This window comes from Pseudomonas sp. P7759 (genome assembly GCF_013386445.1).
Taxonomy (GTDB): domain Bacteria; phylum Pseudomonadota; class Gammaproteobacteria; order Pseudomonadales; family Pseudomonadaceae; genus Aquipseudomonas; species Aquipseudomonas azotoformans_A.
In genome coordinates, this window is sequence record NZ_JACART010000005.1 from 1 (window position 1) to 56,735 (window position 56,735).

Consider the following 56,735-nt stretch of genomic DNA (forward strand, 5'->3'; position numbering starts at 1 on the left):
CAAGCCCGCTCACCACAGCAAGCCCGCTCACCACAAACAACTAAGCAACCAACCGCGCCTCCACCGATTCGGCGAGGTCGGTGAGGATCAGGCAGCACGACACCGCGCCGGCATCCAGTACGCCGAGGGAACGTTCCCCGAGGCGGCTGGCGCGGCCGATTTTTGCCACCAGGTCGCGGGTGGAATCACGGCCCTGGGAGGCCGCGCTTTTCATCTGGCGCAAGGCCTCGCTGAACGACGCGCCGCTGGCCTGCGCCTGTTCAAAGGCTTCGACCGCCGGGATCAGCGTGTCCATCAGGCATTTGTCGCCCACACCCGCGTCGCTGATGTCCTGCAAGGACGTGAGACCACCGCGCAGCAGCTTGGCGAAGGTCGCCGCGTCGATGCTGTCGCGGTCGCGCACTTCGTCGGCCATGCCGATGAACAGGCTGCCGTAGAGCGGGCCCATCGAGCCGCCGATGCCTTCCATTAGCGCCAGGGTCAGTTCGTCCAGTGCCTCGGCCAAAGACAGCTCGCGGCCTTCGAGGGTCTTGCCGCAGCGTGAGAACCCCTTGGCCATGTTGATGCCGTGGTCGCCGTCGCCGATGGCGCCGTCCACTTCGCTGAGGTATTCGCGGTTGGCGACGATGATCGACACCAGGTTGGTGACGATGGCGCTACCGGTGTTGCTGGGGAAATGCTCGCTCATGCTCTACTCCGACTGGGTCATGCCGATGGAGCGGCAGGGTTGGTCGATCAGGCTGCTCAGTTCGGCGTCGAGGCCGAGCAGGGTGAGGGTCACGCCCATCATTTCCAGCGACGTGAAATAGTTGCCCACATAGCAGCGGTGAATGCGCAGGCCCTTGGCGCGCAGTTGGCGCTCGACCTCGGCGTAGAAAATATACAGCTCCATCACCGGCGTAGCGCCCAGGCCGGAGACCAGCACCACCACGCTCTGGTCCAGGGTGAAGTCGCGGTCGGCCAGGATCGGCGCAAGCATGCGCTCGGCCATGGCGGCGGCGGACTCCACCGGCACCACTTCAATGCCGGGCTCGCCGTGATGGCCGATGCCCAGTTCCATCAGGCCATCGGCAATCTGGAAGTTCGGCTTGCCCACTGCCGGGATGGTGCAGGGCGTGAGGCCCACGCCGATGGAACGGCAATGATCCACGGCTTTCTGCGCCACACGAATCACGCCGTCGAGGTCGTAGCCCTGGGCGGCGGCGGCCCCGCCGATTTTCCACATGAAAATCTCACCGGCCACGCCGCGACGCTTGGCGATGTCGGCAGGTGGGGCAGAGGCTACGTCGTCATTGGCGACCACGGTGCGAATGTTCATGTCTTTGCTGGCGGCCATTTTCATCGCCAGCTTTACGTTCATGTTGTCGCCGGCGTAATTGCCGTACAGGCACGCCACGCCCGCGCCCTGGTCAGCGGCGCGGAACGCATCAAAGAAACTCTTGGCGGTGGGCGAGGAGAAAATCTCGCCGACGGCGACCGCATCCACCAGCCCTGGCCCGACATAACCCAGAAACGCCGGCTCATGCCCCGAACCGCCACCCGTGACAATGCCCACCTGGCCGGCCGGTGAGGTCTTACGCTTACCGATGACCCGTGGGTTGCTCTCGTACTGCGCCAGTTCCGGGTGCGCCAGGAGGATGCCCGCGAGCATGTCCTCGACCACCAGGTCCGGATCGTTGATGACTCGATTCATAGGGTGTTTCCTTGTTCTTATCTGTCTGGAATCGGATTACTGAATGCTGTAGCCGCCGTCGATCACCACGTTTTCGCCGGTGATCATCTTGGCCGCATCGCTGACCAGGTAAAGCACCAGGCCGGCGATCTCTTCCGGCTGGGCGAAGCGCCCCACCGGGATCTGCAATTTGGCCTTCTCGCCCAGTTCGCCGGCCCACGCCTTCTTACCCAGGGCGGTCTCGACGATGGTCGGCGAAACGGCGTTGACGTTGATGCCGTGGGGTGCCCATTCCATGGCCAGCACCTTGGTCATGCCGACCACTGCCGCCTTGCTGGCGCAGTAGGCCACATGGCGATCAAGGCCAATCACCGCCGCTTGGGAGGCCAGGTTGACGATGCGCCCGCCGCCTTGTTCGATCATATGCCGGGCACAGGCCTGGGCCACGAAGAAGCTGGCCTTGAGGTTGATGTCCAGGGTGGTGTCCCAGGCGTTTTCGCTGACGTCCAGGGCCTTGTCCAACAGCGCGACACCCGCGCTGTTGACCAGGTAATCAATGCGCCCGAGTCCGGCGAGGGCCTCATCAATCGCAGCCTGTACCGAATCGAGCTGGCGCAAATCAGCCACCAGGCCCAAATGCCCCGTGCCGAGGCTGGCGGCCACTTCGACCACTGCGGGGTCGCGATCCAGCAGGGCCACCCTGGCACCGCGCTCCACCAACAAACTCGCGCAGGCCAGGCCGATCCCGGCGGCGCCCCCGGTGATCACGGCGCAACGGCCGGTGAGGTCGAACGCCTGGTTCCAGAAATTGGACATTGCACACACTCCACTTAGCGTTTTTTCTTGCGCCAGACGTCGATCAGCACCGCAAGTACGATGATCAACCCCTTGGCCACTTGTTGGTAATACGACGACACCCCGAGCAGGTTCAAGCCGTTGTTGATCACACCGATCAGCAGCGCACCAAACAAGGTACCGACGATGCTACCGGTGCCGCCGGACAGGCTGGTGCCGCCGATCACCACGGCGGCAATCGCGTCCAGCTCATACGACACGCCGGCCTGGGGCAGGGCCGAGGTGGTCCGCGCCGCCAGCACCACGCCCGCGAGTCCCGCCAGCAGGCCCGAAATCACATACACCGAAAACGTCACCTTGCGCACGCCAATGCCGGACGTACGCGCGCTCTTTTCATTGCCGCCCACGGCGTACACGTAGCGCCCGTAAGTGGTGTAGCGCAGCACCATCCAGAAGATCAGCGCGACCACTGCAAAGATAATGATCGGCACGCCGATGGGGCCGAGCTTGCCGATGCCCATGGCCAGGAAACTGTCCGGCAGGTCGGTGACCGGGCTGCCGTCGTTGAGGATAAAGGTCATGCCCCGCGCCACGCTGAGCATGCCGAGGGTGGCGACAAACGGCGGAATACTCAGGTTGGCGACCATGAAACCGTTGACCACGCCTAGCATGGCCCCGGCAAACATGCCGGCACTCACCGCCGCGAGCAGGCCGTAGCCCTGGGTCGCGACCAAGGCGCTGCACAAACCGGCAAACGCCAGGATCGACCCCACCGACAGGTCGATGCCTTTGGTCAGGATCACGTAGGTCATGCCCACGGCGAGAATGCCGTTGATGGAGGTCTGGCGCAGGATGTCCATCCAATTGCGCCAGGTCATGAAGTATTCGCTGGAAAACGCCATTACCAGGCACAGCAGGATAAACACCAGCGGCAGGCCAAAACGGTCGAGGGACAGGCGCAGGCGGTTGCGCGGCGCGGCGGTAACGGGGGCGGCGAGGACTTTGCTATTCATGAGGCAAGACTCAACAAGGCTTCCTGGGAAAGGGCGGTGTCGGTGCTGACGGTCACCAGCCGGCCGCCCTTGAACACGGCGATGCGATCACTCAGGTGCAGCAGTTCCGGGGCTTCGGACGAAACCACAATGGCCGCGCCACCGGCGCGCACGAATTCGTCCAGCAGGTGATAGATCTCCTGCTTGGCGCCTTCGTCGATGCCGCGCGTGGGTTCGTCGCAGAGCAGGCATATCGGCTGCGTCGACAGGCATTTGGCGAGCACCACTTTCTGTTGGTTGCCGCCGCTCATGGACTCCACCGGCAGGTCCAGGGACGAAACCTTGATCTGCAGGCGCTTGACCATGCTCTGGGCCAGGGCGTTTTCCTTGCGCGCATTGATCACCGACCAACTCGACAGCTGCTTGTAGGCCGACAACGCAATGTTGGCGAGGATGCTGCCGCTGAGCACCAGGCCGCTGTCTTTGCGGTCTTCGGTAACCAGGGACATACCGGCACGAATCGTCGCGGCTGGCGTGCCGGTCGGCAACGGCTGGCCTTGCAGGGTAGCGCTGCCGGCGTCTGGCAGGGTCAGGCCGTACAGGCAGTTGAGGAATTCGCTGCGCCCCGAGCCCATCAGGCCATAGATGCCGAGGATTTCACCCTGGCGCAGTTGCAGGCTGATGTCCTGGAACTCGCCATCGCGGCTCAGGCCGCTGACGTCCAGGCAGGTGGTGGCGGCGCATTCGCGGCCGACCTTGTGGTCGATGCGTTGCAGCTCCTGGCCGACGATGCCGCGCACCAGGTGGGCGCGGTCGATATCGGCCATGCGCCCGCTTTCCACGAAGGCGCCGTCGCGGAAGATGCTGTAGTCGTCGGCGATCTGCGCCAATTCGCTGAGGCGGTGGGACACGTAGATGATGCCGGCGCCCCGCGCCGTCAGGCGGCGGATCGCCTTGAACAGGGTTTCGGCTTCGCGCTCGCCGATGGCTGAAGTGGGCTCGTCCATGATCATCACCTGGCAGTCATGGCTGAACGCCTTGGCGATCTCCACCAGCTGAATCTGCGCCACGCTCAGGCGATGCATGGGGCTGGTGGCGTCAACGTCGAATTCCAGGCTGTGCAGCAATTCGCGAGTCCGCCGGTTCAGTTCCTTGCTGTCGACGATGCAGCCAGCGCGGCGCGGCTCGCGACCCAGCCAGATGTTCTCGGCCACGGTCATGTAGGGAATGGGTTCCAGCTCCTGGGTGATCATCGCCACCCCGGCGGCGAGCGCCGCACTGGGGCGGTCGAACTGCACCGGTTGCCCGTTGAGCAGGATGGTGCCGGCGTCACGTTGGGTGATGCCCATGAGGATACTGAGGAAGGTCGATTTGCCGGCGCCATTGCCGCCGCACAGTGCGTGCACGCTGCCGGCCCGCAGGGAGAGACGCCCGTCGCGCAGGGCGGGGACCCCGGCGTAGGCCTTGGAAACTTGTTCAGCCTGGAGCAGTAATGGCGTGGCCATCGGTGTGTCCTCTTGCTGATTTTCTTATTAGGTAGGCTTAACCAACAGCCTGATCATATGATCGGATAGTGATCATATGTTTAAACTGCTTAAGGCGGTTTTGTCAATCCTTTGCCCACGGCTCTCGCCGAGGTTTTAGCGTTATTTAGTGTTTGGGTCTTTAAATAAGCCTTGACAGCGACCTGCTCATCGCCCGCTAATGATTGTGCATAATTTCAGTGAGTGATCATTTGATCGGTCTGATGGAGAAACAGTAATGGGTGCACAAACGACGTTTTCGGTGGCCATCGGATGCGACGAGGCGGGCTTCGAACTCAAGGAATTGCTTAAGCGCTTTATCGAAGGCCTGGGGTATGGGGTCGAGGACTTTGGCTGTCATTCGTCCAGCCCCGTGCTGTATCCCGATATCGCGGCGGCGGTGGCCATGGCGGTGGGGGCGGGTGAGCAGCGCCTGGGCGTGTTGATTTGCGGCACGGGTATTGGCATGGCGATCTCTGCCAATAAGATCAAAGGCGTCCGGGCTGCACAGGCTCACGACACGTATTCGGCCGAGCGTGCGCGCAAGAGCAACGATGCGCAGATCCTGTCCATCGGTGCGCGGGTGATCGGGCCCGAGCTGGCCAAGAGCATCGTCAAAGTGTTTCTGGAATCGGAGTTCGAAGCGGAGCGCTCCGGCAAGAAAGTCGAGCGCATCACTGCGCTCGAACAGGCGAACAGGGCGTTGCCGTCAGACGACTGAGCCGTTTCAGAACACCGCCTTGACCTGCAGGCCCAGCACCAAGGCGTTGTCGATGTTGTCACCGGAAAACGCACCCGGCTCGATGATGTATTGCACATCCGGGCGCAGGGTCAGCCAGGGCGTGGCCTGGTAGCCGTAGCTGAGTTCGATCAGCTGTTCGGCATTGCTCAGGTTGGGGTAGTCGTTGCCCGCGTTGAAGGCTGCCAGTTCCTGCACCTCGCGGCTGCGCGGGTTGGGCACGGCGCGACCGTAACCCAGGGCCAGGGTGTCGCGCGGCCGGCCTTCGAACGGCTTGTACAGCACCACGCCCGCGCCATACCACTTGCTGAACGGCGAGGCCGCTTCACTGGCGGCAGAGTATTGGCCGAAGGCGTGCAGCACGCGGCCGGCGGAGGAGTCGGAGGTCCAAACAGCCTGGTCGATCAGTAGGTAGTGGCCGCCGCGACCGCTGACTTCCTTACTGCTGCCGATGCGTTTCACGTCGGAGCTGTCGTAGTAATAGCCCAGCTTGTATTCAGCCTGCAGGTTGCCCGCGTGTTTGTACACCAGCTCGATCGGCACCACGGTGCCGGTGGTGTGTTTGGGTCCCAGTTTCCAGGCGCGGCTGGAGTTGCCGTTGCTTTGCGGGTCGACGTTGAACGCGGCGACGCGCAGTTGCCAGTTGGGTGCGAAGTCGTATTTCACCCGCGCACCCAGGCGTGCATTGGGGTAGTTGGTCCAGCCGCTGCCGCCGGACATGTTCAGCGGGTGCCCGCAGAAACCGGCGTTCATGAAGTTGCACAGAATGCCGCTGTCCAGGCCGCCGAGGTCATTGCCCATAGCCATGTAGCCGAGCTTGACGTTGAGGGCCGGCGTGAACAGCGTGCGCTCGTAGCTCAATTCGGTCAGGCGCGTGTAGAGGCCACCGTAGTTTTCCTGGATCGGCAGGCGGTTGCCCACCAAATCCTCGGAAGCGCTGTTGCCGCGACGGTCGTTAATAGTGACCTGAATGCGATCTCCATTATTGAAACCGTAGAGCTTGCCCAGGTCGAACTGCACGCCCAGCTTGAGGTTCTGCGAGTAGCGCGCCGAGCGGTGCTGGCCACCGTGGGCGTTGTAGGCGGTTTCACCGCTGTAGTCGCCGGTAAAGCGGATGCCTTGCGCGTCGAGTTCGCGGCGCAGGCCGCCCCAGTCACCGGTCAGGGTGGTGTCATCGGCTTGCACGGGCAGGGCGGCACCCAGGGCGAGGCCCAGCAACAGGCGCCCAAGGGGAATATGAGAAGTGGGGGTCATGCGGGTTTTTCCAGGCAGAAGACGCGGCGCCGGGGGGAGGCGCCGCGCGAACAGGGGTTATGGCAGGGCGTAGGCGATCACGTAGTCGCCACGGTCGGTGGACTGGCGTGCGCCACCGGCAGTGATCACGATGTATTGCTTACCGGTTTTCGGCGACACGTAAGTCATCGGGCCACCTTGGCTGCCCACGGGCAGGCGGGCTTTCCAGACTTCATCACCGTTGCCGCTGTTGAAGGCGCGCAGGTAGAAATCCTGGGTGCCGGCGATAAAGATCAGCCCGCCCTGGGTCGACAGGGTGCCGCCGAGAGTTGGCAGGCCGATCTTGATCGGCAGGTGCATGCGAATGCCCAGCGGACCGGTGTCTTCCACGGTGCCGACCGGTACTTGCCAGGCGACCTTTTGCGTCTTCATGTCGATGGCGGTCAGGGTGCCGAACGGCGGCGCCTGGCACGGAATGCCGGCCACCGACAGGAAGCGGTTCTTGTTCACGGCATACGGCGTGCCCTTGAGCGGCACGGCGCCCATGCCGGTGTTCAGCGCTTCGCCACCGGACGCGGCCTGGGCCTTGTTCTGCGACGGCACCATCTGGATCCACAGGCCCAGGCGCATGTCATTGACGAAGATAAAACCGTGTACCGGGTCGGTGGAAATACTGCCCCAGTTCATGCCGCCCAGGGAGCCTGGGAAACTCAGGGATTTATCGGTGCCCGGCGCGGTGTACAGACCGTCGTAGCGCATGCCCTTGAAGTCGATGCGGCACAGCAGCTGATCGTAGGGAGTGGCGCCCCACATGTCCGATTCGGTCAGGGTTTGCGCGCCGATCTGCGGCATGCCGACGGATTTCGGCTGTGTCGGGGAGTAGGGTTCGTTGGGGATGTTGGCGGCCTTGACCGGGACTTCCTTAACGTCGGTCAGCGGTTTGCCGGTGGTGCGGTCGAGCACGTAGATCTGCCCGGCCTTGGTGCCGATCACGACCGCAGGCACGGCTTTGTCGCCGCCCGGTGGCGTGAAGTCGATCAGGCTTGGCTGCATCGGCAGGTCGAAGTCCCACAGGTCATTGTGGACGGTCTGGTACACCCACTTTTCCGCACCGGTGGACGCGTCCAGCGCCAGCACCGAAGCGCCGTATTTGTGGTTGAGTTGGGTGCGTTCCACGCCGTAGATGTCGGTGGACGAGCTGCCCATCGGCAGGAAGACCGTGTTCATCAGCGGGTCGTAGGACATCGGCGCCCAGCTGTTCGGCGTGCTACGCACGTAAGTGCTGCCGTCAGCCGGGGCTTTTTTGTCTTCCGGGTTGCCGGGGTCGAAGGCCCAGCGCATCTGGCCGCTGATCACGTCGAAGCCACGGATCACGCCGCCGGGCATGTCGGTTTGCACGTTGTCAGCTACGCGGCCGCCCACTACCACAGTGGTGCCAGCGATCAAGGGTGCGGAAGACAGTTGGTAGTAGCTGTCCGGCACGTTACCCAGGCCGGCTTTCAAATCCACCTGGCCGTGGGTGCCGAAGTCTTCGCAGAATTTGCCGGTGTCGGCATCTACGGCGATCAGGCGCGCATCGATGGTGTTGGTCAGCAGGCGGCGCTGGCACTGTGCGCCGGCCGGCACACTGGCGGCAATGATCGGTGAACTATTCGGCTGGGTCGGCTGGGCAATCGGCGCGGTGGCGTCGAAATACGCCATGCCGCGGCAACGCTGCCACACCGCCGATTTGGCGTTGACCTCGTTCTTCCACAGCTCTTTGCCGGTGTCGGCGTCCAAGGCGATCAGGTTGTTATGGGGTGTGCAGATGAACACCTTGTTGCCGATCTGCAGGGGCGTCAGCTGGTCTTCGGCACCGTTGCCGTCGCTGATGGCCACGTCGCCGGTGTGATAGGTCCAGGCCACTTTGAGCTTATTGACCGTGTCACGGTTGATCTGGTCCAGCGCGGCGAAGCGGCTGCCGCCTTCGGTGTTGCCGTAATGCGCCCAGTCTTTCTGCGCGTCGGCCGCAGCCACCGGGGTGATACCTGGGCCGGCACCGGTCGGCGCCACGCTCGGGTGGGCGACGAACATGTTGCCCGCCGCGACTGCCACGCCCAACGCCAGTACGCCAGCCACCGCATAGGCGCCACGTGCAGGCCGGTTGACGAGCAGCGGGTACACCAGCGCCACCACCATGCCGATGGCTGCGAACATGAACACGCGGGAGAACAGCGGCCAGAACACCAGGCCCACATCCGCCACTGCCCAAATGGCCGTGCCGATCAAGAAGGCGGCGAATAACCAGGCACCGGCTGGCTTGCGGCCAGCGATCAACAGGCCGGCAATCGTCATGACTGCGCCGCCGATCAGGAAGTACCAGGAACCTCCCAGGCTGACCAATTTGACGCCGCCAATGGCCAGCGCGAGGCCGAGCAGGGCGATGATCACGCCCAGGCCCAGCAGTAATAATCTAGAGGCGCCAGCGGCGCGCGATGCTCGTTTCATGTCGACAGGACTCGAATGTGAGAGGGCAAAGACGCGATTTTAGCAAGATAAGTAACTGGTTAGTACATTAGAGTCCTGCAATAGACTATTACAGGTGCTGCGATGATGGGATGTGGTGGAATGTCGCTCAGGGTGCGATCCGTCTCGCCCCCTGCTGTTCTGCGCATCCGTGATGAGTTTAGTCGGCTTTTTTGCCGCGCAGCTTTTTCTGCGGGGCGTCGGTGTCGGCCAGTGCGTCGCCACCCAGGCTACGGGTCAGTTCGACGGCAGCTTGCTGGAACAGCGGGTGCAGCGTCTGCGCCTGTTCGGCGGTCAGGCGGCTGGCGGGGCCGGACAGTACCAGCGCACCGATCAGGTTTTCTCCTGGGCCGAAGATCGGCAGGGCCATGGACGAGGCGTGGGGGTCGGTGGCACCGTGGGAGAAAATCGGCTTGATCATCTTCGCGGCCAGCGAATAGGGCGTGCGCAACGCCTCGGCCCCGGCGGCACCGTCCATGGGGCGGGTGTCGCCGGGTTGCAGGTGCAGGCGCAGGTGGTGGGGGGAGTTCACACGGTACAGGCACATCCGATAAGCGCCGTGGCGTACATAGAAGGACGCGGTTTCGCCGGTTTCTTGAGTCAGGCGGTGCAGCAGTGGGGTGATGTGCCGTTCTAGGTCGAGGCCGTCCTGATACACGGTGTTCAAGCGCATGATCTCGGTGGCCAACTGATAGCGACCGTCGGCCAGGCGGGTGATCAGGCCGTGGTCTTCGAGCGAGACCATCAAGCGCATGATGGTGCTTTTGATCAGCCCGGTGCGGGCGGCGAGTTCGGCCAGCTCCAGGGCGGTATCCCCCATACGGAAGGCAGTGAGCACGGTGAGCACCCGATCGGCCGAGGCCACCCCGGTGACTGCGGGGCGTGGGCGGGTTTTTACCATGGGGTGCTCCTTGTTGGGGGTAGGCTGCAAAATACTGGTATTGGCGGGTGGGGGCAATCTTGACTGAGCACTGTACCTGTGGCGAGGGAGCTTGCTCCCGTTGGACTGCGTAGCAGTCCCATTGTCTGGGGCCGCTTCGCGACCCAACGGGAGCAAGCTCCCTCGCCACAGGTGGGTGTCATTAGGATTTCAGTTGGCGTTGGCGGTTTTATTGAACTCCACGGTTTCCTTCATCTGCTTGCGTCCCATCAACAACACCATCACCGCACCTGCCGCACACAGCGCCGCCAATGGCAGCAGCGCAATCGCGTAACTGCCCGTAGCATGATGAATCGTGCCGTACACGTTAACCATGATCCCGCCGCCAATCAGGTTGGCCATCGCACCCACAGCCGCCAAGCCAGCAGCAGCGGTGGAGGAGGAGAGCCAGGTGGAGACCAATGCCCAGAACGGTCCTTTCATGGAGTAAGCACCGATCAGCACCATCGACAGCATGATCACCGTCGCCACCAGGGATGAGGTGACCAGTGCCAAGAGCAGGCCGCCCGTGATCAGCAACAAGGTGGTCGCGGTGTGCCAGCGGCGTTCGCCGGTTTTATCCGAGCTTCGGCCCCACATGATCATCAGGATCGATGCCAGCCCGTAGGGGATCGCGTTGACCAGGCCGATTTCCAGGTTGTTCAAGCCAAAGGTCTTAAGCAATTGCGGCGCCCACACGCTCATGGTGCTGCCGGCCGCCGAGGCACCGGAGTAGATCAGTGCCAGCACCCAGATGTGTTTGTGGCGCAGCAGTTTCCACAATGAGATATGCCCGATAGCGGTCTTGCGGCTGCGTTCTTCGTCGAGTCGACTGGTGAGCCAGTGGCGTTGCTCGTGGCTCAGCCATTTGGCTTGCTCCGGGCGATCGGTCAGCACAAACAGGCAGGCAATGCCCAGCAGTACCGCCGGAATGCCTTCGATGATGAACAGCCAGTGCCAACCGCGCATGCCGAACCAGCCGTCCAGGCTCAACAACAAGCCGGACAGCGGCGAGCCGATGAAGTTGGCACCGGGAATTGCCACCATGAAAATAGCGACCATGCGCCCACGGTACGCCGCTGGCAGCCAGTAGGTGAGGTACAACAGCACGCCCGGAAAGAAGCCGGCCTCGGCCGCACCCAACAGGAAGCGCATCACATACAGCGAGTTGGCGCCGGTGACAAACGCGGTGCCGGCGGAAATCAGGCCCCAGGTGATCATGATCCGCGCAATCCACACCCGTGCGCCGAAGCGCTGCAGGGCCAGGTTGCTCGGCACTTCCACCAGGAAGTACGAGACAAAGAACAGGCTGCTGGCAAAGCCGAAGATTGCCGGGGTCAGCCCCAGGTCCTGGTTCATTTGCAGCGAGGCCATGCCGATGTTGCCACGGTCGATGATCGCCAGCAGGTAGCACAGGATCAGGAATGGCAGCAGTCGCCACGCCACCTTGCGCATGGTTGAACGCTCAAGGGCGCTGATGTCGGTAGAACTGATAGGCATGACTCTCTCCCGTGTTGTTTTTTTTGGAGAAGCGTGATGAGCCCGCGCGTAATCGGCGGGAGATGTCAGTGTGCGTAGAGATGGCGGTTGACCACCGCACGCGGCGGCGGCGCGACGCCGTCCCAGAAATCGATGATGTGTTGCAAGGCCAGCAGGCCCACGCGGTCCCGTGCTTCGGCGGTATTGGCGCCCACATGCGGAGTAGCCACCAGGGTCGGCAGGCCCCACAGCGCCGAGTCGGCAGGTGGCGGTTCGGGGTTGAAGGTGTCGAGCCCGGCGCCGGCAATCTGCCCGGTGCTCAGGGCGTGGACCAAGGCTTCGGTATCGATCAGCTCCCCGCGTGCCGTGTTGATCAGAATGCTGCCGGGGCGCATGCGCTTGAACTGCGCGGCGCCAAACAGGTTGCGGTTTTGCTCGGTCAGCGGGCAATGCAGGCTGATGATATCGCAGCTCGCCAGCAGGTCATCAATGGTGTCGACGAGCTCCACGTTCGGCAGGTCGGCCAGGTAGGGGTCAAACACTTTGATGGTCATGCGCAGTGGCGCCACCAGTTCCATCAGGATCCGTCCGATGGCGCCCAGGCCCACCAGGCCCAGGGTCTTGCCGGACAGTTCGATGCCCACCGAAGTGGTCTTGTCCCAATGCCCGTCACGCATCCGCGCGTCGAGCAGGGCGGTCTGGCGCGCCACGCTGAACATCAATGCCAAGGCGTGTTCGGCCACCGATTGCGCGTTGGCGCCCAGGGCGATGGTCACCGGGATCTGACGCTCGGCGGCGGCGGCGATGTCGATGGTGTCGTAGCCCACGCCGTGCTTGGCGATGATTTTCAGTGCGGCGGAGGCGTTGATCATCTCGCGGGTCAGTTGGCCCTGGCGCACGATGATCGCGTCCGGTTGTTCGCGGGCAATGATCGCGATGAGTTCATCGGCCGGTGCGTAGGGCGTGGTGGGGATGATGCGCACGCCGTGGGAGGCGGCATGGGTCATGGCGTCGGCGGTCAATTCCGGGCCGGTCAGCAGGAGAGTTCGGGTCATTTCTGTGCACCTTGGTGTTTTTGTCGGTGTGCGGTAGTGGCTGGAAATTAGCATAATGAAACGCCGTTGCAATAAATAAATTTTCAGTGATTACTTAAAATCGAGTGGAATTCGTGGTTTGGCCTTTTTGTATCAAGTGTTTAGATCGTTTATACGAGGCTTTGCCGCTCGTCATTTGGCGGATGGCTCGGGTTTGAGTCTTGTTGATTTGAATTTGTGATGTTAATTTCGAAACGACGTTTCAAAACAAACAAAAATCATCAGAGGAATACCCCATGTCCATCGGATTCAGAGTGCTCAAGCAGCAACGCAAGGTCGCTGCCGAGTGGGTCGAGCGTTACCGCACCGTGCCCGTCGCCAACATCAGCGACTCCATGCACCGCATGACCGCCGGCGGTGCCAACCTGCAACCGATGCACCGTACGGGCGTATTGGTCGGGCCGGCGCTGACCGTGAAGGCACGGCCGGGGGACAACCTGATGCTGCATCACGCGCTGGACATCGCCGAGCCTGGCGACGTGATCGTGGTGGATGCTGGCGGTGACCTGAGCAACGCGCTGATTGGCGAGATGATGGTGGCCTACGCGATCAAGAAGGGCGTGGCGGGTATTGTGATCAATGGCGCGATTCGCGACGCGGCCAGCATCGGCGCCGGGGAGTTCCCGGTGTTCGCCGCCGGTATTACCCATCGCGGCCCTTACAAGGACGGCCCTGGCGAAGTGAATGTGCCGATTGCCCTGGCCGGCATGGTGATCGAACCGGGCGACCTGGTGATCGGGGATGAGGACGGTTTGCTCTGCGTGCCGTTCGAGCAGGTCGGCGAGGTGTATGATCGCGCCTATGCCAAACATGCCGCCGAACAGAAGCAGCTGGAACAGATTGCACTGGGCGAAAACGACCGTTCCTGGGTCCTTAAATCCCTGACACAAAAGGGCTGCGAGTTTATTTGAATCCTGCGTCTACCCCCCGATGGCCCGCGCCCATCCGCGCGTTGCGCCATCGTAATTTCCAGATCTACTTTGTTGGGCAGGGCCTCTCCACCCTGGGCAAGTGGGTGCAACAGGTCGCGTTGTCGTGGCTGGCCTACCACCTGACCGGCTCGGCCGTTCTGTTGGGCGCGATTGCGTTTCTGACGCTGTTGCCGCAGCTGTTGGTCGGGCCGCTGGCGGGCGCCTGGTCCGACCGCCACGACAAGCGCCGCCTGCTGATGGCGGTGCAGGCGATACTGGCGGTGCAATCGGTGGCGCTCGCCGTGCTCACCTGGCAGCAGTGGATGGGCCGCGAGGTCATCATCGCCATGGCGCTGCTGCTGGGCTTGCTCAATGCCCTGGAGACGCCCCTACGCCAAGCCTTGATCGCCAGTTTCGTCGATGACCCCAACGACCTGCCCAATGCCCTCGTACTCAATGCGATGCTCATCAACGCCGCGCGCTTTATCGGCCCGCCGCTGGCCGGCTTGCTGATCAACTGGAGCGGCGAGGCCGGTTGCTTCCTGCTCACCGCCATCGCATTCGGCATGTTGCTGATCGGTCTGGGCCAGGTGAAGAGTCGCGCACAAGTTCGCGCCAAGGGCTCTACCGGGGAGATCTTCCGCGAAGGCCTGCGCTACCTGTGGGGCACATTGTCTATCCGCCGCTTGCTGATCAGTGTGGTGATGGTGAACCTGCTTGCCTCCTGCTACACGGTGCTGCTGCCGATCCTGGCCAAGCACACGTTCAGCGGCGATGCACAGACCCTGGGCTGGCTCTGGGGCGCTGCGGGCGCGGGGGCTTTTGTGGCCACGATCTTTCTTGCGTTCGCGGGCAGCACCTCGCGGTTGAGCCGCATCATCGCCATGGGCGCGGTGGTGTGTGCGGTGTCGTTGTGTGCGGTGGCGGCCAACCCGCCGTTGTGGTTTACCTTGGTTGCGCTGGCCGGGTTGGGTTTTGGTATCACGGTGAGCAATGTCAGCAGCAACATGACGCTGCAAAGCGCCGCGCCCGAAGCCTTGCGGGGTAGGGTGATCGCGTTCTACATCGCCATGCGTTTCGGCTTTGAAGCCATCGGCGGGTTACTCGCCGGTCTATTGGCGGCGGCGCTGAGCGTGCAATGGACCCTGCTGCTGGCCGGCGGTTTGCTCGGGCTTTATCAGTTGGCGAGTTGGCAGGTCAGCCGCCGACGCGGTTGAAAGCACCGACGGCCCACGGCTTGAACCGGCCTGCTAGCTCAGTCGCTGTTCCAGAAACCGCGCCACACACGCCATGCACGCGTCACGCTCTTCCACGTGGGGCATGTGGCTGGATTGCTCGAAAATCTGCCACTGCACATCCGCAATACCGTCGGCGAACGGCTGCACCGTCGCGGGCGTGGCCTCATCGTAGCGGCCGGAAATCAACTGCGTCGGCACTTGGATGCGTGACAGGCGATCGATGATCGTCCAGTCACGCATGCTGCCGATCACATGGAATTCGGTGGGGCCGTTCATGGCGTGATACACCGTGGGGTCGGCGTCGATGGCGGCGAAAGTGCGCGCGACTTCGGCGGGCATCGGTTGGACACGGCATACATGGCGCGCGTAGAACACGTCCGAGGCTGCGCGGTATTCGGCGCTGTCAGTGGTGCCTGCGTCTTCATGCCGTTGCAACGTGGCCTGCACCTCGGCGGGCAGCGCCTGGCGCAGTTCATTCGCGGCCTCTGACCACAACGCCATGGACGCGGGTGAGTTGGCAATGATCAACGCTTTAAGGCCAGCCGGTTGGCGGACGGCATGCTCGGCGCCGAGGATACCGCCCCAGGATTGGCCGAGCAGGGCGTAATCGCGAATGCCCAAGTGGGCGATCAGGTTGTTCAGTTCAGCGAGGAACAGGTCGACCGCCCAGTATTCGCTGGGAGCATCCGGCAGATGAGTCGAGCGGCCATTGCCGATCTGGTCGTAGTGCACCACCGCCCGCCCGGTGGCCGCCAAATCCTTGAAACTGTCGACGTAGTCGTGGGTGCAGCCGGGGCCGCCATGGGCGACGATCAGGGGCAGGCGCCCCGAGTCCAGATCGCCAGTGACCCGGAACCATGTCCGGTGGCCACGGAAATCGGCATAACCTTCGCGAACCTGCATGCTGTGTACCTCCTTGGGGATCAATGAGGTACAGGCTAGCCAAAGCGTGCCGTCAGTGGCACTGGCAAAAATGCTAGGTTCTCAGACTTCCACCAGCCGGTAATGCAGGCCGCGCACGACCGCTTCCACACGGTTGCGCGCGCCCAGTTTGCGCGCGGCGCCGACCAGGTGCAGGTTGACCGTGGCCTGGGAGCGGTTGAGGGTGGCGGCAATGCCTTTGGCTGTCAGCCCCTTGGCCGAATGTTGCAGGCACTCGCGTTCGCGGCGGGTGAGGTGGATGTGCGTGCAGCAGCGCTCGGCCGGCGCCAGCAACTCGCTGGCCCTGGCCTGGAAGGCGTGGGCCAGCACCAGCATCTCGCCAAGGTTGTGCTGGGCTTGCTGCTCGGCGCCGTTGGGCGTGCCGTCGACAATCGCCGTCAGCGTGGCGAAACCGCCATCGGGCAAGTGCAGCGGCACGGTCAAGCCGGTGCTCAGGCCGTAGTCGCGAATGTAGTGAGCCACTGGACGATGGGCCTCGGTGAGGGCGCCGTTCCAGTGCGTGTCCGTGCCAAATGACCAGACAAATGGCGTGGTGCGGCGTGCTGCGTATTGCTGCACCGGATCAATCTGGTAATAGCCACGCTCGCACCACAGGGCGTGCATGTCCGTCGGGGCATTCAGCGTCTTGAACACTGACGGCGTGATCAGCGCGCCTTCATGGCTGACCGGCACGGGGGCATAGTCGTAGATCAGCGTCTTGAAACCCAGTGAGTTAGTGGCGGCCTGAACCTCGGCCAGGCACGCATCCAGCGTCGTGGTGTGGGCGAGTTGCTCGCTGAATCGCATCAGGTCGGTGTGCATGGCGCCTCCGGGCGTGGGGTTGCGCGGTTTTTCAAGCAAACAGTCTGCCAAGGCCAAAACCTAGTATTTTTCAGGATAGAGCTGCCAGCCTGTACCGCCCTAGAGTGAGGCTTCTGTTCAACCCTTGCGGAGCGTCATCATGATCGATCCTTCCACCCCCGGTGACAGCGCGCAGCTGGCGCGTTTCGGATATACCCAACAACTCAAGCGCCAGCTCAGCCTGGGTGACCTGCTGATCTACGGCATGGTGTTCATGGTGCCGCTGGCGCCGTTCTCGATCTTTGGCGGGGTGTTCGACGCCAGCCACGGCATGGTCCCGCTGACCTACCTGATCGGCTTTGTCGCCATGCTGTTCACCGCCATCAGTTACCAGCAGATGTCCCATGCGTTCCCGGTGGCGGGTTCGGTGTATGCCTACGTCGGGCGTGGGCTGAACAGCCAGTTGGGGTTCCTGGCGGGCTGGGCGATCCTGCTCGACTACCTGCTGGTGCCCACCTTGCTCTACGTGATCGGCGCCAACGCCATGGCCAACGTGATCCCCGCCGTGCCTCAGCCGCTGTGGATCGTGTTTTTCGTGGTGCTCAACACCCTGGTCAACCTGCGCGGTATCCAGACCACCGCCCGCGCCAACCGCTTGTTCCTCTACGGGCAGTTGGTGGTGCTGGTGGTGTTCGTGGTGCTGGCGAGTATCGCGATCAGCAACGGCGTGAATGGCGCCAGTTGGACCATGAAGCCGCTGTACAACCCGGAGGAGTTTTCCCTGCCGCTGATCTTCAGCGCGTTGTCGGTGGCGGTGCTGTCGTTCCTGGGCTTCGATGCGATTTCCACCTTGTCGGAAGAAACCCGTGGCGGCAGCCGCGCGGTGGGGCGTGCGACGCTGTGGGCACTGGCGTTGGTGGCGGCGTTATTCATGGTGCAGACCTGGCTGGCCGCGCTGCTGCAGCCCAACCTGGTGCAGTACCCGGATGCCGATGCGTCGAACAACGCCTTCTATGAAATCGGCCGCCTGGTGGCCGGGCCCTGGTTGCAAGTGGTGATTGCCCTGGCCGTGGCCATCGGCGCAGCGATCGCCAACTCTTTGGTGGCCCAGGCTGCCACCTCGCGCCTGTTATTCGCCATGGCGCGGGACCGCCAGTTACCGCAGTTTCTCAGCCGGGTGCACCCGGTCACCGGCGTGCCGCAGCGCGCGACATTGCTGGTTGCGGGCCTGAGCCTGGTGCTCGGCCTGTTCTTCGTGGGGCAGATCAACCTGCTGGCGTCGATGTGCAACTTTGGTGCGCTGACCGCGTTTTTGCTACTCCATGTGGCCGTGGCCTGGCACTACCGCAGCGCCGGTCGCCGGCTGGTGCACGGGCTGGTGCCACTGATCGGCTTTGTGATCATCAGCTACGTGCTGGTCAACTCCGACAGCTATGCCAAGGTCGGCGGCACGTGCTGGATTGCGCTGGGGATTGCCGTGCTGGTGTTTTTCAAGGCCACCGGGCGTTCGACGGAACTCAAGGTGGATGCCTCCGTGGGCTGACGCACCTCAGTCAGGCATCAGCGCGTCATCCACCTTATCCAGGTGCTTGAAACGCTCGATCAGAAAGTCGATCAGGCTGCGCACCCGCGCCGACAGGTGCAATTGCTGCGGGTACACCGCATACACATCGGCGCGGGTCGGCGTCTGGTCTTCCAGCACCAGGCGCAGGCGTCCGCTGCGCACGTAGCGGGCGATGTCCCATTCGGCGCGCAGCAAAATCCCGTAGCCCTCCAGCGCCCAGTTCAGCGCCACTTCGCCGTCGTTGCAGCCCAGCGCGCCTTGCACCTTGATGTTCTCGGTGTGACCGCCGTGGGTGAACGACCACACGCCATAGGGCGATTCGTTCTGGCGGATGAAAATGCAGTTGTGCTGGTGCAGGTCGGCAAGCTTCTGCGGCGTGCCGTATTTGTCCAGGTACAGCGGCGATGCGCACAGCAAGCGGCGGTTGGAGGCGATCTTGCGTGCATGGAAGGTCGCATCCGGCAGGCTGCCGAAGCGAATGCCCAGGTCGAAGCCGTGGGTGGTCAGGTCCAGCGGGTGGTCGCTGATTTCCAGCTGGATCTCCACTTCCGGGTACTGCGTGAAAAACGCGGCAAGGGCCGGGCCGATATGCCGGCGACCAAAGCCCAGGGACGCATTCACGCGGATCAGGCCCTTGGGCGTGGCGCGGCTGCTGCTGAGCTGCTGCTCCAGTTCGTCGATCTGGGTGAGGATGCGCGCCGCCTGGTTGAAGTACAGCTCGCCCTCGGTGGTCAGGCTCATGGAGCGGGTGGTGCGGTTGACCAGCCGGATGCCCAGGCGTGCCTCCAGCGCCGTCAGGCGTTTGCTCACCGCCGGCGGGGTCACGCCTAATTCGCGGGCGGTGGCGACCAGGCTGCCTTTATTGGCCAGCAGGTAGAAAAACGACAAATCCAGGGTCTGGCTCATTCATAACTCAAAGTTAATTATGTAGTGATTTCGAGTCGATCATGCGGCTTGGATCGCTACATATACTCCGATCACACCCCGTTTGGACAGCCTGGTCGAACGGCAAAAACAACAACGTGACGAAGTGGAGTAATCGATGAGCGCATACAAGATTGCAGCAATCCCGGGTGACGGCATTGGTGTGGAAGTAATCGCGGCGGGTGTGGAAGTGCTGCAAAGCCTGGCGCAAAAAGCCGGTTTCGCCTTGCACTTCAAGCATTTTGACTGGAACTCAGACAATTACCTGAAGAATGGCTACTACATCCCCGAAGGCGGCCTGGCCGAATTGAAAACCTTCGATGCGATTTTCTTTGGCGCCGTGGGCGCGCTGAATGTGCCGGACCACATCTCGCTGTGGGGCCTGCGCCTGCCGATCTGCCAAGGCTTCGACCAATACGCCAACGTGCGCCCGGCGCGGGTGTTGCCAGGGGTGAAAAGCCCGTTGCACAACGGCGAGCAGATTGACTGGGTGGTGGTGCGCGAGAACTCCGAAGGTGAATATTCCGGCAACGGCGGCCGAGTGCATCGCGGCCTGCCGGAAGAGGTGGCGACGGAAGTCTCGGTGTTCACCCGCGCCGGTGTGGAGCGCATCCACCGCTTTGCCTTCGAACTGGCGCGCAGCCGTCCGCGCAAGCATTTGACCCTGGTCACCAAGTCCAACGCCCAGCGCCACGGCATGGTGCTGTGGGACGAAATCTTCTATGAAGTGGCCAAGGACTTCCCCGACGTGAAGGTCGACAAGGAACTGGTGGATGCCGTAACCACGCGCATGGTGCTCAAGCCCGCGACATTGGACGTGATTGTCGCCACCAACCTGCACGCCGACATCCTCTCCGACCTCGCCGCCGCGCTGTCCGGCAGCCTGGGCATAGCGCCCACGGCCAACCTCAACCCGTCGCGCCAGTTCCCGTCGATGTTCGAGCCTATCCACGGTTCGGCGTTCGACATCACCGGCAAGGGCGTCGCCAACCCCGTCGCCACCTTCTGGACCGCCGCGATGATGCTTGAACACCTGGGCGAACCGGCCGCGGCCCGGCAACTGATGTCGGCGATCGAAGCCGTCACCGAAAGCGGCCTGCACACGCCGGACCTGGGTGGCACGGCGACCACCCGCCAGATCACCGATGCGGTTATCGCGCTGATCAACCGCTGATTCACTGAAGTACGGCGGCACCACGCCGAGGGGTTGCACGCCAGCCCCTTGGCACTTCCTGACAACAATAAGAATCAGGGCCCTGTCATGAAAATAATCTTTGGCAAACTCTACGTACAAGTACTGCTCGCGGTGATCCTCGGCGCGATTGTCGGGGTCTGTGTCCCGGAGACCGGTGCCGCGCTCAAGCCCTTGGGTGATGCCTTCATCAAGCTGATCAAAATGCTCCTGGCGCCGGTGATCTTTCTCACGGTGGTCACCGGCATCGCGAAGATGGAGAACATGAAAGAACTGGGGCGCGTGGGCTTTCGCGCGTTGATCTACTTTGAAGTGGTGTCTACCTTGGCCCTGGTGGTCGGGCTGGTGGTGGTGGATGTGTTCAAGCCCGGCGCCGGCATGAACATCGATGTGGCGACCCTCGACACGTCGAGCCTGGCCACCTACACCACGGCGGTCAAACATGCGTCGTTCATGGACTTCATCATGAACATCATTCCCGACACCCTGGTGGATGCCTTTGCCAAGGGCAACGTGTTGCAGATCCTGCTGTTTTCCATCCTGCTTGGCGTCGCGCTGGCGGCGGTGGGGCCACGTGGCAAACCCTTCGTCGACACGCTCGACAGCCTGATGCAAGGCATGTTTCGCATCGTCAACATGGTGATGCGCCTGGCGCCCATCGGCGCGTTTGGCGCGATTGCCTTCACCATCGGCAAATACGGTTTTGGCTCGCTGTTTTCCCTCGGCAAGCTGATGGCCTGTGTCTACCTGACCTGCGCCGTGTTCGTGATCTTCGTGCTGGGGCCGATCTGCCGCTACAGTGGGTTCAGCCTGTGGAAGTTCCTGAAGTTCATCAAGGAAGAGCTGTTCACCGTGCTCGGCACCAGTTCGTCGGAGTCGGTACTGCCGCAGATGATCGCCAAGATGGAGAAGGCTGGGGTGTCCAAGCCGGTGGCCGGGATGATCATCCCGTCCGGCCTGACCTTCAACCCGGACGGGCAGGCGATCTACTACACCATCGCCGCGATCTTTATCGCCCAGGCCACCAACACACCCTTGACCCTCACCGATCAGTTGATCGTGCTGGCGGTATTGATGTTCACGTCCAAGGGCTCGGCGGGGGTGACCGGTTCCGGCTTCATTATCCTGGCGGCGACGTTGTCGTCGCTGGGCACGATTCCGGTGGCGGGCATGGTGTTGTTATTGGGGGTGGACCGCTTTATGTCGGAGGCGCGGGCAATCACCAACACCATCGGCAACGGCGTGGGCACCCTGGCCATTGCCAAGTGGGTGGGGGCATTGGACGTGGTGAAAATGCGCAAGGCCCTCGACGGCGAAGCCGAGAGCCCCAAGCCGGATCTAGAACTTGAACCGACCCACCAACCCCTTGAGCTGACCCGAAATATCCGTCAACCGACCTGACCCGGTCTGCGCCGAGTGGGCGAAGCCTTCGACCAACTGCGCGTCGGCATGGATCTGCGCGATGTGCCGGTTGATCTCTTCGGCCACTTGGTGCTGCTCTTCGGCGGCGGTGGCGATCTGGGTGTTCTGGTCGCGGATCGAGTCCACCGAACCGCGGATCTTGTCGAAGCTGTCGCGGGCCTGCTGGATACGTTCCACGCTGGTGTGGGACACCAGCAGGCTGCCTTGCATCTGTTGCGTCACTTCCTGGGTGCGACGGGCGAGGTTGCCGAGCAGGCTGTCGATCTCGCCGGTGGAGTCGGCGGTGCGGCGGGCGAGGGCGCGGACCTCGTCGGCGACCACCGCGAAACCTCGGCCTTGATCGCCCGCGCGGGCGGCCTCGATGGCCGCGTTCAGCGCCAACAGGTTGGTCTGCTCGGCAATCGAACGGATGGTGTCGAGGATGGTGTTGATGTTCTTGCTGTCCTGCTCCAGCAACTGCATGGTCTGGGTCGATTTCTGCAGGTCTTCGCTGAGCTTGAGCACGCTGCCGGTGGCCTCGCCGATGTGGTGCTGGCCGTCGTGCACATCACGGTAGCCTTCGTCGGCACTGGTGGCGGCGGCGCTGCAGGAGCGCGCGACTTCGTTGGCGGTGGCGACCATTTCGTTGAACGCCGTGCTCACCAGTTCCACGGCTTCGCGCTGGCGGCCGGCGGCCTGGTTCATGTTGTTGGCGACTTGGCTGGTGTCGGCGGCGGCGGTCTGCAGGTCCGACGAGGCGTTGCCGATTCGCTGCACCAACTGGGCGATCATGCTCAGGAACTGGTTGAACCAGCCGGCCAGGCTGGCGGTTTCGTCCTTGCCTTGCACCTTGAGCTGACGGGTCAGGTCGCCTTCACCTTCGGCGATCTCTTGCAGGCCGTCGGCCACGCCGCGAATCGGCCGCACGATCACGCTGGCAAAGCTGGCGCCGACCACCGCGAACACCAACGCCAATACCGCGGCAATGGCGGCGATCAACCAGGTCAGGCGGGTGGCGCCGGCCATGACTTCGTCGCGCTTGATCAGGCCGATAAAACGCCAGCCCAGGTCTTTGGAACTGACCATGTTGGCCATGTAGGCCACGCCATCGATCTCGATCTGGGTCACGCCGTCGCCGCGCTTGGCCAGTTCGGCGTAGTTCGGGCCCAGGTCGGCCAGGGGCTTGAAGTTGTGCTTGGCATCGCTGGGGTCCACCAGCACGTTGCCGTTGCCTTCCACCAGCATCAAGTAGCCGCTGTCGCCCAGCTTGATGTTGCGCACCAGTTCGGTGAGCTGCTTGAGCGACACGTCCAGGCCGACCACGCCAAGGATATTGCCGCTGGCGTCGGCCACAGTATGCACAGTGCCGATCAGCGTCACATCGTCCGGCGCCCAATAGTAGGCGCCGGTGCGCACGGTTTTGCCCGGTGCGGCGATGGCCGCCTGGTACCAGGGGCGTACGCGCGGGTCGTAATTGTTGAGTTTGGTGTCGTCGGGCCAACTGGCGTAGCCGCCGTCTTTCAAGCCCAGGGACAGGTAAGCGGTGCTCGGATGGCTCTTAGCGAACTGGTCGAAAATCTCCAGCAGTTCTTTATTGGTGGGGGTGAGGGGGATTTGTGCGGCGTCGGCGCCCGCGTAGCTCTTGAGGTCCTTGGCCGCGACAACGCGCGGGTCCTTGGCCACATAGTCGACGTTCTGGCTGATGCCGTCGAAGAACTGCTTCATGCCATTGTCGATCTGGCGAATCTCACGGCCGCTGCTGTCGAGGAAATTGGCCTGGGCCCCCTCGCGCAGATTCAGCACAACCAGTACCGCGACCAAAATAACCGGGACGCACGCGATGGCGGCAAACGCCCAGGTCAGCTTTTGCTTGATATTCATGACTTCACCCGCGGGTATTTATAATTTTTGGCAAGGAGAAAACAGTGGCGTCGAGCGTCGCATGTGTTGTTTTGAGGGAGGTGTGGCCCATGCGTACTCCCTGTGTATCGACTGCGGGAGCACGCACTTGAGGGCCAAAGGAGGGTTTAACCGATGCGCTCGCCACCCAGCGCATCACGCTGCATCGACTGCAGGTTTTTCTCGATGGTTTCGCAGATGGTTTCCATCTGGATCTGGTGTTCGCTGGAGTTGAACGGGCTTTGCAGGTCGGTGCCGATGCGCTCGATGGCCAGCAGCATGAAACCCACCACCGTCGAGGCCAGCGGGGTGAACCAACCCAGGGATTCCACCAGGCCCACTGGCACGATCAGGCAGAACAACGAGATGAACAGGCGCGGGAAATACACGTAGGGGTAGGGCAGCGGGGTGTTGGCAATCCGTTCCATGCCGCCCTGGGCGTTGGACAAGTCCACCAGGGTCGACTCCAGTCGCGCCAGGCGGATGCTGTCGAGGTGGCCAGCCTTGTATTCCCTGGCCAGCAGCGCGGCCGAGCCGGTGAGGATGTCATTGGCGAAGTTGTTGGTCGCGCCATTGCGCGCGAACTCTTCGCTGGGAATGAAGGCACGGACTTCTTCAGGGCATGGCTGGCCCTTGAGATGCGCGGCCAGGCAGTTCACGTACGCTACATGACGGCGCAACAGGGTGGCCTTGACCGGGTTCACTTCGCCGTCGGGGTCGTCCAGCAAGGTCAAGACCTGGCGCGCAAAGCTGCGCGAGTTATTGACCATCGCGCCCCATAGCGTGCGGGCTTCCCACCACCGATTGTAGGCGCTGCTGTTACGGAAACTGATCAGCACCACCAGCGCCGAACCCAGCAGGGTCAGGGGCATCAGCGGCAAATTGATCTTGGCGGTGAGAAACAGCATGAAGTCCACAGTGACGGCGACGTCCCACAGCAACAGCCAGAACAGCGCCCAGCCCACGTAGCCCATGGTCTTGATGATCAGGCGGTACTTTTTGAGGATGGCAGCTTTCAAACGAAGACCTCGCGGCGAGCGGTAAGCAACAGTGCTTAAGCTCGGACGTGGGTTCGGGGGAAAGGTTCGGTGAGTGCCTTAAACGTTTAAGCCGGCATTGCTTCGGTTGAGATGGGGGGCAGGCGTCATGCTATGCTTTGGAAGCTAATTGAGGGATATCAGATGACTGAAACAGCCGATGTCAGTATCGCCAGCCAAGTACGCAAGATGGCTAAAGCCCACCATGTCACCGCAGAGCGAGACGGCATAAGCCGTATGGCCGCTGCGATTACTGGTCTGGCGGGTGATGTGGTCGAGTTGGATGGTGTAGAGCAGTTGTTGGTCAATCTCAAGAGGAGGGGCGTTCTGAGCAAGTCGGAGACCCTGGCGCTTCAGGGCAGTTATCTTCAGGAGAAGCGGCTTGCCAAGAAGATGCGCAGCGCATGATTTTTGATCCCTTCGGCGATTTTGAAACCGCTGGGTATCTTCGTAATACATTACAGCTTAAAGACCCTGTCGAAGTAAAAGAGTCCGAACACCTGTCGTTTGAACTGAGCATGGAGGACGCGCTCGGATACTTGGCCAAGAAAAAACCTATCGATTACTTATCCGTACTTAAAGTGCACGAGATTTTGTTTTCTGGGTTTTATCCTTGGGCGGGGAAAGACCGAACGGAACTTGTGCCACACCTCGCCGTTTTCAAAGGCTCTCAAGACGATCCTCACCATACTCCGTTCGAACACCCGGTTTCAATAAGACTGTCCGTAGACTATGCACTTGAGCTGGCCTCGAATAAAAAACGTTTTAGAGATCATCCGGGTGATGTAATGGGGCAGTTGGCATTTGCGCATCCTTTCCTTGATGGCAATGGGCGTACGATTCTGCTTGTGTTCATGGAGCTTTGTTATAGAGCAAAGTTCGCTATTGAGTGGTCAAGAACCAATAAGGATGATTACCTTCGGACCCTCAGTGCGGAAATCAGAGAGCCATTCAAAGGGCATTTGAGTGACTACCTGAAACCCTTCGTTAGAGATATTGGCCATCGCGATGAGTGGCCAGCGATGATTGGCGGGATCAAGGGATTGGATGGGCTTGATAAGGAAGGTATTACTTATGAAAGCCTGGATAACCCCGCGATTCAGCAGATTTATAAAACCTACAGATCGCAATCGCTCGATGTGCCGCCCTCTGAAAAGTAGGATCGCAAATATCCAAAGGATCAAGCCGCGCGTGATCCGGCTTTCACCGCTGTGCAAGAATACTCTGCAGTAAACCGGGAAAGCGGCCCTCCAGATCCTCCGCACGCAACGCATTCAGATGAGTGGTGCCCACGCTGCGGGTCTGCACCAACCCGGCATCGCGCAACACGCGAAAGTGATGGGACATGCTCGATTTGGGCCGCCCGCCGTCCAACTCGCCGCAGGTGGCTTCTGGCACGCCGGCCAGGCAGCGCACGATTTCCAGACGCACCGGATCGCTCAGGGCGTACAGCACGCGTTCGAGGGTCAGGTCTTGAAGGGGAGGGTGTTTGAAGGCTCGCATGAAACGAATCATAACAGGGGGCTATCGTTGAATACCATAGTTCGATTACCATCGAACTATCGAATCAATCAACCACTGGCTGGAGTCAACATGTCCGCATTGTTCGAACCGTTCACACTCAAAGACGTCACCCTGCGCAATCGCATTGCCATTCCGCCGATGTGTCAGTACATGGCCGATGATGGCATCGTCAACGATTGGCACCTTGTGCACCTGGCCAGCATGGCCCGTGGCGGGGCTGGCCTGGTAGTGGTCGAAGCCACCGCCGTCGCGCCGGAAGGCCGTATCACCCCAGGCTGCGCCGGGCTTTGGAGCGATGCCCACGCCGAGGCTTTCGTGCCGATGGTCAAGGCCATCAAGGCGGCCGGTTCGGTGCCGGGCATCCAGATCGGCCATGCCGGTCGCAAGGCCAGCGCCAACCGCCCGTGGGAAGGTGACGACCATATGGCCGCGTCCGATTCGCGCCGCTGGGAAACCATCGCACCGTCGGCCATCGCCTTCGGTGCCAACCTGCCGCAAGTACCGCGCGCCATGACCCTGGACGACATCGCCCGTGTGCGTCAGGACTTCGTCGACGCCGCCCGCCGCGCGCGTGACGCCGGTTTCGAGTGGATCGAGCTGCACTTCGCCCACGGCTACCTGGGCCAGAGCTTCTTCTCCGAGCACTCCAACCAACGCACCGACGCCTACGGCGGCAGCTTCGACAACCGCAGCCGTTTCCTCCTGGAAACCCTGGCCGCCGTGCGCGAAGTGTGGCCGGAAAACCTGCCGCTCACCGCGCGTTTCGGTGTGATCGAATACGACGGTCGCGACGAGCAGACCCTCACCGAATCCATCGAACTGGCCCGTCGTTTCAAGGCCGGTGGCCTGGACCTGCTGAGTGTCAGCGTCGGCTTCACCATTCCCGACACCAACATTCCATGGGGCCCGGCGTTCATGGGGCCGATCGCTGAGCGCGTGCGTCGTGAGGCCGGCATTCCGGTGACATCGGCCTGGGGCTTCGGCACGCCGCAACTGGCGGAAGGCGCCTTGCAAGCCGGGCATCTGGACCTGGTTTCGGTGGGGCGTGCGCACTTGGCTGACCCGCATTGGGCGTACTTTGCGGCCAAGGAGCTGGGCGTCGAGAAGTCGTCGTGGACCTTGCCTGCACCTTATGCGCATTGGTTGGAACGTTATCGCTGAGGCGGTAAGGGCGTGACAGAAGCCACTCGTGAGAGTGGCTTTTTTTTGCGCGGGTTTTGCCGTGCGTTGATACGAAGCGGTTACTCGATAAGTCGTTAATGAGAATAAATGCCAAAAGGTAATGATTTGACCTATCATGCCGCGCAAAATAATTGGCAGATATGCCGCCCCATCTGGCTCTTTCACTAGGTTTATCCTTCATGCGTCGTACCCTGCTTTCCGTGTGTGTGCTTCAGGCGTTTTCCCCGTTGAGCTGGGCGGAGGTCGAACCGCTTGAAAAAGCCGTGATCGAGCTGCAGACCACCAGCATTACGGGCGCGGCCGACTACGAAACCGCCCAGGGTCCGGTGCAGGGCTACCATGCCACCCGCTCGGCAAGTGCGACGCGCACTGATACCTCGATCCACGAAACCCCGCAGTCCATCAGCGTGGTGTCCAGGGCGGTGGTCGAGGACATCGGCGCCACCCGCCTGCAGGACGCGCTGGACTACGCCGGTGGCGTCGGCCGCGCCAACAACTTCGGCGGGCAGGGGCTCACCACCTTCACCGTGCGCGGCTTTACCACCGGCGAGTTCTACCGCAATGGTTTCCCGATCAACCGCGGCTACCCGAACATGCCCGACGCCAACACCATCGAGCGCCTGGAGGTGCTGCGCGGCCCGGCGACCATGCTCTACGGCCGTGGCGATCCCGGTGGCACCTTCAACGTGGTCTCCAAGCAACCGCTGGCCGAGCCGACGGTGACCCTCGGCAGCCAACTGGATGACCAGGGCATGCAGCGCGCCACCCTTGACGCGTCCGGCCCGTTGGATGCAGACGGTCGCCTGGCCTATCGCTTGAACGTGGTGGGCGAGGGCGGCGACACCTTCCGTGATCACGTGGAAACCGAGCGCTACGGCGTGACCCCGGTGATCACCTGGCAGGCCACCGATGACACCAAGGTGATCTTCGAAGGTGACTTCATGCGCAACAATCACCCGTTGGACCGTGGCTTGACGCGTTACCCCAATCAAAAAGGCACGCCTTCGCGCGACACCTTCTGGGGTGAAAAAGACGCCGGCAAACTGCACAACGACAACAGCATGGCGCAATTGCGTTTCGAGCACCTGCTCAACGAAAACTGGACCCTGGGCGGCGGTTTTCAGTGGCTCGACGGTACCTTGCAAGGCAACGCCATCGAAGCCAACGGCCTGGCCGCTGACGGGCGCACCCTGGGCCGCAACTTCAACTATCGCAAGCTGGAATGGACCGACAAGGACACCCAACTCAACCTCACCGGGCATTTCTCCACCGGCGGTTTCGACCACACGCTGCTGAGCGGCGTCGAGTTCGAAGACTACGACTACAAGTCGATCATCCAGCGTTCCAGCGGCGCAGTGGGTGCCTACCCCATCGATATCTTCAACCCGGTCTACGGCCAGCCGCGCCCGGCGCTCACACGCACGCCGACCCACGACAAGGAAAACCTCAAGACCTACGCCGCCTTCGTCCAGGACCAGGTCGCCCTGACCGAGCGCCTCAAAGTGCTGGCCGGCGCCCGCTTCGAGCGTTTCGAACATGACTACCACACCTATGTGCCAGGCGGTAAAAGCTGGGAAGCCAGCGATAACGCGGTCACCCCGCGCATGGGCGTGATCTACGACCTCACCGACACCGTCGCGGTGTACGCGGACGCAGCCCGTTCGTTCAAGCCCAACACCGGTGCCAGCCGTCAGGGGGGTGGTTTTGAGCCGGAGAAAGGCAAGTCCTATGAGATGGGCATCAAGTGGGAAGCGCTGGATCGCCAACTGAGTGTCGACGCGGCGATCTACCAGATCGAGAAGAAAAACGTGCTCACCACCGACCCGCTCGACTCAACCTTCAGTGTCGCGGCCGGCCAGGTGCGCAGCCGAGGTTTGGACCTCAACGTCGCCGGCAACATCACCCCGCAATGGCGCGTGATTGGCGGCTATGCCTACGTGGACGCCGAAGTCACCAAGGACAACACCCTGCACACCGGCACCCGCTTGCTGAACATCCCGCGCAACAGCTTCAGCCTGCTCAACGTCTACGAATTCCAGGACGGCGCCCTCAAGGGCCTGGGCCTGGGGGCGGGCGGCAAATACGTGGATGAGCGCGCGGGGCAGACGTCCAACACTGCGTTCTCGATGGACGCCTACACCGTGGTCGACCTGCTCAGCTACTACAAGGTCAACGACAAGATCCGCCTGAACCTGGACGTGAAGAACCTGTTCAACCGCGACTATGAAGAAGGCGCGTTCGGCAACGTGTATGCGTATCCGGGTGAACCGCGCACGGTGCAGGTGGGGATTGCCTACACCCTGTAAACCAATAGCAGGATGGGCAGGCACACCGCATAACCCTTGTGGGAGCGGGCTTGCTCGCGAATGCTGAGTGTCAGTCACTGAATCTGTTGACTGGCACTGCGCATTCGCGAGCAAGCCCGCTCCCACATTTGGATTGATTTACATCTGATAGAGCTTGGCTGCCAGCTCCCACACTACAGCGGCGTGAGCACATTCATCACCGTATCCAACGCCACCCGCGTGTCATCCAGTTGCACCAGCGAGGCATGCCGCGCGCCCAGGGCATCGCGGTTCTGAATGGCAGTGAGGATCGCCTTGTGCCGGGGCAGGCTCAGGCCCTGGATGTCCGGGCGGCGGTTGGTGATGTTGATCGACTCGCGCAACGGCAGCGACAGCATGTTGCACATATAGGCCAGCAGGTCGTTGCGGGTAGCGTCGGCAATCGCGCGGTGGAAATCCAGGTCAGCCTGCAACAGCTGTTCGTGGGTCTGCGCGGTTTCCATGCCCAGGTAGGCTTGCTCGATGGTGGCGATGTCTTCGTCGGTGGCGGTGGTCGCGGCCATGGCGGCGATTTCCGGTTCGAGGATGCGCCGCACGCCGGCCAAGGTGTTGAAGAACTCACTGTGCGGCGTTGACTGCATCAACCAGGACAGCACGTCCGGGTCGAGCAGGTGCCATTTCAAGCGAGGCCGCACCACCGCGCCCACCCGGGGCTTGGAATACACCAGGCCCTTGGCGCTGAGCACGCGGGTCGCTTCACGCAACACCGAGCGGCTGACCTTGTACTCCTCGCAGAGCGTGGCCTCCATGGGCAAGCGTTCTTCGGGCTTGAAGCGACCGGAAACGATGTGCATGCCCAAATCCTGGACGATCTGGGCATGCTGGCTCTTGCGCGGCTTGGACGGCTGGTGATCCATGTCTACAGGGAGGCTCTGGCTTGAATTCGCCGCATCATAGCATCCCAATTAGTGGGAATGCCTTGGGACTTCCGCCCCACGGCAACCCACCAGGAAGTCAAAGTCACAGCCCTGGTCGGCCTGTAGCACATGGTCGATGTACAGCTGGCGATAGCCGCCGACGATCAGCTTCTCAGGTGGCGCCAGGTCGGCCATGCGTGCCGCCAGCTCTGCGTCGGGGATGTCCAGGTGCAGACGGCCGTTGGCGCAGTCGAGTTCGATCCAGTCACCTTCCTTCACTGTGGCCAACGGACCGCCGGCCGCCGCTTCCGGCGCCACGTGCAACACCACCGTGCCGTAGGCCGTGCCGCTCATGCGCGCGTCGGAGATCCGCACCATGTCGGTCACGCCTTGGGCCAATAGCTTGGCGGGCAAGCCCATGTTGCCGACTTCGGCCATGCCTGGGTAACCCTTGGGCCCGCAGTTTTTCATGACCAGGATCGAGTTGGCGTCCACATCCAGTTCCGGGTCGTTGATGCGCGCCTTGTACATGTCGAAGTTTTCGAACACCACGGCGCGGCCTCGGTGTTGCATCAGTGCCGGGCTGGCAGCAGAGGGCTTGAGCACTGCACCGAGCGGTGCCAGGTTGCCGCGCAACACGCAGATGCCGCCGTCGGCGCGGATCGGGTTGTCGAGGGTGCGGATCACTTCGTCCTGGCCGTAGATCGGCGAGTCCTTCGTGTTCTCGCCGAGGGACTTGCCGTTCACGGTCAGGGCGTTCGGATGGGGAATCAGGTTGGCTTCACCGAGGCGACGCAACACGGCCGGCAGGCCGCCGGCGTAGTAGAACTCTTCCATCAGAAAGCGGCCCGACGGCTGCAAATCGACGATGGTCGGCATGCCACGGCCCATGCGGGTCCAATCGTCCAGATCGAGTTCGACGCCGATGCGCCCGGCGATGGCCTTGAGATGGATCACCGCGTTGGTCGAGCCACCAATGGCGGCATTCACGCGGATTGCGTTTTCAAACGCTTCTTTAGTGAGGATCTTGGACAGCTTCAAATCTTCGCGCACCATCTCCACCGCGCGCATGCCGGACATATGCGCCAGCACATAACGCCGTGCATCCACCGCTGGAATCGCCGCGTTGTGCGGCAGCGAGGTGCCCAGTGCTTCGGCCATGCAGGCCATGGTCGACGCGGTGCCCATGGTGTTGCAGGTGCCCGCCGAGCGCGACATGCCGCCTTCGGCCGCCAGGAAATCATCCAGGGTAATGGTGCCAGCTTTCACCTGTTCGCTGAGCTGCCACACCACGGTGCCCGATCCGATGTCCTGGCCCTTGTGCTTGCCGTTGAGCATCGGCCCGCCGGTGACCACGATGGCCGGCACGTCGCAACTGGCGGCGCCCATCAGCAGGGCGGGGGTGGTCTTGTCGCAGCCGGTCAGCAGCACCACGCCGTCAATCGGGTTGCCGCGAATCGCTTCTTCCACGTCCATGCTAGCCAGGTTGCGCGTGAGCATGGCGGTGGGGCGCAGGTTCGATTCGCCATTGGAGAACACCGGAAACTCCACCGGGAAGCCACCGGCCTCGATCACGCCGCGTTTGACGTGCTCGGCGATCTGGCGGAAATGCGCGTTGCACGGGGTCAGCTCCGACCAGGTGTTGCAAATGCCGATGATCGGTTTGCCATGGAACTGATGGTCGGCAATGCCCTGATTCTTCATCCAGCTGCGGTACATAAAGCCGTTCTTGTCGGCAGTACCAAACCACTGGGCGGAGCGTAGGCCGGGCTTTTTATCAGACATGATCGATTCTCTTATTGTATGACTATATGTTCTATGCGTGCTTAAACATAAGCGAAAAAACGCAGCTTTGGAAGAGTTGTTTTGCAAATAGTCATACTATATAGTCGGCTTCAACTGAGGTATGACCCTGGCGGATTTTCGCGAGAGGCGTCCCCCGAGCTTCTATAAAAACAACAATCGGAGATCGACCCCATGAGCCAGGAACTGCGGCTTATTCGGCGCATCACGCTGAAACTGATTCCCTTCCTGATCCTGCTGTACCTGATCGCCTACGTGGACCGCTCCGCCGTGGGCTTCGCCAAGTTGCACATGGGCGCCGACGTCGGCATTGGCGACGCGGCCTATGGTTTGGGCGCAGGGTTGTTCTTCATTGGCTACTTCCTCTTCGAGATCCCCAGCAACCTGATGCTTGATCGCTTCGGCGCGCGCCGCTGGTTTGCGCGGATCATGATCACCTGGGGCGCCATCACCATCGGCATGGCCTTCGTGCAGGGGCCGCACAGCTTTTACGTGATGCGCTTCCTTCTCGGGGCGGCGGAGGCGGGGTTCTTTCCGGGCGTTCTCTACTACATCACGCAGTGGTTCCCGGTGCGTCATCGGGGCAAGATCCTCGGGCTGTTTATCCTGTCCCAACCTATCGCGATGATGATCACCGGCCCGGTGTCCGGCGGTTTGCTGGGCATGGACGGCATCCTTGGCCTGCATGGCTGGCAGTGGCTGTTCATCGTCATCGGCACCCCGGCGATCCTGCTGACCTGGCCGGTGCTGCGCTACCTGCCGGACGGCCCCAAGCAGGTCAACTGGATGAGTGAGGATGAAAAAGCCTGGCTGACCGGCGAACTCGCCAAAGACCTACAAGCCTACGGCCAAACCCGTCACGGCAACCCGCTGCATGCCTTGAAAGACAAGCGCGTGCTGCTGCTGGCGCTGTTCTACCTGCCGGTGACCCTGAGCATTTATGGCCTGGGCCTGTGGCTGCCGACCTTGATCAAGCAATTCGGCGGCAGTGACCTCACCACCGGTTTCATCTCTGCCGTGCCATACATCTTCGGCATCATCGGCCTGCTGATCATCCCGCGCAGTTCCGACCGTTTGAATGATCGCTACGGCCATCTCGCCGTGCTTTACGTGCTGGGCGCCATCGGCCTGTTCTGCAGCGCCTGGCTGAGCATGCCGGTGCTGCAAATGGCCGCGCTGTGCCTGGCGGCGTTCGCGATGTTTTCTTGCACGGCGGTGTTCTGGACCTTGCCGGGACGGTTCTTTGCCGGCGCCAGTGCGGCGGCGGGCATCGCGTTGATCAACTCGGTGGGCAACCTCGGCGGCTATATCGGCCCGTTCGTGATCGGCGCGCTCAAGGAATACACCGGCAACCTGGCGTCGGGCTTGTACTTCTTGTCCGCAGTGATGGTGTTTGGCTTGCTGCTGACGGGTGTGGTCTACCGCCAGCTGGAGCGCAAGCACGTGCTGCCTGCGGACCAATTCGCCGCCAGTGCCCGTGGCGCTACACGTACTTGATTCAGGAGAAATGACATGCGTTTGGTTCAGTTCGAATTGCGTAACGGTGAGCGCCGCGTCGGCGTGGTGGAAGGCAGCAAAGTGCGTGAGGTCAACAGCGCCCGCACGGTGCGCGAATTAGCCCTGGCCGCTATCGAAGCCGGCGTCGGCCTGGCGCAACAGGTGGACAGCCTGGGCTTGGGCGACAGCTACGATTACGCCACTTTGCTGGCCGACCTGAAAATCCTGCCGCCGCTGGACCACCCGGACCCGGCTCACATGCTGATCAGCGGCACTGGCCTGACCCACCTGGGCAGCGCCTCGGCGCGGGACAAGATGCACCAGGCCGGGGATGACACTGCGTTGACCGACACCATGCGCATCTTCAAATGGGGCGTGGAGGGCGGCAAGCCGGAATCCGGTCAGGCAGGCGTGCAACCGGAGTGGTTCTACAAAGGCGACGGCAGCATTGTGGTGCGCCCCGGCGCTGCCTTCCCGTCGCCGCCTTTCGCGGAAGATGCCGGCGAAGAACCGGAGATCGGCGGCCTCTACGTCATTGGCCCGGACAGCCAGCCTTATCGCGTCGGTTTCGCGGTAGGCAACGAGTTTTCCGACCACGTTATGGAGCGCAAGAACTACCTGTACCTGGCCCATTCCAAACTGCGCAGTTGCAGCTATGGCCCCGAGTTGCGCATGGGCGAGTTGCCCCAGCACCTGGCGGGCACCAGCCGCATTCTTCGCGACGGCGAAGTGATCTGGCAGAACGAATTCCTCAGCGGCGAGGCCAATATGTGCCACAGCCTGGAAAACCTCGAGTACCACCACTTCAAGTACCGTCAGTTCCTCACGCCGGGCGATGTGCACATTCACTTTTTCGGCACCGCCACGTTGTCGTTCGCCGACGGTATACGTACTCAGCCGGGCGATGTGTTCGAGATCAGCCAGGCCGAGTTCGGCGCGCCGCTGGTCAACCGTGTCGGCAGCAGCGATGCGGCCTTCGAACCCGGCAACGTCATCACCCTTTAAAGGAGAACCCTATGACCTCGTTCCTCGGCCACAACTACATCGGCGGCCAACGCAGCGCCAACGGCAGCATCACCTTGCAAAGCGTCGACGCCACCACCGGCGAAGCCTTGCCCCAGGTGTTCTACCAGGCCACGCCGCAGGAAGTCGATGCCGCCGCCAAGGCCGCCGCGCAGGCTTACCCTGCGTACCGTGCGTTGAGTGCGGCGCGCCGTGCGCAGTTCCTGGATGCAGTGGCCGATGAACTGGACGCGTTGGGGGATGACTTTGTCGAGTTGGTCTGCCGCGAAACCGCCCTGCCCGCCGCGCGTATCAAGGGTGAGCGCGGGCGTACCAGTGGCCAGATGCGCCTGTTCGCCAACGTATTGCGTCGCGGTGATTTCTACGGTGCACGCATCGACAAAGTGCTGCCTGATCGCCAACCCTTGCCACGTCCGGATCTGCGTCAATACCGCATCGGCCTGGGGCCGGTGGCCGTGTTTGGTGCGAGCAACTTTCCCTTGGCGTTCTCCACGGCGGGCGGCGACACCGCCGCCGCGCTGGCGGCAGGTTGCCCGGTGGTGTTCAAGGCCCACAGCGGGCACATGGCGACGGCCGAGCGGGTTGCCGATGCAATCATCCGCGCGGCCGAAACCACCGAGATGCCCGCCGGTGTGTTCAATATGATCTTCGGTGGCGGTGTCGGTGAGGCGCTGGTCAAGCACCCAGCGATCCAGGCGGTGGGCTTTACCGGCTCGCTCAAGGGTGGCCGTGCGTTGTGCGACATGGCGGCAGCGCGCCCGCAGCCGATCCCGGTGTTTGCCGAAATGTCGAGCATCAACCCGGTGATCGTGCTGCCCCAGGCGTTGAAAGCGCGTGCTGAAAGCGTCGCGCGTGACCTGACCGCCTCGGTGGTCCAGGGCTGCGGCCAGTTCTGCACTAACCCAGGCCTGGTGATTGGCATCGCCTCGCCTGAATTCACCGCGTTTACCCAGCAAGTCGCGCAACTGATCGGCGACCAACCGGCACAGACCATGCTCAACGCCGGTACCCTGGGCAGCTATGGCAAGGGCCTGGAAAAACTTCTGGCACATCCGGGCATCCAGCACCTGGCGGGCCGCCAACAGGCCGGCAACCAAGCGCAACCGCAGTTGTTCACGGCCGACGCAAGCCTGTTGATCGACGGCGATGAAGTGCTGCAGGAAGAAGTCTTCGGTCCTACCACCGTGTTTGTCGAAGTCGCCGACCAGGCCCAGCTCAGCGCGGCTTTGCAGGGGCTGCACGGTCAACTCACCGCCACGATCATTGGCGAGCCGGCTGACCTGCAACAGTTCACCGAACTCACGCCGCTGCTGGAACAGAAGGTCGGCCGCATCCTGCTCAACGGTTACCCGACCGGTGTGGAGGTCTGCGATTCAATGGTGCACGGCGGGCCGTACCCGGCCACGTCGGATGCCCGTGGCACGTCGGTCGGCACCTTGGCCATCGACCGTTTCCTGCGCCCCGTGTGCTTCCAGAATTACCCTGATAGCCTGCTGCCCGACGCGTTGAAAAACGCCAACCCGTTGCGTATCCAGCGGCTGGTGGATGGCACGCCATCTCGCGACCCGCTGTAACGCGCACCTGAGAACAACAAGAATCCAGGAGGCATCATGTCGTGTATCGCCGTTACCCCGCACCGTGCGCAGTTGGGCGAAGGTCCGTTCTGGGATGCGCCGACCCAGGCGCTGTACTGGGTGAATATCGCCGGCAAACAGGCGCTGCGCCTGATGGGCGGGCAGTTGCAGGTGTGGCAGTTGCCCGAGCATGTCTCGGCCTTCATCCCGTGTGAAAGCGGCGATGCCCTGGTGACCTTGAGCAGCGGCGTGTATCGCCTCGACCTGGCCACCGAAGCCCTGACACTGCTGTGCGTCGCGGACCCGCAACCGGGCAACCGTGGCAATGAAGCGCGCTGCGATGCCCAGGGCCGCCTGTGGCTGGGCACCATGCAGAACAATATCGGCGAGCAGGGCGAAGACCTGCCCATCACCCGACGCTCCGGCGGCCTGTTCCGTATCGATGCCGATGCGCAGGTCACGCTGTTGCTCAGTGGCCTGGGCATTCCGAATACCTTGCTGTGGAGCGACGACGGCCGCCACGTGCACTTTGGCGACAGCCTGGACGGCACGCTGTACCGGTATGCAGTTCACGCCGACGGCCAACTCGGTCCCGCGCAAGTCTGGTTCGGCCCCCACGAACGTGGCGGGCCGGATGGCTCGGCCATGGACGTCGACGGCTATCTCTGGAACGCCCGCTGGGACGGCAGTTGCCTGTTGCGCCTCACGCCCGACGGCGAAGTGGACCGCATCATCGAACTGCCCGTCAGCCGCCCGACCAGTTGCGTGTTTGGTGGCCCGGATCTCACCACCCTCTATATCACCAGTGCCGCGAGCCCTTTGGATCACCCCTTGGATGGTGCGGTATTGGCCATCGAAGTTGATGTACCTGGAAAACCCTGTCACCGCTTTGCCGGATAAACCCTATGGGAGTGGGTTCCTTGTGGCGAGGGAGCTTGCTCCCGTTGGACTGCGCAGCAGTCCCGATTTTTGGGGGCGCTACGCACCCCAGCGGGAGCAAGCTCCCTCGCCACACCAAGCTTGCTCCCTCAGTACTACTTAAAAACAACAACAAGGAGTCACCCGTATGAATCGTCGTCGTGGTTTGCGTTCCCTGTGCTGCGCCGCTGTGGCGGTCTCGGCCATGAGCTTGAGCGGGCTGTTGCTGGCCGCTGAAGAGGTGAAGATCGGTTTCCTGGTCAAGCAGGCCGAGGAGCCATGGTTCCAGACCGAGTGGGCCTTTGCCGAGAAAGCCGGCAAGGAGCATGGCTTCACCGTGATCAAGATCGCCGTGCCCGATGGCGAAAAAACCCTGTCGGCCATCGACAGCCTGGCCGCCAACGGTGCCAAGGGCTTTGTGATCTGCCCGCCGGATGTGTCCCTCGGCCCGGCCATCGTCGCCAAAGCCAAGGCCAACGGCTTGAAAGTCATCGCAGTGGATGACCGCTTCGTCGACGCCAAGGGCAACTTCATGGAAGACGTGCCGTACCTGGGGATGGCGGCCTTTGAGGTCGGCCAGAAGCAAGGCGCCGCCATGGCCGCCGAAGCGAAAAAACGCGGCTGGGACTGGAAGGACACCTATGCGGTGATCAACACCTTCAACGAGCTCGACACCGGTAAGAAGCGCACCGATGGCTCGGTCAAATCCCTGGAAGAAGCCGGCATTCCCAAGGATCACATCTTGTTTACGGCGGCCAAGACCCTGGATGTCCCAGGCAGCATGGACGCCACCAACTCGGCCCTGGTGAAACTCCCCAGCGGCGCGAAAAACCTGATCATCGGCGGCATGAACGACAACACCGTCCTCGGCGGCGTACGCGCCACTGAAAGCGCCGGCTTCAAGGCGGCCAACGTGATCGGCATCGGCATCAATGGCACCGACGCCATCGGCGAACTGAAAAAACCGAGCAGCGGCTTCTTCGGCTCGATGCTGCCGAGCCCGCACATCGAGGGCTATAACACCGCGCTGATGATGTACGAGTGGGTCACAAAAGGCACCGAGCCGCCGAAGTACACGGCCATGGACGAAGTGACCCTGATCACCCGTGAAAACTTCCAGGCCGAGCTGACCAAGATCGGGCTGTGGCAATGACTGCTGCCGCCTTGCGATTTGACGGCATCGGCAAAACCTTTCCGGGGGTCAAGGCGCTGGATGGCATCAGCTTCAGCGCCCACCCTGGGCAGGTGCACGCGTTGATGGGCGAGAACGGTGCGGGCAAGTCGACGCTGCTCAAGATCCTCGGCGGCGCCTACATTCCCAACTGCGGCACGCTGCAGATCGGCGAGCAGGTCATGGCCTTCAAAAACGCTGCTGACAGCATTGCCAGCGGCGTGGCGGTGATCCATCAGGAACTGCACCTGGTGCCGGAAATGAGCGTGGCCGAGAACCTGTTTCTCGGGCATTTGCCATCGAGGCTCGGCGTGGTCAACCGGGGGCTCCTGCGAGAGCAGGCCCTCGCTTGCCTCAAGGGCCTGGCGGATGAGATTGATCCTGCCGAGAAGCTCGGGCGTCTGTCCCTGGGCCAACGTCAACTGGTGGAAATCGCCAAGGCCCTGTCCCGTGGCGCCCATGTGATTGCGTTTGATGAGCCCACCAGCAGCTTGTCGGCGCGGGAGATCGACCGCTTGATGGCGATCATCGCGCGCCTGCGCGACGAGGGCAAAGTGGTGCTCTACGTGTCGCACCGCATGGAGGAAGTGTTCCGCATCTGCAATGCGGTGACTGTGTTCAAGGACGGTCGCTATGTGCGCACTTTCGAGGACATGAGCACGCTGACCCATGACCAGTTGGTGACCTGCATGGTCGGCCGCGATATCCAGGACATCTACGACTACCGCCCGCGTGAGCACGGCGAGGTGGCGCTCAAGGTCGACGGCCTGTTGGGGCCTGGCCTGCGTGAGCCGATCAGTTTCAACGTGCGCAAGGGCGAGATTCTTGGGCTGTTCGGGCTGGTCGGGGCAGGGCGCACGGAGCTGTTCCGCCTGCTCAGCGGCCTGGAGCGGGCCAGCGCCGGGCAACTGCAACTCTGTGGTGAGCCGCTGCATTTGCAGTCACCACGGGATGCTATCGCCGCCGGCGTGCTGTTGTGCCCGGAAGACCGCAAGAAGGAGGGCATCATTCCGCTGTCCAGCGTCGCCGAGAACATCAATATCAGTGCGCGGGGCGCCCATTCCACGTTTGGCTGGCTGCTGCGCGACGGCTGGGAGAAGGGCAACGCCGACCAGCAGATCAAAGCCATGAAGGTCAAGACGCCCAACGCCGCGCAAAAGATCCTGTACCTCTCTGGCGGCAACCAGCAAAAAGCCATTCTCGGCCGGTGGCTGTCGATGCCGATGAAAGTGTTGCTGTTGGACGAACCCACCCGTGGCATCGATATCGGCGCCAAGGCCGAGATCTACCAGATCATCCATAACCTCGCTGCTCAGGGCATTGCGGTGATCGTGGTGTCCAGCGACCTCATGGAAGTGATGGGCATCAGCGATCGCATCCTGGTGCTGTGCGAAGGCGCGCTGCGCGGCGAACAAACCCGCGAACACGCGACTGAATCCAACCTGCTGCAACTGGCCTTGCCGCGCAGCCTGGCGAACTGAGAGACGATTATGACCACTCAACACAACGTGCTGCCCACCGCGCGCAAGCCGCTTGACCTGCGTGCGCTGCTCGACAACTGGGCGATGCTGCTGGCCGCCGTGAGTATCTTTTTGCTGTGCGCCTTGCTGATCGACAACTTCCTTTCACCGTTGAACATGCGCGGGCTGGGCCTGGCGATTTCCACCGTGGGCATTGCTGCGTGCACCATGCTGTTCTGCCTGGCGTCGGGGCACTTCGACCTGTCGGTGGGTTCGGTCATCGCCTGCGCCGGGGTGGTGGCGGCGATTGTGATGCGCGACACCGACAGCGTGATGCTTGGCATTGGCGCCGCGCTGCTGATGGGTCTGGTGGTGGGGCTGATCAACGGCATCGTCATTGCCAAGCTGCGGGTCAATGCGTTGATCACCACGCTGGCGACCATGCAGATCGTGCGTGGCCTGGCGTATATCTTTGCCAACGGCAAGGCGGTGGGCGTGTCCCAGGAGCAGTTCTTCGTCTTCGGTAATGGCCAGTTGTTTGGCGTGCCGGTGCCGATCCTGATCACCATTTTGTGCTTCCTGTTCTTCGGCTGGCTGCTCAACTACACCACCTACGGGCGCAACACCATGGCCATCGGCGGCAACCCGGAAGCGGCGTTGCTGGCGGGGGTGAACGTGGACCGCACCAAGATCCTGATCTTCGCCGTGCACGGGGTGATCGGGGCGTTGGCGGGGGTGATCTTGGCGTCGCGCATGACCTCCGGCCAGCCGATGATTGGCCAGGGCTTTGAGCTGACGGTGATTTCGGCGTGCGTACTGGGCGGGGTTTCGTTGAGTGGCGGGGTAGGGATGATCCGCCATGTGATCGCCGGGGTGTTGATTTTGGCGATCATCGAGAATGCGATGAACCTGAAGAACATCGACACGTTCTATCAGTATGTTATTCGCGGCTCAATCCTGCTGCTGGCGGTGGTCATCGACCGCATGAAACAACGCTGAGTCATGCCCTGTGAAGACTGAATGTGGGAGCGGGCTTGCTCGCGAATACGGAGTGTCAGACCCGAATGAGTTGACTGACACGGCGCATTCGCGAGCAAGCCCGCTCCCACAGGTTTAATCGGTGGAGAATTTGAAGACGGTGTTCTGGGTATAGGTCTGCCCTGGGTTCAGGCGAGTTGAGGCAAACGTCGGCTGATTAGGCGCATCCGGAAAATGCTGAGTCTCCAACGTAAACCCGCTCCAGTGCTGATAGGTCTTCCCAGCCTTGCCCTTCACCGACCCATCCAGGAAGTTGCTGGTATAAAACTGCACCCCAGGCTCTGTGGTGAATAACTGCAAGCGTCGGCCCGACTCAGGATCATGCACTTCAGCCGCAAGCTGCTTCACATCACCTTTGTTATCCAGCGCCCAGTTGAAGTCAAACCCACCCTGTTTCGGCTCGGCAAATTTGAGCTGCGGGTGATCCTCCTTGATGTGCTGGCCGATGGGTGTCGGTTTCAAGAAGTCCATCGGCGTGCCCTTGACGGGCGCCAGTTCGCCGGTAGGGATCAAGGTGGCATTCACCGGCGTGTAATGGCTGGCGTGCAACGTGGCAACCTGCTTGAGAATGTCGCCATTGCCCGCGCCGGCCAGGTTGAAGTAGCTGTGGTTGGTGAGGTTGAGCACCGTGGGTTTGTCGGTGGTGGCGGTGTAGTCGATGTGCAGTTCGTTGTTGTCGTTGAGTCTATAGGTGACCTCGGTCTTCAGGTTGCCGGGGAAGCCCATTTCACCGTCCTTGGACAGGTAGGTGAGGGTCACGCCCACCGAGTCTTTGGCCTTGACGGGCGTGGCTTTCCATACGTGCTTGTCGAAGCCCTGGGCGCCGCCATGCAGCGAGTTGGGGCCGTCGTTGAGCGGCACCTGGTAGCGCTTGCCGTCGAGCTCAAAAGCGCCACCGGCCAGGCGATTGCCGAAGCGCCCGATGGTCGCGCCGAAAAATGCGGTGCCGCTTTGATAGCCCTGCACGTCGTCGAAACCCAGCACCACGTCCTCGACCTTGCCGTGTTTGTCCGGCACCTTGAGCGACTGCAACACGCCGCCGTAGGTGATGACCGTGGCTTGCATGCCGTGGCTGTTGCGCAGGATGTACTGTTCGACGGCGGTGCCGTCGTTGGTTTTACCGAAAGGTTTGTGTTCGCTGGTGAGGCCTGCGGCCTGGGTGCCGCCGCTGGCGATCAGCATGGACATCGCCAGGCCCGACAGCAGGTATCGAGGGTGCTTCATGATCGAACTTCCTTTTGTTGTTTTGAGTGGAATAGTTCTACTAATGTGCGATATTTTGTCGATAGAGCAGCGAATTTATAGCCTTTGACGCCATTTTTGCAAAATAAAATAAGACTAATTAAGCGAGGCAAGCTTTCATGACGACCCAGCACGCTGTTTACCCCGACCTCGAAGGCAAGACGGTCCTGATCTCCGGAGGCGCTTCGGGCATTGGCGAATTCATGGTGCGCGCCTTTGCAGCGCAAGGTGCCAAGGTCGGCTTTGTCGACCGCGCGCAAAGCCAGGGCGAACGCTTGGCGGCGCTGCTGAGTACGCGCGGGCACACCGTGGAATTCGTGAACTGCGACATCACCGACGAGATCGCCTACAAGGCCGCCATCACGCGCTTCGAGCATTCCTTGGGACCGATCACCGTGCTGGTGAACAACGCCGCCAATGACGTGCGTCACAGCTTGGAGGAAGTCGATTCGGAAATGTTCGATCGACTGATTTCCGTTAACCTCAAACACGCCTTTTTTGCCGCCAAGGCCGTGGTGCCGATGATGAAAAGCGCGGGCGGCGGGGCGATCATCAACCTCGGCTCCGTCGGCTGGATGATGGCGTCCGCCGGCTACCCGGTGTACGCCGCCAGCAAAGCCGCCGCCCACGGCATGACCCGCGCCCTGGCCAGGGAATTGGGGCCGAGCCGGATCCGCGTGAATACGCTGGTGCCGGGTTGGGTCATGACGGAAAAACAATTGGCGATGTGGGTCGACGATGCGGCCAAGGAACTGATCAGCCGCAGCCAGTGCCTGCCGGGCAGTGTGCTGCCGGAACACATCGCCAATATGGCGTTGTTTCTTGCCTCCGATGCCTCGGCGATGTGTTCGGCGCAGAACTTTATTGTGGATGGCGGTTGGGTGTAGGTCCGCTTACTCGATCGGGTATTTCTTGAAGGCAGGATGCTGTTCCAGCCGCTCGGCGTGGCGTCTCAGGTTGGGAAACGCATCCGCCTTGACCACAGACGCCACGGTGAATTGGCTGAACGACCAGGCCACCGCCGCTGTAATCGACGCCTGGGTCAGCACCTCGCTGTCAGGCAGTTGTTTTTCCAGCAGCGAATAAGCAGCGAGCAACTGTCCGCTGACCCGGTCAAGCCACGGCGCATGCTGCTTTTCAGCCGGGCGCAGGTTGTGTTCGTAGACGATCTGCACGGTTTTTTCGCAGGCTGCCAAGGCCAGGCCAAGGATGTGCAGGTCCCGGGCGCGTGCGGCGGGTTGCTGCGCGAGCAGCTTTTTGTTCGCCGGGGCCAGGGTTTCCAGGTAGTCCAGGATCAGGCTGGAGTCCATCAGCACCGTGCCATCGTCCAGCACCAGGGTCGGAGCCTTCACGACCGGGTTGATCTGGGCGAACGCGTCGAAGCTGCGGAATACCGACAGCGGTTCATGCACAAAATCCACCCCGTACAGGTCCAGGGAAATCGCCACGCGTCTTACGTAAGGCGAGTCCAGCATGCCGATCAGTTTCATGAAGCCTCCATTGCTTACCACGTGATGGGCTCAAGAGAGTAAGGGCTCAGGATCGGCCTGCGCAATGGCCCGCCGTAATTGCTGATAGGCGACCACCAGTTGTTCCAGGTTGAACGCCAGGTTGCGTCCACTGGGATTAGGCAACACCCACACCGAAGCGTCGCCGAGCCGCTGCGGTTGCAACCCCCAGCCAATCTCGCGCTGGCCCGACAACGCGCTATAACCGGCCTTGCCGAGAAAGGCCACGAAGCGTGGCTGATAGCGTCGGATCTTCTGTTCAAACGCTGCGGCGGCATCCGTGAACTCATGCCGGGCCAATTCGCCGGCGCTGGCCGTGGGTCGTTCTACCACCGTGGTCAGGCCGCAGCCATAGTGCGCCAGTGTGGGGCCGTCCTCGGGACGTAGCTCATGCGGCGTGAAACCGGCCAGGTGCAAGGTGCGCCAGAAACGGTTGCTGCGATTGGCAAAGTGCAGGCCCAGTGCGGCTGAGCCTTTGCCGGGGTTTATGCCGCAGAACACTACGCTCAAGCGGTCGGCCAGGATGTCTTCGAGGCGGTCGTTCATGTCGGCTCTACCTGCAAGTGAGCCAGTAACCACACCGTGAAACTGCGCGCCAGCGGGTCATGCTCGCTGTCGCGATGAGTCAGCAGCGCCCAGCTCGGCCCGCGAATCGTCGCGTCGACCAGCGGCGTAAGCAACCCGTCTTCTTGCGCCTGGCGGCTCAGTAACTGGCTGACCAAGCCAATTCCCAGGCCGGTACACACGGCGTCGAGCAACAGGCCGGGGTCGGAGAAATTCAGGCCCTGGTCCTGCTGCCCCACATCGACTCCGGCTTCCACCGCCCAATGGCTCCAGTCCATTTCCCGTTCGCCGTGCAGTGTCGTGCGCTGCGCCTTGGGCTGCGCTAACAGCCGGGGGTGGCAGGCGGGAAACAGCCGGTCGGCGTGCAGCACCTTGAAGCTGCATTCGGCCTGGGAGCTGATGTCGTCGCGCACGGCCAGGTCGATGGTCTGGCTGGCCATGTCGGGCACTTCGTCGGTGCTGAAGATCCACAGGTCAACTTCCGGGTGTTGCCGACGGAAATCCGCGAGCCGTGGCAACAGCCAGTGCCGGGCAAAGGTCGGGGTGGTGTTGAGCACCAGTTGGTTGGGCTTGCGGTACTGCCCCAGCCGCCGCACGCCCACCGCCAATTGCTGCAGCAACGCCTGGGTGGTGCTGAGGAAATCATGGCCGGCGTCGGTCAGGCTCACGCTGCGTCCGCTGCGGAAAAACAGCGGCTGTTCCAGGTACGCCTCCAGGCTGCGAATCTGCTGGCTGATCGCCGATTGGGTCAGGTGCAGTTCCTCGGCGGCCTTGTGGAAACTGCCCAGTCGCGCCGCAGCTTCAAAGCCGCGCAGGGTGCCGAGGGGCGGCCAGTGGTTGAGCATGCTGATAAGTTCCTCTAATCAGTTTTCTACAAAATCCATCGTTTGTCCGGCTTTGAAAGCCGCCATAGCATGTGTGCCAAGACTCCGTGGGCAGTTTTCACTGAACACAATGACTTAACTGAAGGGTACTTGTCATGCAGCAGAATGCAATGCAAAGCAATGGTTGGTGGATGCCTGCGGAGTGGGCCCGACATGCGGCGACGTGGATGGTCTGGCCGCACAACCGGGCCTTGTGGGAAACCACATGGGGCGTGACCCTTGCGCAGGTGCAGCAGGATTTTGCGCGGGTGGCCAATGCGATCGCACGCTTCGAACCGGTGAAAATGCTGGTTGATCCGTCTGCCGTGGCGGGCGCCAAGGCGCTGTGCGGGCCCGGCATCGAGCTGATTGAACAGGCCGTCAACGACAGCTGGTGCCGCGACTCCGGCCCGAGCTTTGTCTGCCATCCGCAGCTGGGCACGGCTGGTGTGAGCTGGCGCTTCAATGCCTGGGGCGGCAAGTCGGCCCATGATTTGGACGAAAGCCTGGCACGTCGGGTGCTCAATCACCTGGGGCTGGAATGTTTCGGCACGCCCCTGAGCAATGAAGGCGGTGCGATCCATGTGGACGGCGAGGGCACGCTGATCACCACCGAGTCGGTGCTGCTCAACCCCAACCGCAACCCCGGCGTGAGCAAGGCCGAGATGGAAGACATCTTCACGCGCCTGCTGGGCATCAAGAAGACCATTTGGTTACCCGGCGACCCGGATTACGTCACGGGCGACATGACCGACGGCCATGTTGATGGCGTCTGCGCATTTGCCCGCCCTGGGGTGTTGCTGGTCGATGCGACTCACGATCAACGTTCTGTTTACGCCGAAGTCGTACGGGAAAACCGCCGCGCCCTGGAGCTTTCCACCGACGCCCAAGGCCGCCGTTTCGAGCTGATCGAGCTGTATGAAGCCACCGATGCGGTCGACACCGAAGCCGAGGTGTTCTGTGCTTCCTACACCAACTTCTACATTGCCAACGGCGCAATCATCATGCCGGCCTATGGCATTGCGGCTGATCAGGTCGCGGCCGAAGTCCTGGCCCAGGCATTCCCCGGTCGCGAGATCGTACCGGTGCAGATCAACCACCTGGCCCATGGCGGCGGCGGCGTGCACTGCATCACCCAGCAACAGCCAGCCTGGGTGAAGCCATGAGTATTCTGACGATTGCCACCACCCAAATGCCCTGCACCTGGGACCTGCCGGGCAACCTCGACCGCGCTGAGCAGCTGGTGCGAGACGCGGCGAAGCAGGGCGCCCAGGTGATCCTGTTGCAGGAGCTGTTCGCCACGCCGTATTTCTGCATCGAGCAGCACCATAAGCACTTGGCGCTGGCCGAGGAATATCAACGCAGCACCGTGCTCAACCGCTTCGCCGCACTGGCCAAGGAGTTGGGCGTGGTATTGCCGCTGAGTTGGTTCGAAAAGGCCGGCAATGTCTTCTTCAATTCCCTCAGTGTGGCGGATGCTGACGGGCGCTTGCTCGGCGTGTACCGCAAGACCCATATCCCGAACGCCATCGGCTATCAGGAGAAGGAATATTTCAGCCCCGGCGACAGCGGTTTTCGGGTGTGGGACACGGCCTTCGGTCGCCTGGGCGTGGGCATCTGCTGGGACCAGTGGTTCCCGGAGACCGCGCGCTGCCTGGCGTTGCAAGGCGCCGAGGTGCTGCTGTTTCCCACCGCCATCGGCTCGGAACCTGGCTGCGCCACGCTCGACTCGCGGGACCATTGGCAGATGACCATGCGCGGCCATGCGGCAGCAAACCTGTTGCCGGTGGTAGCGGCCAACCGCGTCGGCCGTGAAGTGGCGACCACTGAACCGGACCTGCAAATGGACTTCTACGGCTCATCGTTCATCTGCAACCACAAGGGCAAGCTGTTGGCCGAAGCGGATCGCGATTCCACCGGCGTGCTGCTGCGCAGCCTCGACCTGTCCGCCATGCGCGAAGACCGCCTGACCTGGGGCATCTACCGCGACCGTCGCCCGGAGATGTACAGCGGCCTGCTGACCCTGGATGGGCGTCCATCATGAAGCGGCTATTGAGTTGTGCGCTGATCATGACGAGTGTCTGCGCCTCGGCAGAGGACAAAACCCTCAAGCTCTACAACTGGGCTGACTATTTCGCCGCCGACACCCTGTCCAAATTCACCGCCGAGACCGGTATCCGGGTGATCTACGACGTGATGGATGGCAGTGAAACCCTGGAAGCCAAGTTGATGGCCGGCGGCAGCGGCTACGACCTGATCTTCCCCGGCGATACTGTGGCCGAACGCCTGATGCGCGCCGGCAGCCTGCAAGCACTGGACCCCGCCAAGCTCGACGCCATGAGCGACATCGAGCCGGGCCTGCAGAAACTGCGCACCCATTACGTCAACTCAAACAAAGCCACGGTGCCCTACACCTGGGGCACGATCGGCCTGACCTACAACACCCAGCAGATCCAGCAGCGCATGCCGAATGCGCCGGTCAACAGCCTCGACCTGCTGTTCAAGCCGGAGAACGCTGCCAAATTCGCCGATTGCGGCATCTCGCTGATCGACTCACCGGACGAAGTACTCGCCGTGGTGCTCAACTACCTGGGCCGCGACCCGCGCAGCGCCAAGCGTGAAGACTTGGCGGCGGCCAGTGAGCTGCTGCTCAAGGTACGGCCGTACATCCGCAAGTTCCAGTCGCAACCAGTGACCGACCTGGTCAATGGCAACCTGTGCCTGTCCCTCGGCTACAGCGGCGACATGACCCAGGCCCAGCGCGCCGCCGATGCGGCCGGCAAAGCGGTGACCTTCGGTTATCACATCCCCCGCGAAGGCACCACGGTGTGGATGGACACCATGGCCATCCCGGTCGACGCCCAGCACCCGGAATACGCGTACGCCTTCATCAACTTCGTGATGCGCCCGCAAAACATGGCCGCCATCACCAACCTCACCGGCTACCCCACCGCCAACGCCAAAGCGCGGCCGGACGTGGAGGCGAGCATGCGCGATAACCCGGACATCTATCCGGACGCCGCGACCTTCGAACGGTTGATCGCCGGCAAGGACATCCCCCAGGCCGATATGCGCGCACGGATGCGTGTATGGACTAAATTCAAGACAGCACTGTAGTGAGCGAGCTTGCTCGCGCTGGAGTGCGCAGCGCTCCCTCTTTTTTGGGGCCGCTACGCAGCCCAGCGCGGGGCAAGCCCGCTCACCACAACAACCAACATTCATCACTACAACCCCGTTCGCCACGAATGCAACCTTTACAACCCAGCACCGTAAACAGAGAAGCCCATGCCAACCCGTCGCACCTTCATCAAACAAGCCAGTGTGGTCTGCGCCATGACCTTGATCGCCCCCCACCTGCGCGCTGCCGCGAGCGGCGGCTTCTACATGCCCGACGAGGGTGAAAAACACCACCAGGCCTTCATTGCATTTGGCGCCCAGGACGCCATCTGGGAAGACTTTACCGCCGACGTGCAGGCCGCTTTGGGCCGTATCGCCAGGGCGATTGCTGATCACGAACCGGTCACCGTATTCTGCCGCGAAAATGAACGCTCGCTGGCGCAAAAGCACTGCGGCACCCGCAACATCACCTTCGTGGAAACCGAGCTGGATGACATCTGGATGCGCGACACTGGCGCCAATTTCGTCATCGACGGCAGCGGCGGCCTGGTTGCGGTGGACTTCAACTTCAATGGCTGGGGCAACAAGCAGCAGCACGACGATGACGCGCTGCTGGCGGCCCAGATCGCCGAAGCAACCGGCGCCCGGCCTATCCGCAGCGAATTGGTGGGCGAGGGTGGCGGGATTGAAGTCGACGGCCTCGGCACCGGCATCATGACCGAAAGCAGCTGGATCAACCGCAATCGCAACCCGGATTGGAGCAAGGCCGAGGTCGAAGCCGAACTCAAGGAACGCCTGGGTCTGCGCAAAATCATCTGGCTGCCGGGCATCAAGGGCAAGGACATCACCGACGCCCACGTCGATTTCTACGCACGCTTCGTCTCCCCCGGCGTGGTGCTGGCCAACCTCGATACCGACCCCGAATCCTATGATCACAAGGTCACCCTGGCGCACCTGGAAATTCTCAAAAAGGCCACTGATGCCGACGGTCGGGCTTTGCAGGTGCACACGGTGTCGCCGCCGCTCAACCCGCGTAAAAGCAAGTTCAGTAGGGGCAATGCGGATTTCGCAGCGGGCTACATCAATTACTTCGTGATAAACGGTGCGGTGATCGCCCCGGAGTTTGGCGACCCGGTGGCGGACCGCAAGGCGCTGGACCTGCTGGCCCGGCTCTACCCGGACCGCAAGGTGGTGGCGCTGAATATCGATGCCATTGCGGCGGGTGGCGGTGGCATTCACTGTGTGACGAGTCATCAACCTTTGGTTTAGGCTGGAGCGCTTCGCCGATCGCAAACGCCTCTGGAGCCGTCAGCATGACCGATTACGTACCCCCGAAAGTGTGGACCTGGGACACCGAAAATGGCGGCACCTTCGCCAGCATCAACCGACCGATTGCCGGTGCGACCCACGAAAAAGACTTGCCGGTGGGCAAGCACCCGCTGCAGCTGTATTCCCTGGCCACGCCTAATGGCCAGAAGGTCACGATCCTGCTGGAGGAGCTGCTGGCGCTGGGTCACAGCGCTGCGGAATATGACGCCTGGCTAATCAAGATCGGTGACGGCGACCAGTTCGGCAGCGGTTTTGTGGGGGTGAACCCGAACTCCAAGATCCCGGCGCTGCTGGATCGCAGCGGCGCCACGCCGATTCGGGTGTTCGAGTCGGGCGCGATTTTGCAGTACCTGGCCGAGAAGTTCGGCGCGTTCTTCCCCACTGAGCCTGCGGCCCGTGCCGAATGCCTGTCGTGGCTGTTCTGGCAGATGGGCAGCGCGCCCTACCTGGGCGGTGGCTTCGGGCATTTTTATGCCTATGCGCCGAGCAAGATGGAGTACGCGATCAACCGCTTTGCCATGGAAACCAAGCGTCAGTTAGACGTACTCGACCAGCGCCTGGCGGTGAGCGAATACATAGCGGGTGATGAATACACCATCGCCGATATCGCGATCTGGCCGTGGTATGGCGGGTTGGTCAAAGGCCGCCTGTATGGCGCGGCGCAGTTTTTGTCGGTGCACGAGTACAAGCACGTGTTGCGCTGGGCGGACGCCATCGAAGCGCGGCCAGCGGTGCAGCGCGGGCGGCGGGTGAATCGGGTGTCCGGTGAGCCTCATGAGCAGTTGGCCGAGCGACATAACGCCAGCGACCTGGACTAAAGGCCTGACGCTGTAACAAATGTGGGAGCGGGCTTGCTCGCGAATGCGGAGTGTCAGTCAACAGATTCATTGGCTGATCCACCGCATTCGCGAGCAAGCCCGCTCCCACATTTGGATTGTTGTATTTCACTCTATTTGTAGCGCTGCTCAAACACCGCCACCTGCTCCGGCTTGATCAATTCAAACGGCACCCACACCTCCGGCTCAATCGCCTCGCCCTTGATCATCCGCACGGCCGCCTGCACTGCTTGGGTCGCCTGGGCTTTCGGGTCCTGGAACACCGACGCCGTCAGCAACCCCCGCTTTATCGCCGCCAGCCCATCGGGCAAGCCATCAATGCCCACAATCGCCACGTCACCCTTGGCTTTCCCCGCTTGCTGCAAGGCCATGGCCGCGCCAATCGCCATTTCATCGTTGTTGGCCACGATGGCATCGAACTGCGTGCCCGCCAGCAGCCAGTTGCTGGTCAGGTCCATGCCCTTGCTGCGTTGCCATTCGGCGCTTTGCTGCTCGACCACCTTGATCCCGGGAAAGTCCTTGAGCACCTGTTTGGCGCCCTCGGTGCGGTCATGGGTGGCGTTCTGTGCAAGGTCGCCCATGATGATCGCCACATTGCCCTTGCCGTCGAGTTTTTCCGCCAGGTAGCGCATCTGCAATTGCCCGGCCTCGATGTCGTTGGAAGCCACGGTGACCACGCCTTTGGGCAAGGTGCGCTCGTCCGGATGGCGGTTGACGTACACCAGCGGCGTCTTGGCCGCGACGGCGGCGCGGGTCATGTTGGCGGTGGCGGCGGTGTCCACCGGCAGCACGATCACCGCGTCGACCTTCTGGTTGAGAAAGCCTTCGACCTGATTGAGCTGGCGCACCACATCGCCCTGGGCATCTTCGAACTGGATCTGCACATCCTGCTGCTTGGTGGCCGCTTCCAGGCCGGTGCGCACGTAGGTCATGAAGTTATCGTCGACGCGGGCAATGCTCACGCCGATGCGATAAGCCGCGAAGGTCCATTGGCTGAACAGCAGCAACAAGGTGGCAGCAAACAACGAATAGCGATTCATAAGGGTGATCCTTTTATTGTTATAGGGTGAACGCCTGGCGGAAACGCGCCAAAGCCAACTCGCTGTCGCCGCTGGCCCAGCCTTCCAGACCGACCACGCCGCTGTAGCCCATGGCGTGCAAGGCCCTGGCGATGGCCGGGTAGTGAATTTCACCGGTGCCGGGCTCCTTGCGTCCCGGCACGTCGGCCACCTGGATTTCACCGATATGTGTGCCGGCGCGCTGGATCAGTTCGATCAGGTTTCCTTCGCCGATCTGCGCGTGGTACAGGTCCAGGTTCATCTTCAGGTGCGGGCTGCCCACGGCCTCGATCAGCGCCAGGGTATCGTCAGCGCGGGCGAAGGGGGTGCCGGGGTGGTCAACGTCTGTGTTGAGGTTTTCCAGCAGGAACACCCGGCCGGCGTCTTCCCCCAAACGGGCGATTTTTTCCAGGGTCTTGCAGGCGCTCAGCCACATGCGGCCGGTGGTCTGGCTCACGGGCTGCACGGGCAGGCCGCCGTCACCCAGGCCGGTGCCGTGCAGGTTGAGGCTGGGGCAATTCAATTGCTCGGCCACCCCTAAGGATTCGCGGGCGCTGTCGAGCAGTTGGCGGATACCGTCGGGGTCGGTGAGGGTGCCGCTGATGTAGCCGGTCATGGAGGTGAAGTCGGCGCCGGTAGCCGCCAGGGCGGCGATGTCCTTGTTTGTCCAGTTCCAGATTTCGGCACTGAAGCCCAGCGCATGAATACGCTTCACGCGTTCGATGAAGGGCAGGTCGAGAAACACCATTTCCGCGCTGACGGCCAGCGTGAACGGGCTCATACGGCCACCGCCTTGCCGGTTTCGAACGACTCGATGCAGGCGCGGGCAATCGCCAATGCCGCACGCGCGTCTTCGCCGCTGGCCAGGGGCTTGGCGCCGCTGCGCAGGCAGTCGACGAAGTGGTTGAGCTCGGCGATGTAGGCGTCGCGCAACAGGTCGGTGTCCAGGCGCTGGGTGTCGGCCTGGATGCCCTGGGCCAGGTAGCGCACCAGGTCGCAATCGTTGAGGCTGCCCATGCTCAGCATGCCGGCGCTGCCAAACACTTCGCCGCGCACGTCGTAGCCATACACGGCCTGGAAGTTGGCCTCGGCAGTGGCAATGGCGCCGTTGTCGAAGCGAATCGCGACCACGGCAGTGTCGAGGAAGCCTTTGCTTTTGTATTCCGGGGCGATCAAAGCGTCGGCCATCACGTAGACCTGCACCGCCTCGGCGCCGGGGTTGAGGTAGCGCAGGGTGTCGAAGTCGTGGATCAGGGTTTCCAGGAAGATCACCCATTGCGGCGACTTGGCCGGGTTGTTCAACGCCGGGTCGCGGGTCAGCGAACGCAGCAACTGTGGGGTGCCGATACGGCCGGCGGCAACGTCGAGATGCGCGGTGCGAAAGCTCTTGGCGAAGCGCCGGTTGAACCCGACCTGCAGCGGCACCCGCGCATCGGCCGCAGCGGCGATGGCGCGGTCGGCTTCTTCGAGGGTGATGGCCATGGGTTTTTCGCAGAAGATGCCCTTGCCGGCGCGGGCGGCGCTGATCACCAGCTCGGCGTGGCTGCGGGCGGGGGCGGCAATCAGCACACCGTCGATGTCCGGGTCGTCGAGCAACTGCTGGGGGTCGGTGTAGACCTTGCTCACCCCCAGCTCAGCGGCGAGGCGGGCGGCCTGGCCTGGCGTCGGGTCGGCGATCGCTGCCAGGCTGGCGCAGGGGATATGCCGCGCGGCGGTCAGGCCGTGGAAGCTGCCCATGCGTCCGGCACCGATCAGGCCCAGGCGGATGTTCTGTGTACTCATGAAATAACCCCTTGTTGTTATTGGCCTCAGGACGGTCCTGATGGCAAAGGGGTCAGAGCAAGGGCTGTGCCATTTTGTAAGCTGTTGATAAATAACGATTAATAATTATCTATAAACAAAAAGTGTTCATTTTGATGACATGCCTATACTGACATGTCAAAAACATGAACATGGATACCGCCCAATGAGCCTGGCGTTCAGCGTGCAAGACCTCGACTACCTGACGGCCCTGGGGCCTGCCGCGCTGAACGATGGCCCGGTCGTCGCACTGGAACAGGCCTGGCGCGACTGCCTGGCCGGCCAGGTCGAACGCCCGACGCAGGTGCGCCAAGTGATCTGGGATTCTTGGCGGCGCAGCGTCCAGGCCGGTATCGACCCGGCCGACAATGCGTACCGCTTTGTAGCCGACGACACGCAGGCCGCCGCCCAGGCCGCACACCGGGTGCTGATCGAGGCCGCCGCGCAAGTCATGCATGGTTTGCTGGCCTACAACCCACGCGGTCATATCAACCTTACCGATGCCGACGGCACCACCCTGTATTTCTGTGGGCTGGACATCACCCCCGTGGGCAGTCGCCTGCTGGAATCGGTGCAAGGCACCAACTGCACCGGCCTGGCGCTGGCCGAGGACCGCCTGGTGTACGTGCTGGCCGAGGAAAACTTCGGTATCGGCCTGCGCCAGCGCCGCATGCATTGCGCCGCCGCGCCGATCAAGAATGCCCAGGGCCAGACCGTGGCCATGCTGACGCTGACTGCCGAGCCCGGCTGGTTTCACTTCCATACCCTCGGCACGGTGCAGGCTGCGGCCGACGCGGTATCGCGGCAGATGGCCCTGCAAGGGCTGTTGGAAGAACAGCAGGCCGTCCTCGAAGTGCTCAACGAAGGCCTGGTGGTGCTGGACGAACGCGGCTGCATCAAGGCGCTCAACCGCTATGCCCGGCAGTTGTTTGGCGTCGGGCTGGAGCTGATCGGGCGGCCTTTCCAGCAACTGGGCCGTAGTGAACTGAGTGACGCCCTTGGCGAGCCCGTGCGCGACCTCGACTGCACCTTCCACCTGCACAACCGCAGTCAACTCGCCTGCCTGGTCTCGGTGTGCCCGCTGGAGCAGGGCGGGGTGATCGTGTCGCTGCGCGAGAACCGCCGCATTCGCGAAATCACCCGGCGCCTCATCGGCACCCAGGCCAGTTACACCTTCGACACCATCCAGGGCAGCTCGCGGGCGATCCAGGATGCCCTGCACTTGGGACGCATCGCCAGTCGCAGTGATTCCACCACCCTGATCCTTGGTGAAAGCGGCACCGGCAAGGAGCTGTTCGCCCAGGCCATCCACAATGGCAGCGAGCGCTGCAACGGCCCGTTTGTGGCGGTCAACTGCGGTGCGATTCCACGGGACCTGGTGCAAAGCGAGCTGTTTGGCCACGTCGAAGGCGCGTTCACCGGCGCCACCCGTGGCGGCTCGGCGGGCAAGTTCGAACTGGCGGATGGCGGCACCATCTTTCTCGATGAGATTGGTGACATGTCCTTCGATGCCCAAGTCAGTCTGCTACGGGTATTACAGGAAGGCGAAATCACCCGTGTGGGTGCGAAGAACTCGCGGCAAGTGAACGTGCGCATCATCGCCGCCACCCACCGCAACCTCAGCCAGGCGGTCGCGGAAGGCGCGTTTCGTGAAGACCTCTACTACCGCCTTAACGTGCTGAACCTGACCGTGCCGCCGCTGCGCATGCGCCGCGAAGATATTCCGCTGCTGGCGCGGCATTTTCTGGTCCGCTGCGCTCGTTCACTGCGTAAATCGGTGCAGGGATTTTCACCAGACGCCCTGGCGCTGCTCACCGCCTATAGCTGGCCGGGCAATGTACGCGAGCTGGAAAACAGCATCGAACGGGCGACCAACCTGGCGATGGGAGCACGGATCGAAACGGTGGATCTGCCGCTGGAAAGCCGCCACCGCACCCCGCTGCGCATCCAGGAAGCGCCGCCTGCCCAGGACCTGAGCAGCCACGAAATGCACGCCATCGTCGCCGCGCTCAACAGCACCGGCGGCAACATCCGCCTGGCCGCGCGGCAACTCAACGTGTCGCGGGGTGGGCTGTACAACAAGATGAGTCGGTTTGGCCTGAATGCCGGGGATTTCCGTCGCAACTGAGAGCCAAGAACCCCCTGTGGCGAGCGGGCTCGCCACAAAAGAAGGCGGCACGTTCAGTTGCCCCTATTTTCGGATGTCACAATCTGCGGCGGTACATACACCCGCTGCCGCACCGGATCGAACCCCTCTGCACTCTGCAACTCCACCATCAGCCGCACCAACGCCATCGCTGTCTGCCCCGGCTGCGAGTCCATCACTACATCAATCAACCCCTGGCCCAACGCCTGGCGCGACAGCGCGGTCGACTCCTGCAGGATGCAACACAGCGCCGGACGCTTGGGCAGCTGCGCCAGGGCGCTGATGATGCCGTCACCGCCGCCGCCCACCACGCACAATCCGCGCAGGTCGCTGTGGCGGCTGATCAGGTCGAGGGTGGCTTCTTCGGTGATGTCGCAGTTGTCCAGGTTGATCAGCGGCTCCAACGGCTTGAGCCCCGGCGCGTGTTCGGCCAGGTAGCTGTGCAGGCCTTCGACCCGTGCCTGGTGCCCGAGGAAACGATGGCCGCCGAGCAGGATGCCCACGCTGCCTTTGCGGGCGCCGCAGGTGCGGGCGAGCAGCCAGCCCATGGTGCGGCCGACCACATGGTTGTCCTGGCCGACGTAGGGTTCTTCGGCCTGTTCGTGGATATCCGAAAGCAGGGCCACCACGGGCACACCGGCTTCGCGGATCTGCTTGAGGCAGGCGTTGATCAGCGGATGGGCAAAGCTCACCACCGCAAGGCCATCGCATTGCACGGCCAGTTGTTCGATCTGCGCGACAATGGCGCTGGGCGTGCGATCGACGATGTACTCGAACTGGCACGTCAGGTTGGCGCCGGCATGCTGCTCGGCGGCGGCGCTGATGGCTTGCGCCAGGCTGGCATAGAACGCCTGGGCGGTGGCCAGCAACAGGATGCCGAAACGATAGGTCGGCCGGCGTTCGCGAATGCGCTGGCCGATCAACCGCGCCGCAAAATAGCCCACGGCTTCGGCCGCCTGGAACACCTGCTCGGCGGTCTCGGGGTTGACCGGCGCACGTGCATTCAACACACGGTCGACGGTGGCCACACTCAGCCCGGCC

49 protein-coding genes and 2 pseudogenes (1 of these 51 running past the window's edge) are annotated in these 56,735 nt (G+C 62.4%); 24 read left to right on the forward strand and 27 right to left on the reverse strand.

From position 1 onward, the window contains the following. Positions 1–40: 40 nt before the first annotated feature. From dhaL to HX823_RS05560, 5 genes are read right to left on the reverse strand one after another with little or no spacing between them, the layout of a single operon-like run. Positions 41–688 carry a dihydroxyacetone kinase subunit DhaL gene (gene dhaL, locus HX823_RS05540; RefSeq protein ID WP_177074329.1) on the reverse strand — a complete coding sequence of 216 codons (648 nt, stop codon included), beginning with the start codon at positions 686–688 and terminating at the stop codon, positions 41–43. A gap of 3 nt (positions 689–691) precedes the next feature. Beyond that, positions 692–1,693, reverse strand: coding sequence for a dihydroxyacetone kinase subunit DhaK (locus HX823_RS05545; protein ID WP_177074330.1), 1,002 nt, complete (start codon positions 1,691–1,693; stop codon positions 692–694). A gap of 36 nt (positions 1,694–1,729) precedes the next feature. Continuing rightward, positions 1,730–2,488 carry an SDR family oxidoreductase gene (locus HX823_RS05550; RefSeq protein ID WP_038844196.1) on the reverse strand — a complete coding sequence of 253 codons (759 nt, stop codon included), beginning with the start codon at positions 2,486–2,488 and terminating at the stop codon, positions 1,730–1,732. A 14-nt stretch (positions 2,489–2,502) separates the two neighbouring features. Beyond that, positions 2,503–3,480: an ABC transporter permease gene (locus HX823_RS05555; RefSeq protein ID WP_076954377.1), complete on the reverse strand. Its 978-nt coding sequence runs from the start codon at positions 3,478–3,480 to the stop codon at positions 2,503–2,505. Next, positions 3,477–4,964 carry a sugar ABC transporter ATP-binding protein gene (locus HX823_RS05560; protein WP_177074331.1) on the reverse strand — a complete coding sequence of 496 codons (1,488 nt, stop codon included), beginning with the start codon at positions 4,962–4,964 and terminating at the stop codon, positions 3,477–3,479. The genes HX823_RS05555 and HX823_RS05560 overlap by 4 nt, the downstream gene beginning before the upstream one ends. A 256-nt stretch (positions 4,965–5,220) precedes the next feature. On the opposite strand from HX823_RS05560, the gene rpiB reads away from it, so the two are divergent. After that, positions 5,221–5,703, forward strand: a complete 483-nt coding sequence (rpiB, locus tag HX823_RS05565; RefSeq protein ID WP_038844192.1) for a ribose 5-phosphate isomerase B — start codon at positions 5,221–5,223, stop codon at positions 5,701–5,703. A gap of 6 nt (positions 5,704–5,709) precedes the next feature. Here the strand turns inward: rpiB and HX823_RS05570 are convergent, their stop codons facing one another. The 5 genes from HX823_RS05570 to HX823_RS05590 all read right to left on the reverse strand — a co-directional run bounded on the left by HX823_RS05570 (position 5,710) and on the right by HX823_RS05590 (position 12,912). Next, positions 5,710–6,975: a carbohydrate porin gene (locus HX823_RS05570; RefSeq protein WP_177074332.1), complete on the reverse strand. Its 1,266-nt coding sequence runs from the start codon at positions 6,973–6,975 to the stop codon at positions 5,710–5,712. A gap of 57 nt (positions 6,976–7,032) precedes the next feature. After that, positions 7,033–9,441 (reverse strand): glucose/quinate/shikimate family membrane-bound PQQ-dependent dehydrogenase, encoded by a 2,409-nt coding sequence (locus tag HX823_RS05575; protein ID WP_177074333.1) that lies wholly within the window; start codon positions 9,439–9,441, stop codon positions 7,033–7,035. Positions 9,442–9,619: 178 nt separating this feature from the next. Further along, positions 9,620–10,360 carry an IclR family transcriptional regulator gene (locus tag HX823_RS05580; RefSeq protein ID WP_177074334.1) on the reverse strand — a complete coding sequence of 247 codons (741 nt, stop codon included), beginning with the start codon at positions 10,358–10,360 and terminating at the stop codon, positions 9,620–9,622. 189 nt (positions 10,361–10,549) lie between these two features. Further along, positions 10,550–11,878, reverse strand: coding sequence for an MFS transporter (locus tag HX823_RS05585; RefSeq protein WP_177074335.1), 1,329 nt, complete (start codon positions 11,876–11,878; stop codon positions 10,550–10,552). Between the two features lie 65 nt (positions 11,879–11,943). After that, entirely contained in the window at positions 11,944–12,912 is a 969-nt protein-coding gene (locus HX823_RS05590) for a hydroxyacid dehydrogenase (protein WP_177074336.1), read from the reverse strand. A gap of 275 nt (positions 12,913–13,187) precedes the next feature. Between HX823_RS05590 and HX823_RS05595 the strand changes: the two genes are divergently transcribed. Both HX823_RS05595 and HX823_RS05600 read left to right on the forward strand, forming a co-directional pair. Then, positions 13,188–13,862 carry an RraA family protein gene (locus HX823_RS05595; RefSeq protein ID WP_038846504.1) on the forward strand — a complete coding sequence of 225 codons (675 nt, stop codon included), beginning with the start codon at positions 13,188–13,190 and terminating at the stop codon, positions 13,860–13,862. 32 nt (positions 13,863–13,894) lie between these two features. Further along, positions 13,895–15,079: an MFS transporter gene (locus tag HX823_RS05600; RefSeq protein ID WP_235165443.1), complete on the forward strand. Its 1,185-nt coding sequence runs from the start codon at positions 13,895–13,897 to the stop codon at positions 15,077–15,079. Between the two features lie 33 nt (positions 15,080–15,112). Here the strand turns inward: HX823_RS05600 and HX823_RS05605 are convergent, their stop codons facing one another. Further along, the gene (locus HX823_RS05605; protein WP_177074337.1) at positions 15,113–16,003 is read right to left on the reverse strand and encodes a proline iminopeptidase-family hydrolase; all 891 of its coding nucleotides are present in this window, start codon (positions 16,001–16,003) and stop codon (positions 15,113–15,115) included. Positions 16,004–16,084: 81 nt separating this feature from the next. Beyond that, complete coding sequence (locus tag HX823_RS05610; RefSeq protein WP_050572434.1) at positions 16,085–16,843, reverse strand: autoinducer binding domain-containing protein; 759 nt, start codon at positions 16,841–16,843, stop codon at positions 16,085–16,087. A gap of 139 nt (positions 16,844–16,982) precedes the next feature. Here HX823_RS05610 and HX823_RS05615 point away from each other — a divergent pair, with 139 nt between their 5' ends. Beyond that, positions 16,983–18,365 carry an APC family permease gene (locus HX823_RS05615; protein ID WP_177074338.1) on the forward strand — a complete coding sequence of 461 codons (1,383 nt, stop codon included), beginning with the start codon at positions 16,983–16,985 and terminating at the stop codon, positions 18,363–18,365. Positions 18,366–18,371: 6 nt separating this feature from the next. Here the strand turns inward: HX823_RS05615 and HX823_RS05620 are convergent, their stop codons facing one another. Next, on the reverse strand, positions 18,372–19,292 hold the full coding sequence (locus HX823_RS05620) for a LysR family transcriptional regulator (protein WP_177074339.1): 921 nt from the start codon (positions 19,290–19,292) through the stop codon (positions 18,372–18,374). Between the two features lie 136 nt (positions 19,293–19,428). Here HX823_RS05620 and HX823_RS05625 point away from each other — a divergent pair, with 136 nt between their 5' ends. Together HX823_RS05625 and HX823_RS05630 are read left to right on the forward strand one after the other, a co-directional pair. Then, positions 19,429–20,484: a tartrate dehydrogenase gene (locus tag HX823_RS05625; protein ID WP_038846516.1), complete on the forward strand. Its 1,056-nt coding sequence runs from the start codon at positions 19,429–19,431 to the stop codon at positions 20,482–20,484. An 87-nt stretch (positions 20,485–20,571) separates the two neighbouring features. Beyond that, positions 20,572–21,903: a dicarboxylate/amino acid:cation symporter gene (locus HX823_RS05630; RefSeq protein ID WP_177074340.1), complete on the forward strand. Its 1,332-nt coding sequence runs from the start codon at positions 20,572–20,574 to the stop codon at positions 21,901–21,903. On the opposite strand, the pseudogene HX823_RS32245 reads toward HX823_RS05630, so the two are convergent. From HX823_RS32245 to HX823_RS05640, 3 genes and pseudogenes are all read right to left on the reverse strand, one after another. After that, positions 21,841–22,377 (reverse strand): annotated as a pseudogene (locus tag HX823_RS32245) (methyl-accepting chemotaxis protein); the annotation flags it as partial. The gene HX823_RS05630 and the pseudogene HX823_RS32245 sit on opposite strands and share 63 nt — an antisense overlap. A 327-nt stretch (positions 22,378–22,704) precedes the next feature. Next, positions 22,705–23,784, reverse strand: a pseudogene (locus HX823_RS32250) (cache domain-containing protein); the annotation flags it as partial. A gap of 146 nt (positions 23,785–23,930) precedes the next feature. Further along, the gene (locus HX823_RS05640) at positions 23,931–24,821 is read right to left on the reverse strand and encodes a bestrophin family protein (protein WP_177074341.1); all 891 of its coding nucleotides are present in this window, start codon (positions 24,819–24,821) and stop codon (positions 23,931–23,933) included. Between the two features lie 162 nt (positions 24,822–24,983). On the opposite strand from HX823_RS05640, the gene HX823_RS05645 reads away from it, so the two are divergent. Together HX823_RS05645 and HX823_RS05650 are read left to right on the forward strand one after the other, a co-directional pair. Beyond that, entirely contained in the window at positions 24,984–25,247 is a 264-nt protein-coding gene (locus HX823_RS05645) for a hypothetical protein (RefSeq protein WP_095017623.1), read from the forward strand. Further along, positions 25,244–25,999 (forward strand): Fic family protein, encoded by a 756-nt coding sequence (locus HX823_RS05650; RefSeq protein WP_177074342.1) that lies wholly within the window; start codon positions 25,244–25,246, stop codon positions 25,997–25,999. Before HX823_RS05645 ends, HX823_RS05650 begins: the two co-directional genes overlap by 4 nt. A gap of 43 nt (positions 26,000–26,042) precedes the next feature. On the opposite strand, the gene HX823_RS05655 is transcribed toward HX823_RS05650, so the two are convergent. Then, positions 26,043–26,342, reverse strand: a complete 300-nt coding sequence (locus HX823_RS05655) for a helix-turn-helix transcriptional regulator (protein WP_177074343.1) — start codon at positions 26,340–26,342, stop codon at positions 26,043–26,045. A 90-nt stretch (positions 26,343–26,432) separates the two neighbouring features. On the opposite strand from HX823_RS05655, the gene HX823_RS05660 reads away from it, so the two are divergent. Next, complete coding sequence (locus tag HX823_RS05660; RefSeq protein ID WP_177074344.1) at positions 26,433–27,524, forward strand: NADH:flavin oxidoreductase/NADH oxidase; 1,092 nt, start codon at positions 26,433–26,435, stop codon at positions 27,522–27,524. Positions 27,525–27,724: 200 nt separating this feature from the next. Continuing rightward, complete coding sequence (locus HX823_RS05665; RefSeq protein WP_177074345.1) at positions 27,725–29,851, forward strand: TonB-dependent siderophore receptor; 2,127 nt, start codon at positions 27,725–27,727, stop codon at positions 29,849–29,851. A gap of 173 nt (positions 29,852–30,024) precedes the next feature. On the opposite strand, the gene HX823_RS05670 is transcribed toward HX823_RS05665, so the two are convergent. Both HX823_RS05670 and HX823_RS05675 read right to left on the reverse strand, forming a co-directional pair. After that, complete coding sequence (locus HX823_RS05670) at positions 30,025–30,747, reverse strand: FadR/GntR family transcriptional regulator (protein ID WP_010211221.1); 723 nt, start codon at positions 30,745–30,747, stop codon at positions 30,025–30,027. A gap of 48 nt (positions 30,748–30,795) precedes the next feature. Continuing rightward, complete coding sequence (locus HX823_RS05675) at positions 30,796–32,532, reverse strand: IlvD/Edd family dehydratase (RefSeq protein ID WP_038847710.1); 1,737 nt, start codon at positions 32,530–32,532, stop codon at positions 30,796–30,798. Between the two features lie 192 nt (positions 32,533–32,724). Between HX823_RS05675 and HX823_RS05680 the strand changes: the two genes are divergently transcribed. From HX823_RS05680 to araH, 7 genes are all read left to right on the forward strand, one after another. After that, positions 32,725–34,047 carry an MFS transporter gene (locus HX823_RS05680; RefSeq protein WP_177074346.1) on the forward strand — a complete coding sequence of 441 codons (1,323 nt, stop codon included), beginning with the start codon at positions 32,725–32,727 and terminating at the stop codon, positions 34,045–34,047. 15 nt (positions 34,048–34,062) lie between these two features. Further along, a complete protein-coding gene (gene araD1, locus HX823_RS05685) occupies positions 34,063–35,052 on the forward strand; it encodes an AraD1 family protein (RefSeq protein WP_177074347.1) in 990 nt (329 codons plus the stop codon). An 11-nt stretch (positions 35,053–35,063) separates the two neighbouring features. After that, positions 35,064–36,644, forward strand: coding sequence for an aldehyde dehydrogenase (NADP(+)) (locus HX823_RS05690; protein ID WP_177074348.1), 1,581 nt, complete (start codon positions 35,064–35,066; stop codon positions 36,642–36,644). Between the two features lie 36 nt (positions 36,645–36,680). Beyond that, a complete protein-coding gene (locus HX823_RS05695; RefSeq protein WP_177074349.1) occupies positions 36,681–37,544 on the forward strand; it encodes an SMP-30/gluconolactonase/LRE family protein in 864 nt (287 codons plus the stop codon). A 166-nt stretch (positions 37,545–37,710) separates the two neighbouring features. After that, on the forward strand, positions 37,711–38,715 hold the full coding sequence (locus tag HX823_RS05700) for a substrate-binding domain-containing protein (RefSeq protein WP_016976497.1): 1,005 nt from the start codon (positions 37,711–37,713) through the stop codon (positions 38,713–38,715). Next, positions 38,712–40,214 carry an L-arabinose ABC transporter ATP-binding protein AraG gene (araG, locus tag HX823_RS05705; protein ID WP_177074350.1) on the forward strand — a complete coding sequence of 501 codons (1,503 nt, stop codon included), beginning with the start codon at positions 38,712–38,714 and terminating at the stop codon, positions 40,212–40,214. The genes HX823_RS05700 and araG overlap by 4 nt, the downstream gene beginning before the upstream one ends. 9 nt (positions 40,215–40,223) lie before the next feature. Further along, positions 40,224–41,192 (forward strand): L-arabinose ABC transporter permease AraH, encoded by a 969-nt coding sequence (gene araH / locus HX823_RS05710; protein ID WP_177074351.1) that lies wholly within the window; start codon positions 40,224–40,226, stop codon positions 41,190–41,192. A 114-nt stretch (positions 41,193–41,306) separates the two neighbouring features. Here araH and HX823_RS05715 read toward each other — a convergent pair whose 3' ends face one another. Then, on the reverse strand, positions 41,307–42,455 hold the full coding sequence (locus HX823_RS05715; RefSeq protein ID WP_177074352.1) for an aldose epimerase family protein: 1,149 nt from the start codon (positions 42,453–42,455) through the stop codon (positions 41,307–41,309). 137 nt (positions 42,456–42,592) lie between these two features. On the opposite strand from HX823_RS05715, the gene HX823_RS05720 reads away from it, so the two are divergent. Continuing rightward, complete coding sequence (locus HX823_RS05720; RefSeq protein ID WP_177074353.1) at positions 42,593–43,360, forward strand: SDR family NAD(P)-dependent oxidoreductase; 768 nt, start codon at positions 42,593–42,595, stop codon at positions 43,358–43,360. A 6-nt stretch (positions 43,361–43,366) separates the two neighbouring features. On the opposite strand, the gene HX823_RS05725 is transcribed toward HX823_RS05720, so the two are convergent. The 3 genes from HX823_RS05725 to HX823_RS05735 are packed head-to-tail and all read right to left on the reverse strand — an operon-like array spanning position 43,367 to position 45,390. Next, positions 43,367–43,963, reverse strand: coding sequence for a glutathione S-transferase (locus HX823_RS05725; protein WP_177074354.1), 597 nt, complete (start codon positions 43,961–43,963; stop codon positions 43,367–43,369). 30 nt (positions 43,964–43,993) lie between these two features. Beyond that, positions 43,994–44,527 carry a G/U mismatch-specific DNA glycosylase gene (mug, locus tag HX823_RS05730; protein WP_038849336.1) on the reverse strand — a complete coding sequence of 178 codons (534 nt, stop codon included), beginning with the start codon at positions 44,525–44,527 and terminating at the stop codon, positions 43,994–43,996. Next, positions 44,524–45,390 carry a LysR substrate-binding domain-containing protein gene (locus HX823_RS05735; protein WP_177074355.1) on the reverse strand — a complete coding sequence of 289 codons (867 nt, stop codon included), beginning with the start codon at positions 45,388–45,390 and terminating at the stop codon, positions 44,524–44,526. The genes mug and HX823_RS05735 overlap by 4 nt, the downstream gene beginning before the upstream one ends. Before the next feature lie 134 nt (positions 45,391–45,524). Between HX823_RS05735 and HX823_RS05740 the strand changes: the two genes are divergently transcribed. The 5 genes from HX823_RS05740 to yghU all read left to right on the forward strand — a co-directional run bounded on the left by HX823_RS05740 (position 45,525) and on the right by yghU (position 50,672). After that, positions 45,525–46,574: an agmatine/peptidylarginine deiminase gene (locus tag HX823_RS05740; RefSeq protein WP_177074356.1), complete on the forward strand. Its 1,050-nt coding sequence runs from the start codon at positions 45,525–45,527 to the stop codon at positions 46,572–46,574. Beyond that, on the forward strand, positions 46,571–47,452 hold the full coding sequence (gene aguB, locus HX823_RS05745; protein WP_177074357.1) for an N-carbamoylputrescine amidase: 882 nt from the start codon (positions 46,571–46,573) through the stop codon (positions 47,450–47,452). The genes HX823_RS05740 and aguB overlap by 4 nt, the downstream gene beginning before the upstream one ends. Further along, on the forward strand, positions 47,449–48,525 hold the full coding sequence (locus HX823_RS05750; RefSeq protein WP_177074358.1) for an extracellular solute-binding protein: 1,077 nt from the start codon (positions 47,449–47,451) through the stop codon (positions 48,523–48,525). Before aguB ends, HX823_RS05750 begins: the two co-directional genes overlap by 4 nt. A 168-nt stretch (positions 48,526–48,693) precedes the next feature. Then, positions 48,694–49,794: an agmatine/peptidylarginine deiminase gene (locus HX823_RS05755; protein WP_177074359.1), complete on the forward strand. Its 1,101-nt coding sequence runs from the start codon at positions 48,694–48,696 to the stop codon at positions 49,792–49,794. A gap of 44 nt (positions 49,795–49,838) precedes the next feature. Next, entirely contained in the window at positions 49,839–50,672 is an 834-nt protein-coding gene (gene yghU / locus HX823_RS05760) for a glutathione-dependent disulfide-bond oxidoreductase (RefSeq protein WP_177074360.1), read from the forward strand. Between the two features lie 131 nt (positions 50,673–50,803). Here yghU and HX823_RS05765 read toward each other — a convergent pair whose 3' ends face one another. From HX823_RS05765 to HX823_RS05775, 3 genes are read right to left on the reverse strand one after another with little or no spacing between them, the layout of a single operon-like run. Beyond that, positions 50,804–51,730, reverse strand: coding sequence for a sugar ABC transporter substrate-binding protein (locus HX823_RS05765; RefSeq protein WP_177074361.1), 927 nt, complete (start codon positions 51,728–51,730; stop codon positions 50,804–50,806). Between the two features lie 19 nt (positions 51,731–51,749). After that, positions 51,750–52,529, reverse strand: coding sequence for a TIM barrel protein (locus HX823_RS05770; protein ID WP_177074362.1), 780 nt, complete (start codon positions 52,527–52,529; stop codon positions 51,750–51,752). Further along, positions 52,526–53,530 carry a Gfo/Idh/MocA family oxidoreductase gene (locus tag HX823_RS05775; protein ID WP_177074363.1) on the reverse strand — a complete coding sequence of 335 codons (1,005 nt, stop codon included), beginning with the start codon at positions 53,528–53,530 and terminating at the stop codon, positions 52,526–52,528. The genes HX823_RS05770 and HX823_RS05775 overlap by 4 nt, the downstream gene beginning before the upstream one ends. Positions 53,531–53,714: 184 nt before the next feature. Between HX823_RS05775 and HX823_RS05780 the strand changes: the two genes are divergently transcribed. Beyond that, positions 53,715–55,676, forward strand: coding sequence for a sigma-54-dependent Fis family transcriptional regulator (locus HX823_RS05780; protein ID WP_177074364.1), 1,962 nt, complete (start codon positions 53,715–53,717; stop codon positions 55,674–55,676). Positions 55,677–55,729: 53 nt separating this feature from the next. On the opposite strand, the gene HX823_RS05785 is transcribed toward HX823_RS05780, so the two are convergent. Next, a protein-coding gene (locus HX823_RS05785; protein ID WP_177074365.1) for a LacI family DNA-binding transcriptional regulator crosses the window boundary here: on the reverse strand, positions 55,730–56,735 show its 3' portion. 44 nt of this gene lie beyond the right edge of the window; only the last 1,006 of its 1,050 coding nucleotides appear in the window; its start codon lies off the right edge, out of view; it ends in the stop codon at positions 55,730–55,732.

Excerpts from the sequence above, each read along its gene's own strand:
- araG (WP_177074350.1), top strand. The coding sequence starts at position 38,712 with ATGACTGCTGCCGCCTTGCGATTTGACGGCATCGGCAAAACCTTTCCG.
- HX823_RS05720 (WP_177074353.1), top strand. The coding sequence starts at position 42,593 with ATGACGACCCAGCACGCTGTTTACCCCGACCTCGAAGGCAAGACGGTC.
- HX823_RS05740 (WP_177074356.1), top strand. The coding sequence starts at position 45,525 with ATGCAGCAGAATGCAATGCAAAGCAATGGTTGGTGGATGCCTGCGGAG.
- HX823_RS05695 (WP_177074349.1), top strand. The coding sequence starts at position 36,681 with ATGTCGTGTATCGCCGTTACCCCGCACCGTGCGCAGTTGGGCGAAGGT.
- HX823_RS05615 (WP_177074338.1), top strand. The coding sequence starts at position 16,983 with ATGATCGATCCTTCCACCCCCGGTGACAGCGCGCAGCTGGCGCGTTTC.
- mug (WP_038849336.1), bottom strand. The coding sequence starts at position 44,527 with ATGAACGACCGCCTCGAAGACATCCTGGCCGACCGCTTGAGCGTAGTG.
- HX823_RS05775 (WP_177074363.1), bottom strand. The coding sequence starts at position 53,530 with ATGAGTACACAGAACATCCGCCTGGGCCTGATCGGTGCCGGACGCATG.
- HX823_RS05595 (WP_038846504.1), top strand. The coding sequence starts at position 13,188 with ATGTCCATCGGATTCAGAGTGCTCAAGCAGCAACGCAAGGTCGCTGCC.
- HX823_RS05670 (WP_010211221.1), bottom strand. The coding sequence starts at position 30,747 with ATGGATCACCAGCCGTCCAAGCCGCGCAAGAGCCAGCATGCCCAGATC.
- HX823_RS05735 (WP_177074355.1), bottom strand. The coding sequence starts at position 45,390 with ATGCTCAACCACTGGCCGCCCCTCGGCACCCTGCGCGGCTTTGAAGCT.
- HX823_RS05660 (WP_177074344.1), top strand. The coding sequence starts at position 26,433 with ATGTCCGCATTGTTCGAACCGTTCACACTCAAAGACGTCACCCTGCGC.
- HX823_RS05715 (WP_177074352.1), bottom strand. The coding sequence starts at position 42,455 with ATGAAGCACCCTCGATACCTGCTGTCGGGCCTGGCGATGTCCATGCTG.
- HX823_RS05765 (WP_177074361.1), bottom strand. The coding sequence starts at position 51,730 with ATGAATCGCTATTCGTTGTTTGCTGCCACCTTGTTGCTGCTGTTCAGC.
- dhaL (WP_177074329.1), bottom strand. The coding sequence starts at position 688 with ATGAGCGAGCATTTCCCCAGCAACACCGGTAGCGCCATCGTCACCAAC.
- HX823_RS05560 (WP_177074331.1), bottom strand. The coding sequence starts at position 4,964 with ATGGCCACGCCATTACTGCTCCAGGCTGAACAAGTTTCCAAGGCCTAC.
- HX823_RS05630 (WP_177074340.1), top strand. The coding sequence starts at position 20,572 with ATGAAAATAATCTTTGGCAAACTCTACGTACAAGTACTGCTCGCGGTG.
- yghU (WP_177074360.1), top strand. The coding sequence starts at position 49,839 with ATGACCGATTACGTACCCCCGAAAGTGTGGACCTGGGACACCGAAAAT.
- HX823_RS05605 (WP_177074337.1), bottom strand. The coding sequence starts at position 16,003 with ATGCAGGTTCGCGAAGGTTATGCCGATTTCCGTGGCCACCGGACATGG.
- aguB (WP_177074357.1), top strand. The coding sequence starts at position 46,571 with ATGAGTATTCTGACGATTGCCACCACCCAAATGCCCTGCACCTGGGAC.
- HX823_RS05645 (WP_095017623.1), top strand. The coding sequence starts at position 24,984 with ATGACTGAAACAGCCGATGTCAGTATCGCCAGCCAAGTACGCAAGATG.
- HX823_RS05570 (WP_177074332.1), bottom strand. The coding sequence starts at position 6,975 with ATGACCCCCACTTCTCATATTCCCCTTGGGCGCCTGTTGCTGGGCCTC.
- HX823_RS05680 (WP_177074346.1), top strand. The coding sequence starts at position 32,725 with ATGAGCCAGGAACTGCGGCTTATTCGGCGCATCACGCTGAAACTGATT.
- HX823_RS05675 (WP_038847710.1), bottom strand. The coding sequence starts at position 32,532 with ATGTCTGATAAAAAGCCCGGCCTACGCTCCGCCCAGTGGTTTGGTACT.
- HX823_RS05725 (WP_177074354.1), bottom strand. The coding sequence starts at position 43,963 with ATGAAACTGATCGGCATGCTGGACTCGCCTTACGTAAGACGCGTGGCG.
- HX823_RS05575 (WP_177074333.1), bottom strand. The coding sequence starts at position 9,441 with ATGAAACGAGCATCGCGCGCCGCTGGCGCCTCTAGATTATTACTGCTG.
- araH (WP_177074351.1), top strand. The coding sequence starts at position 40,224 with ATGACCACTCAACACAACGTGCTGCCCACCGCGCGCAAGCCGCTTGAC.
- HX823_RS05545 (WP_177074330.1), bottom strand. The coding sequence starts at position 1,693 with ATGAATCGAGTCATCAACGATCCGGACCTGGTGGTCGAGGACATGCTC.
- HX823_RS05690 (WP_177074348.1), top strand. The coding sequence starts at position 35,064 with ATGACCTCGTTCCTCGGCCACAACTACATCGGCGGCCAACGCAGCGCC.
- HX823_RS05770 (WP_177074362.1), bottom strand. The coding sequence starts at position 52,529 with ATGAGCCCGTTCACGCTGGCCGTCAGCGCGGAAATGGTGTTTCTCGAC.
- HX823_RS05585 (WP_177074335.1), bottom strand. The coding sequence starts at position 11,878 with ATGCCTATCAGTTCTACCGACATCAGCGCCCTTGAGCGTTCAACCATG.
- HX823_RS05750 (WP_177074358.1), top strand. The coding sequence starts at position 47,449 with ATGAAGCGGCTATTGAGTTGTGCGCTGATCATGACGAGTGTCTGCGCC.
- HX823_RS05625 (WP_038846516.1), top strand. The coding sequence starts at position 19,429 with ATGAGCGCATACAAGATTGCAGCAATCCCGGGTGACGGCATTGGTGTG.
- HX823_RS05550 (WP_038844196.1), bottom strand. The coding sequence starts at position 2,488 with ATGTCCAATTTCTGGAACCAGGCGTTCGACCTCACCGGCCGTTGCGCC.
- HX823_RS05580 (WP_177074334.1), bottom strand. The coding sequence starts at position 10,360 with ATGGTAAAAACCCGCCCACGCCCCGCAGTCACCGGGGTGGCCTCGGCC.
- HX823_RS05655 (WP_177074343.1), bottom strand. The coding sequence starts at position 26,342 with ATGCGAGCCTTCAAACACCCTCCCCTTCAAGACCTGACCCTCGAACGC.
- HX823_RS05665 (WP_177074345.1), top strand. The coding sequence starts at position 27,725 with ATGCGTCGTACCCTGCTTTCCGTGTGTGTGCTTCAGGCGTTTTCCCCG.
- HX823_RS05650 (WP_177074342.1), top strand. The coding sequence starts at position 25,244 with ATGATTTTTGATCCCTTCGGCGATTTTGAAACCGCTGGGTATCTTCGT.
- HX823_RS05755 (WP_177074359.1), top strand. The coding sequence starts at position 48,694 with ATGCCAACCCGTCGCACCTTCATCAAACAAGCCAGTGTGGTCTGCGCC.
- HX823_RS05780 (WP_177074364.1), top strand. The coding sequence starts at position 53,715 with ATGAGCCTGGCGTTCAGCGTGCAAGACCTCGACTACCTGACGGCCCTG.
- HX823_RS05590 (WP_177074336.1), bottom strand. The coding sequence starts at position 12,912 with ATGACCCGAACTCTCCTGCTGACCGGCCCGGAATTGACCGCCGACGCC.
- HX823_RS05555 (WP_076954377.1), bottom strand. The coding sequence starts at position 3,480 with ATGAATAGCAAAGTCCTCGCCGCCCCCGTTACCGCCGCGCCGCGCAAC.
- HX823_RS05700 (WP_016976497.1), top strand. The coding sequence starts at position 37,711 with ATGAATCGTCGTCGTGGTTTGCGTTCCCTGTGCTGCGCCGCTGTGGCG.
- HX823_RS05620 (WP_177074339.1), bottom strand. The coding sequence starts at position 19,292 with ATGAGCCAGACCCTGGATTTGTCGTTTTTCTACCTGCTGGCCAATAAA.
- rpiB (WP_038844192.1), top strand. The coding sequence starts at position 5,221 with ATGGGTGCACAAACGACGTTTTCGGTGGCCATCGGATGCGACGAGGCG.
- araD1 (WP_177074347.1), top strand. The coding sequence starts at position 34,063 with ATGCGTTTGGTTCAGTTCGAATTGCGTAACGGTGAGCGCCGCGTCGGC.
- HX823_RS05610 (WP_050572434.1), bottom strand. The coding sequence starts at position 16,843 with ATGCACACCGACCTGATGCGATTCAGCGAGCAACTCGCCCACACCACG.